The organism is Paenibacillus residui (assembly GCF_042677205.1).
Taxonomy (GTDB): domain Bacteria; phylum Bacillota; class Bacilli; order Paenibacillales; family NBRC-103111; genus Paenibacillus_L; species Paenibacillus_L residui.
This window is the reverse complement of the sequence record NZ_JBHTIU010000074.1, coordinates 115,343-173,013: the sequence shown is the minus strand read 5'-3', so window position 1 is coordinate 173,013 and position 57,671 is coordinate 115,343. Positions and strand designations below refer to the sequence as shown.

At 50.9% G+C, this 57,671-nt stretch carries 56 protein-coding genes and 2 other annotated features (2 of these 58 running past the window's edge); of the genes, 51 read left to right on the top strand and 5 right to left on the bottom strand.

Annotated elements, in window-relative coordinates:
- The 5 genes from hemH to ACFQ03_RS19015 all read left to right on the top strand — a co-directional run.
- Nucleotides 1–343, top strand: the 3' portion of a protein-coding gene (gene hemH / locus ACFQ03_RS19035; RefSeq protein WP_379290166.1) for a ferrochelatase. Its footprint begins 593 nt before the window's first position; only the last 343 of its 936 coding nucleotides appear in the window; the start codon falls outside the window, past its left edge; it ends in the stop codon at nt 341–343.
- A gap of 6 nt (nt 344–349) precedes the next feature.
- Entirely contained in the window at nt 350–1,789 is a 1,440-nt protein-coding gene (gene hemG / locus ACFQ03_RS19030) for a protoporphyrinogen oxidase (RefSeq protein WP_144938799.1), read from the top strand.
- Between the two features lie 26 nt (nt 1,790–1,815).
- Nucleotides 1,816–3,114: a glutamate-1-semialdehyde 2,1-aminomutase gene (hemL, locus tag ACFQ03_RS19025; protein WP_144938870.1), complete on the top strand. Its 1,299-nt coding sequence runs from the start codon at nt 1,816–1,818 to the stop codon at nt 3,112–3,114.
- Nucleotides 3,115–3,554: 440 nt separating this feature from the next.
- A complete protein-coding gene (locus ACFQ03_RS19020) occupies nt 3,555–4,475 on the top strand; it encodes an RluA family pseudouridine synthase (protein WP_379290163.1) in 921 nt (306 codons plus the stop codon).
- Nucleotides 4,476–4,611: 136 nt separating this feature from the next.
- Nucleotides 4,612–6,249 carry a LysM peptidoglycan-binding domain-containing protein gene (locus ACFQ03_RS19015; protein WP_186328398.1) on the top strand — a complete coding sequence of 546 codons (1,638 nt, stop codon included), beginning with the start codon at nt 4,612–4,614 and terminating at the stop codon, nt 6,247–6,249.
- Nucleotides 6,250–6,374: 125 nt separating this feature from the next.
- Here ACFQ03_RS19015 and ACFQ03_RS19010 read toward each other — a convergent pair whose 3' ends face one another.
- Nucleotides 6,375–6,539 (bottom strand): hypothetical protein, encoded by a 165-nt coding sequence (locus ACFQ03_RS19010; RefSeq protein ID WP_186328397.1) that lies wholly within the window; start codon nt 6,537–6,539, stop codon nt 6,375–6,377.
- Between the two features lie 197 nt (nt 6,540–6,736).
- Nucleotides 6,737–6,972: a binding site (T-box leader), on the top strand.
- 186 nt (nt 6,973–7,158) lie between these two features.
- Here ACFQ03_RS19010 and ACFQ03_RS19005 point away from each other — a divergent pair.
- The 17 genes from ACFQ03_RS19005 (at nt 7,159) to ACFQ03_RS18925 (ending at nt 25,097) form a co-directional block, all read left to right on the top strand.
- Nucleotides 7,159–9,831 carry a valine--tRNA ligase gene (locus ACFQ03_RS19005; protein WP_379290160.1) on the top strand — a complete coding sequence of 891 codons (2,673 nt, stop codon included), beginning with the start codon at nt 7,159–7,161 and terminating at the stop codon, nt 9,829–9,831.
- A gap of 66 nt (nt 9,832–9,897) precedes the next feature.
- A complete protein-coding gene (locus ACFQ03_RS19000) occupies nt 9,898–11,280 on the top strand; it encodes a bifunctional folylpolyglutamate synthase/dihydrofolate synthase (RefSeq protein ID WP_370451744.1) in 1,383 nt (460 codons plus the stop codon).
- A 7-nt stretch (nt 11,281–11,287) separates the two neighbouring features.
- Nucleotides 11,288–12,676: a UDP-N-acetylmuramate--L-alanine ligase gene (gene murC / locus ACFQ03_RS18995; protein ID WP_144938785.1), complete on the top strand. Its 1,389-nt coding sequence runs from the start codon at nt 11,288–11,290 to the stop codon at nt 12,674–12,676.
- Between the two features lie 176 nt (nt 12,677–12,852).
- Nucleotides 12,853–14,130, top strand: coding sequence for an SPOR domain-containing protein (locus ACFQ03_RS18990; protein WP_379290157.1), 1,278 nt, complete (start codon nt 12,853–12,855; stop codon nt 14,128–14,130).
- 449 nt (nt 14,131–14,579) lie between these two features.
- Nucleotides 14,580–14,822, top strand: coding sequence for a DUF4321 domain-containing protein (locus ACFQ03_RS18985; RefSeq protein WP_144938779.1), 243 nt, complete (start codon nt 14,580–14,582; stop codon nt 14,820–14,822).
- Nucleotides 14,823–14,961: 139 nt separating this feature from the next.
- Nucleotides 14,962–15,564: a Maf family protein gene (locus ACFQ03_RS18980; RefSeq protein ID WP_144938776.1), complete on the top strand. Its 603-nt coding sequence runs from the start codon at nt 14,962–14,964 to the stop codon at nt 15,562–15,564.
- A gap of 138 nt (nt 15,565–15,702) precedes the next feature.
- Entirely contained in the window at nt 15,703–16,392 is a 690-nt protein-coding gene (radC, locus tag ACFQ03_RS18975; RefSeq protein ID WP_144938773.1) for a RadC family protein, read from the top strand.
- Nucleotides 16,393–16,439: 47 nt separating this feature from the next.
- Complete coding sequence (locus ACFQ03_RS18970; protein WP_144938770.1) at nt 16,440–17,474, top strand: rod shape-determining protein; 1,035 nt, start codon at nt 16,440–16,442, stop codon at nt 17,472–17,474.
- Between the two features lie 29 nt (nt 17,475–17,503).
- Entirely contained in the window at nt 17,504–18,361 is an 858-nt protein-coding gene (mreC, locus tag ACFQ03_RS18965; protein ID WP_225312619.1) for a rod shape-determining protein MreC, read from the top strand.
- 4 nt (nt 18,362–18,365) lie between these two features.
- Nucleotides 18,366–18,893: a rod shape-determining protein MreD gene (mreD, locus tag ACFQ03_RS18960; RefSeq protein ID WP_144938767.1), complete on the top strand. Its 528-nt coding sequence runs from the start codon at nt 18,366–18,368 to the stop codon at nt 18,891–18,893.
- Between the two features lie 68 nt (nt 18,894–18,961).
- A complete protein-coding gene (locus ACFQ03_RS18955) occupies nt 18,962–19,621 on the top strand; it encodes a septum site-determining protein MinC (protein ID WP_144938764.1) in 660 nt (219 codons plus the stop codon).
- 27 nt (nt 19,622–19,648) lie between these two features.
- Entirely contained in the window at nt 19,649–20,443 is a 795-nt protein-coding gene (minD, locus tag ACFQ03_RS18950) for a septum site-determining protein MinD (protein WP_144938761.1), read from the top strand.
- 6 nt (nt 20,444–20,449) lie between these two features.
- A complete protein-coding gene (locus tag ACFQ03_RS18945; protein WP_150959656.1) occupies nt 20,450–21,601 on the top strand; it encodes an FtsW/RodA/SpoVE family cell cycle protein in 1,152 nt (383 codons plus the stop codon).
- Nucleotides 21,602–21,884: 283 nt separating this feature from the next.
- Nucleotides 21,885–22,745 carry a M23 family metallopeptidase gene (locus ACFQ03_RS18940; RefSeq protein ID WP_379290151.1) on the top strand — a complete coding sequence of 287 codons (861 nt, stop codon included), beginning with the start codon at nt 21,885–21,887 and terminating at the stop codon, nt 22,743–22,745.
- Nucleotides 22,738–23,613 carry a M50 family metallopeptidase gene (locus ACFQ03_RS18935; RefSeq protein WP_225312617.1) on the top strand — a complete coding sequence of 292 codons (876 nt, stop codon included), beginning with the start codon at nt 22,738–22,740 and terminating at the stop codon, nt 23,611–23,613. Before ACFQ03_RS18940 ends, ACFQ03_RS18935 begins: the two co-directional genes overlap by 8 nt.
- Nucleotides 23,614–23,648: 35 nt before the next feature.
- Nucleotides 23,649–24,884: an Rne/Rng family ribonuclease gene (locus ACFQ03_RS18930; protein WP_260982131.1), complete on the top strand. Its 1,236-nt coding sequence runs from the start codon at nt 23,649–23,651 to the stop codon at nt 24,882–24,884.
- Nucleotides 24,885–24,950: 66 nt separating this feature from the next.
- Nucleotides 24,951–25,097, top strand: a complete 147-nt coding sequence (locus tag ACFQ03_RS18925; RefSeq protein WP_186328396.1) for a hypothetical protein — start codon at nt 24,951–24,953, stop codon at nt 25,095–25,097.
- Between the two features lie 450 nt (nt 25,098–25,547).
- Here ACFQ03_RS18925 and ACFQ03_RS18920 read toward each other — a convergent pair whose 3' ends face one another.
- The gene (locus ACFQ03_RS18920) at nt 25,548–25,730 is read right to left on the bottom strand and encodes a hypothetical protein (RefSeq protein WP_150959654.1); all 183 of its coding nucleotides are present in this window, start codon (nt 25,728–25,730) and stop codon (nt 25,548–25,550) included.
- Between the two features lie 721 nt (nt 25,731–26,451).
- Between ACFQ03_RS18920 and ACFQ03_RS18915 the strand changes: the two genes are divergently transcribed.
- The 22 genes from ACFQ03_RS18915 (at nt 26,452) to yajC (ending at nt 47,979) form a co-directional block, all read left to right on the top strand.
- Nucleotides 26,452–27,108 carry an HAD family hydrolase gene (locus tag ACFQ03_RS18915; protein WP_379290147.1) on the top strand — a complete coding sequence of 219 codons (657 nt, stop codon included), beginning with the start codon at nt 26,452–26,454 and terminating at the stop codon, nt 27,106–27,108.
- 97 nt (nt 27,109–27,205) lie between these two features.
- Nucleotides 27,206–27,295: a sequence feature (ribosomal protein L21 leader region), on the top strand.
- A gap of 12 nt (nt 27,296–27,307) precedes the next feature.
- On the top strand, nt 27,308–27,619 hold the full coding sequence (rplU, locus tag ACFQ03_RS18910) for a 50S ribosomal protein L21 (RefSeq protein WP_144935946.1): 312 nt from the start codon (nt 27,308–27,310) through the stop codon (nt 27,617–27,619).
- Between the two features lie 13 nt (nt 27,620–27,632).
- Nucleotides 27,633–27,989: a ribosomal-processing cysteine protease Prp gene (locus ACFQ03_RS18905; protein ID WP_379290145.1), complete on the top strand. Its 357-nt coding sequence runs from the start codon at nt 27,633–27,635 to the stop codon at nt 27,987–27,989.
- Nucleotides 27,983–28,294, top strand: a complete 312-nt coding sequence (gene rpmA / locus ACFQ03_RS18900) for a 50S ribosomal protein L27 (RefSeq protein WP_144935952.1) — start codon at nt 27,983–27,985, stop codon at nt 28,292–28,294. The genes ACFQ03_RS18905 and rpmA overlap by 7 nt, the downstream gene beginning before the upstream one ends.
- Before the next feature lie 162 nt (nt 28,295–28,456).
- Nucleotides 28,457–29,191, top strand: coding sequence for a Spo0B domain-containing protein (locus ACFQ03_RS18895; protein ID WP_379290143.1), 735 nt, complete (start codon nt 28,457–28,459; stop codon nt 29,189–29,191).
- 55 nt (nt 29,192–29,246) lie between these two features.
- Nucleotides 29,247–30,554, top strand: coding sequence for a GTPase ObgE (obgE, locus tag ACFQ03_RS18890; RefSeq protein ID WP_144935957.1), 1,308 nt, complete (start codon nt 29,247–29,249; stop codon nt 30,552–30,554).
- A gap of 262 nt (nt 30,555–30,816) precedes the next feature.
- The gene (locus tag ACFQ03_RS18885; protein ID WP_144935959.1) at nt 30,817–31,269 is read left to right on the top strand and encodes an ACT domain-containing protein; all 453 of its coding nucleotides are present in this window, start codon (nt 30,817–30,819) and stop codon (nt 31,267–31,269) included.
- 241 nt (nt 31,270–31,510) lie between these two features.
- Nucleotides 31,511–32,797, top strand: a complete 1,287-nt coding sequence (locus tag ACFQ03_RS18880) for a homoserine dehydrogenase (protein ID WP_144935962.1) — start codon at nt 31,511–31,513, stop codon at nt 32,795–32,797.
- Between the two features lie 42 nt (nt 32,798–32,839).
- Nucleotides 32,840–33,901, top strand: coding sequence for a threonine synthase (gene thrC / locus ACFQ03_RS18875; protein ID WP_379290140.1), 1,062 nt, complete (start codon nt 32,840–32,842; stop codon nt 33,899–33,901).
- Between the two features lie 21 nt (nt 33,902–33,922).
- A complete protein-coding gene (gene thrB, locus ACFQ03_RS18870; RefSeq protein ID WP_144935967.1) occupies nt 33,923–34,897 on the top strand; it encodes a homoserine kinase in 975 nt (324 codons plus the stop codon).
- 170 nt (nt 34,898–35,067) lie between these two features.
- A complete protein-coding gene (gene pheA / locus ACFQ03_RS18865; RefSeq protein ID WP_144935970.1) occupies nt 35,068–35,943 on the top strand; it encodes a prephenate dehydratase in 876 nt (291 codons plus the stop codon).
- A 6-nt stretch (nt 35,944–35,949) separates the two neighbouring features.
- Complete coding sequence (gene ilvE, locus ACFQ03_RS18860) at nt 35,950–36,828, top strand: branched-chain-amino-acid transaminase (RefSeq protein WP_144935973.1); 879 nt, start codon at nt 35,950–35,952, stop codon at nt 36,826–36,828.
- Between the two features lie 248 nt (nt 36,829–37,076).
- The gene (locus tag ACFQ03_RS18855; RefSeq protein WP_379290136.1) at nt 37,077–39,386 is read left to right on the top strand and encodes a LysM peptidoglycan-binding domain-containing protein; all 2,310 of its coding nucleotides are present in this window, start codon (nt 37,077–37,079) and stop codon (nt 39,384–39,386) included.
- 71 nt (nt 39,387–39,457) lie between these two features.
- Nucleotides 39,458–40,138 carry a BofC C-terminal domain-containing protein gene (locus tag ACFQ03_RS18850; RefSeq protein ID WP_379290134.1) on the top strand — a complete coding sequence of 227 codons (681 nt, stop codon included), beginning with the start codon at nt 39,458–39,460 and terminating at the stop codon, nt 40,136–40,138.
- 339 nt (nt 40,139–40,477) lie between these two features.
- On the top strand, nt 40,478–40,981 hold the full coding sequence (ruvC, locus tag ACFQ03_RS18845) for a crossover junction endodeoxyribonuclease RuvC (protein ID WP_379290132.1): 504 nt from the start codon (nt 40,478–40,480) through the stop codon (nt 40,979–40,981).
- A complete protein-coding gene (ruvA, locus tag ACFQ03_RS18840) occupies nt 40,978–41,601 on the top strand; it encodes a Holliday junction branch migration protein RuvA (protein ID WP_379290130.1) in 624 nt (207 codons plus the stop codon). The genes ruvC and ruvA overlap by 4 nt, the downstream gene beginning before the upstream one ends.
- A 36-nt stretch (nt 41,602–41,637) precedes the next feature.
- Nucleotides 41,638–42,645 carry a Holliday junction branch migration DNA helicase RuvB gene (gene ruvB, locus ACFQ03_RS18835; protein WP_379290128.1) on the top strand — a complete coding sequence of 336 codons (1,008 nt, stop codon included), beginning with the start codon at nt 41,638–41,640 and terminating at the stop codon, nt 42,643–42,645.
- Nucleotides 42,642–43,079, top strand: a complete 438-nt coding sequence (locus ACFQ03_RS18830; RefSeq protein WP_379290126.1) for a thiol-disulfide oxidoreductase DCC family protein — start codon at nt 42,642–42,644, stop codon at nt 43,077–43,079. Before ruvB ends, ACFQ03_RS18830 begins: the two co-directional genes overlap by 4 nt.
- 150 nt (nt 43,080–43,229) lie before the next feature.
- The gene (locus ACFQ03_RS18825; protein ID WP_379290124.1) at nt 43,230–45,320 is read left to right on the top strand and encodes a SpoIID/LytB domain-containing protein; all 2,091 of its coding nucleotides are present in this window, start codon (nt 43,230–43,232) and stop codon (nt 45,318–45,320) included.
- Nucleotides 45,321–45,329: 9 nt separating this feature from the next.
- Nucleotides 45,330–46,436, top strand: coding sequence for a tRNA preQ1(34) S-adenosylmethionine ribosyltransferase-isomerase QueA (gene queA, locus ACFQ03_RS18820; RefSeq protein WP_379290122.1), 1,107 nt, complete (start codon nt 45,330–45,332; stop codon nt 46,434–46,436).
- A 55-nt stretch (nt 46,437–46,491) separates the two neighbouring features.
- Nucleotides 46,492–47,628 carry a tRNA guanosine(34) transglycosylase Tgt gene (gene tgt / locus ACFQ03_RS18815; protein ID WP_379290120.1) on the top strand — a complete coding sequence of 379 codons (1,137 nt, stop codon included), beginning with the start codon at nt 46,492–46,494 and terminating at the stop codon, nt 47,626–47,628.
- 36 nt (nt 47,629–47,664) lie between these two features.
- Nucleotides 47,665–47,979: a preprotein translocase subunit YajC gene (gene yajC / locus ACFQ03_RS18810; protein ID WP_379290118.1), complete on the top strand. Its 315-nt coding sequence runs from the start codon at nt 47,665–47,667 to the stop codon at nt 47,977–47,979.
- 166 nt (nt 47,980–48,145) lie between these two features.
- Here yajC and ACFQ03_RS18805 read toward each other — a convergent pair whose 3' ends face one another.
- Together ACFQ03_RS18805 and ACFQ03_RS18800 are read right to left on the bottom strand one after the other, a co-directional pair.
- On the bottom strand, nt 48,146–48,982 hold the full coding sequence (locus ACFQ03_RS18805) for a phosphatase PAP2 family protein (RefSeq protein ID WP_379290116.1): 837 nt from the start codon (nt 48,980–48,982) through the stop codon (nt 48,146–48,148).
- Nucleotides 48,983–49,066: 84 nt separating this feature from the next.
- Nucleotides 49,067–49,456 (bottom strand): TIGR04086 family membrane protein, encoded by a 390-nt coding sequence (locus ACFQ03_RS18800; RefSeq protein ID WP_144936007.1) that lies wholly within the window; start codon nt 49,454–49,456, stop codon nt 49,067–49,069.
- A gap of 169 nt (nt 49,457–49,625) precedes the next feature.
- On the opposite strand from ACFQ03_RS18800, the gene ACFQ03_RS18795 reads away from it, so the two are divergent.
- Both ACFQ03_RS18795 and ACFQ03_RS18790 read left to right on the top strand, forming a co-directional pair.
- A complete protein-coding gene (locus ACFQ03_RS18795) occupies nt 49,626–50,939 on the top strand; it encodes an ArsB/NhaD family transporter (RefSeq protein WP_379290114.1) in 1,314 nt (437 codons plus the stop codon).
- Between the two features lie 199 nt (nt 50,940–51,138).
- Nucleotides 51,139–51,987 carry a DUF421 domain-containing protein gene (locus ACFQ03_RS18790; protein ID WP_379290112.1) on the top strand — a complete coding sequence of 283 codons (849 nt, stop codon included), beginning with the start codon at nt 51,139–51,141 and terminating at the stop codon, nt 51,985–51,987.
- A 78-nt stretch (nt 51,988–52,065) separates the two neighbouring features.
- On the opposite strand, the gene spoVB is transcribed toward ACFQ03_RS18790, so the two are convergent.
- Nucleotides 52,066–53,628, bottom strand: coding sequence for a stage V sporulation protein B (spoVB, locus tag ACFQ03_RS18785; RefSeq protein ID WP_379290110.1), 1,563 nt, complete (start codon nt 53,626–53,628; stop codon nt 52,066–52,068).
- A gap of 319 nt (nt 53,629–53,947) precedes the next feature.
- Between spoVB and ACFQ03_RS18780 the strand changes: the two genes are divergently transcribed.
- The 5 genes from ACFQ03_RS18780 to recJ form a co-directional block, all read left to right on the top strand.
- Nucleotides 53,948–54,205, top strand: a complete 258-nt coding sequence (locus ACFQ03_RS18780; RefSeq protein ID WP_379290108.1) for a post-transcriptional regulator — start codon at nt 53,948–53,950, stop codon at nt 54,203–54,205.
- A 113-nt stretch (nt 54,206–54,318) separates the two neighbouring features.
- Entirely contained in the window at nt 54,319–55,551 is a 1,233-nt protein-coding gene (secD, locus tag ACFQ03_RS18775; protein ID WP_379290106.1) for a protein translocase subunit SecD, read from the top strand.
- A complete protein-coding gene (secF, locus tag ACFQ03_RS18770; protein WP_379290104.1) occupies nt 55,541–56,449 on the top strand; it encodes a protein translocase subunit SecF in 909 nt (302 codons plus the stop codon). Before secD ends, secF begins: the two co-directional genes overlap by 11 nt.
- 82 nt (nt 56,450–56,531) lie before the next feature.
- The gene (locus tag ACFQ03_RS18765; protein WP_379290102.1) at nt 56,532–57,467 is read left to right on the top strand and encodes a cation diffusion facilitator family transporter; all 936 of its coding nucleotides are present in this window, start codon (nt 56,532–56,534) and stop codon (nt 57,465–57,467) included.
- A gap of 17 nt (nt 57,468–57,484) precedes the next feature.
- Nucleotides 57,485–57,671: the 5' end (the start) of a single-stranded-DNA-specific exonuclease RecJ gene (recJ, locus tag ACFQ03_RS18760; RefSeq protein ID WP_379290100.1), read on the top strand. Its footprint extends 2,240 nt past the window's final position; only the first 187 of its 2,427 coding nucleotides appear in the window; it begins with the start codon at nt 57,485–57,487; its stop codon lies beyond the right edge, outside the window.

The following is a 57,671-nucleotide window of genomic DNA, read 5'->3' as shown; positions in this document are numbered from 1 at the left end:
TCAATTAATGGAGACCTCCCGGGCGATTGCAGACAGAGCCGGGCTCAGCAACTGGCAGTTCGGCTGGCAGAGTGCCGGTCAGACAGCTACCCCTTGGCTGGGTCCCGATATTCTTGACACGCTCGAGACCATTCACAAGGAAGAACAAGTGAAGAATGTTCTCCTGTGCCCGATCGGATTCGTATCGGATCATCTGGAGGTTCTTTACGACATAGATATCGAATGCCGGCAGACTGCCGAGCAGTTAGGCATGCATCTGGAGCGGACCGAATCCTTGAATACGGACCCGTTATATATGGAAACCTTGTCCGATGTCGTTTATACGGAGTTGGAAAGGAAATGATTTGCTATGACCGTACCGAAGAAGATCGTCGTCATCGGAGGCGGCATTTCCGGGCTTAGTACCGCTTATTATATCGATAAATTCCTGAAGGAAAGCGGGATAAAATCTGAAATCACTATACTGGAAAAAAGCCCCTCAACAGGCGGCAAGGTTCGGACCTTGGCCAGAGACGGATTTGTAATCGAGAAAGGGCCGGATTCCTTCTTGGCCCGCAAAACTCCGATTATCGACCTGACCCGGGAGCTTGGCCTGGAGAACGAGCTGGTTCCAACCAATCCCAAGGCGAAGAAAACCTATATTATGAACAACGGAAAGCTGCATCGCATGCCTCCGGGACTTAATCTGGGCATTCCTACGGAATGGAAGCCTTTCTTGCGGAGCGGTCTTATTTCTCCTTGGGGGAAAGTAAGGGCGGCCATGGATTTGGTGCTTCCCCGCAGGAAGGAACCGGGGGATGAATCGCTCGGAGGGTTTCTGGAACGCAGATTAGGCAAGGAAGTGCTGAATAACATAGCCGAGCCGCTGCTGGCCGGAATCTACGCGGGGGACACTCATCAACTCAGTCTGCAGGCGACCTTCCCGCAATTTCAGGCCCTGGAGCAGAAGAAACGCAGCATTATTCTGGGGATGAGTGAGAGCAAGAGGCAGACTCCTCCTCCGAGCGGCGTTCCCGAAGAGGTCCGGCACAGTGTGTTTCTTTCTTACCGGGAGGGCTTGACCACGTTGATTCGCGGTTTGGAGGAGGCGCTGAAGAAGGCCGGAGTACGGACTCTGACCGGGCAGGGAGTGAAGGCTGTCGAACGCCTGGGTCAAGGGCAAGGGCGCGTTATTCTGGAGAACGGAGACAGCTTCGATGCGGATGGAATCGTCATGGCTATGCCGACGTACGCCATCTCTAAGGTGCTGCCCGATCTTCCAATGGTTCAGAAGCTGGGCGGCATGACCTACGTGTCCGTCGCCAATGTGATATCCGCCTTTGATGCCGGCCAAATTCCGCATGATCTGGACGGATCAGGCTTTCTAGTTCCCCGTAAGGAAGGCCGTTTCATAACGGCATGCACCTGGACCTCTTCCAAATGGATGCATACTGCTCCGGAGGGCAAGGTGCTTATCCGCTGCTACGTGGGCCGTTCCGGACAGGAGGAATGGATGGGCCTGTCCGATGAGGAACTGATGCGGAGAGTCCGCAAGGACATCAAGGATTTGACGGGCATTGAGGCGGAGCCTTTATTCTACGAAATTACTCGGCTGCCCAAATCCATGCCGCAGTATCCGGTCGGCCATCTGGAAATCATCCGCCAGGCTCGGGAAGAGGCCGCAAGGTTCTTGCCGGGGCTTCTTCTGACGGGAGCGGGATTCCATGGAGTCGGGCTTCCGGACTGTATTCGTCAGGGTAAAGAAACGGCCCGGCAAATGGCAGACCTGATGAGCCGGCCGCGTTTATAACACAAGAAGAAGGAAAGGTGAATAGGGTGAACAAGCCGCAGGGTAGAATCGATACGAAGTCCAAAGCTGCTTTCGCAGAGGCGAAGCAGTATATTCCGGGCGGTGTGAACAGTCCGGTCCGCGCCTTTAAATCGGTTGGGCTGACCCCGGTTTTTATTGATCGGGCGCAAGGGTCGAGAATATATGATATCGATGGCAACGAGTTCATCGATTATGTCGGCTCCTGGGGGCCTCTTATTATGGGGCATGCTCACCCGGAAGTGGTGGAAGCGGTCAAGAAGACAGCCGAGCGAGGCACCAGCTTCGGTGCGCCTACGGAGCTGGAAACCGAAATGGCCAAGCTTGTGGCGGAACGGATACCTTCGGTCGATATTGTCCGCATGGTCAACAGCGGAACCGAAGCGACAATGAGTGCTCTCCGGCTGGCCAGAGGGTACACCAAGCGCAATAAAATCCTGAAATTCGAGGGCAGCTATCACGGACATTCGGATTCCCTGCTTATCAAAGCAGGCTCCGGAGTAGCGACCCTGGGGCTGCCGGACAGCCCGGGAGTGCCGGAGGGAGTAGCCGCCAATACAATTACGGTTCCCTATAACGATCTGGCTTCGGTTCAGCTGGCGTTCGAGAAATACGGCGAACAAATTGCGGCCGTTATCGTGGAGCCGATTGCCGGCAATATGGGGGTAGTGCCTCCGCTTCCCGGCTTCCTGCAAGGGTTGCGTGATGTAACGACAGAATACGGGGCTCTGCTTATTTTCGATGAGGTCATGACCGGATTTCGGGTCGGCTACCATAGCGCTCAAGGCCTGTATGGGATAACGCCGGATCTTACCTGTCTCGGGAAGGTAATCGGGGGCGGTCTCCCGGTAGGAGCCTATGGCGGCAAGCGGGAGCTGATGGAGCAGATGGCGCCTAGCGGCCCCATCTATCAGGCGGGCACCTTGTCCGGCAATCCTCTGGCTATGGCCGCGGGTTATACGACCCTAAAACTGCTGACACCCGAAGTTTATGAGCTGCTGGAGAGAAGAGCGGCTCGGCTGGAGGAGGGCATGACGGCCAACGCCAAGGAACTCGGCATACCGAATACGATTAACCGGGTCGGCTCCATGGTATGTCCGTTCTTTACCGATCAGAAAGTATACAACTATGAAACGGCCAAAACTTCAGATCTGACGATGTTCAACAAATATTTCGGCCATCTGCTCGATCTCGGAGTGAATGTGGCCCCTTCCCAGTTCGAAGGAATGTTCGTCTCCGCTGCGCATACGGAGCAAGAAATCGAGACAACGATCGAACGGCATTATGAAGCGCTCAAACGGCTGTAACCATATTAGGGATCTTACTACAGCGGCGGGGGTGGGAAGTTTATCGAAAGCATCCTTGTCGCTTCCTTCGCCCTTAAGAGAATCTCTTACGCATTTTAAATTATGCTAGCCCAGTCTTGGCAAGGACCGATTCCTTGCCAAGCTTTGTTTTCGGGAGCTCCCCGCAAAGTAATGTATAAACCTTTATCGAAGCAAGGCAAGAAGAGCGACCGCGTTTTGGAGGAAGGGTTTAGTCGCTGACTCTGTGGATTGTGAACGGAATACGCTTCGGAGGTTTGCGACACTTAGTGGGGTCATTTTACATTGATGCCGGACAGGAGGTCATCGGGTTTGAATCTAAGCAAATATTATATAGCCGGGCTGCCGCTGGATTTAATTCTTGTAGTGGGCTTGTTTGGTTTGGTGCTGATCGGGATATGGTTTTCGGGAATCCGCTCGAAGTGAACACTGTGCGCAAAGGGGAGTGGCTGCAGATTACATACCGGCCCAGGGCCGGAAATCCGCCAGCGCAAGAGGGTGAGGCAGATATTATCGGGTCCGGGGAGGCTCCGACGGCAGAGGAGTGTCTGATCCGGCTCGGAATTCCGCCCAAGCTGCGCAGCCATTTGCTGCGGACAGAAGGCGTGAGGTGTCAGGGGAACCGTACTCTGGTCCGGTTGTTCCCGGAGGAGAGCAGCGGATATGAACCGGAATGGCTGCCCCTGGAGGTTCTGTACGAGGACGATTACTGTCTTGTCGTCAATAAGCCTGCCGGTCTTCCTGTACATCCCCAAGACAAGGGCGGGCTGGGCACTTTGGCTAACGCTGTCGCCGCTTATTATGAATCGACAGGGCAAGCCTGCCGTGTGCGACATATTCACCGGCTGGACGAGGATACGACAGGGCCTGTTCTCTATGCCAAGAATGAATATGCGCAGTCGATTCTCGATGCCGCGATGCGCAGCCGGGACATTCGCCGCTTCTATGTGGCATTGGTCGAAGGGCGGATCCATCCGGACAAGGGGACGATTAGCGCCCCCATCGGCAGGGACCGGCACCATGCCAAACGGAGAAGAGTCAGCTCCACCGGCCAGCCGGCGGTTACCCGCTACGAAACGATCGACCGCTGCGGGACGGCCTCTCTGCTTAGGCTCGAGCTGGTGACCGGGCGGACCCATCAAATTCGGGTCCATCTTAGCTATAAGGGCCATCCCATCACCGGGGATGCCTTATACGGGAAGGCCGATTCGCTGATTTCCCGCCAGGCTCTGCATGGCCAGGCGATTTATTTTCCCCATCCTCTTACCGGAGAGATCATTCAGGCCGAAGCACCTTTACCGGATGATTTTCTTACCTTGATTCAGGCCCGTTCCCGCAGTTAGTCCTTTTCGGAAATCGGTTCAATGAGAAAAGCGCCCGGCTCAAGCACCCGGGAAAAAATGTGGCATGCACCCTCGAGGTTTCCCATATAAATGGATTGAGCAAGGAAAGTCTCGAACCATGAAGGGAGGAGTCAGGGTGACCGAGCATCAAAGCGGGTTGCGCTTCGACATTTACGAACGGGTGCACTTGGATGAAAGCCTGGCTGGCATTCAAGAGCTTGATGAAATCGAAATGATCCCGCACATTCAGGTGCTTCAAGAAGGCGAACAGGCTGTTTTAAAAGGAAATCTGTGGTTGACCGGTACATACTTGGGCGACAGCGGTGAAGAGAGCAGAACGTTGGAGCATTTTATTCCCGTTGAAATTACACTGCCTATGAACCGCATTCACCGTCTGGAGGATATTGCCGTCGAAATTGAAAATTTCGATATAGATGTCTTATCGGCACGCAGCCTGAATGTAACCGGCGTGTTATCGCTGCACGGGATCGAAATGACATCCAAGCAGGACGAACTGTGGAAGGAAGAAGAGGAGTTTGTCGTTGTCCATCGGGCCGAGGACAAGGACCAGGAGGAAGTGCAGGAAGGTCCGGCGGATACCGATTCCCGCCAGTCTGCGGATGAAGAAGGGGCGGGCGACGTTGACTTGCCCTCACCGGACACAGAAGGCATTGAGGTCAACCTCGAAGAGGCACGGACCCGGCCGCAGGCCGTGGAACCGGAGTTCGCGGATTCGGGACAGGAAGAACCGCAGCGGCCGGATTTCCTGGCGGAAGAAGTCAGGGTAGAGCCGGAGGATCAGCGGTCTGTTCTACAAGACGGGGATGACTCGGACAAGACGGAAACTATAGCGGTATCTTTCCGCTCCGCGCCTCCGGAACGTATGGACAGTCTGCCTAAGGAAAATACCGAGCAAGCCGGGGAAGAGGAGTCTGCTGCACGCGAGAGGGAAAGCTACTCCTGGTCGGACAGCTTCTTTACCTCCCGTGCTCAGGCAGTCCCCGATTCCAATGCAGAGGAGAGCTTGGAGGAAGCATCCGCACCCGACGAGGAACCGTATGAGGAGCCGGCGGAAAGCTCAGAGACCGCTACCGCATTCGCCTCTCCGGAAGTGCCGGAGGTGCAGCAGCCGTCTTTCGAGCCGAATCACCGCCCCTCTGCATCGGATCTGCCTTCCCCTTCCGGCTCAGACCGTACAGAAGGCATTACCGGAGAAAAAAAGGCGGAAGAGCCTGTATGGGAGGAAAATAAGGCCTCCGGCGAACCCGTATCTGCGGAATCGAATGTGGAATCAAATGCGGAAGCGAACGTAGAAGCGAATATCGAATCGATTGCAGAAGCCAATGAGGAAGCAAGTGCGGAGACGAATGAGGAAGCGGTAGAAACGATTGCCGTGTCGATGCCCGAAGAGAAGCAGGAGCTGAAGATCGCTTTCGGTAAAAAATCGGCCTCCGAAGCCTCCCCGTCTTATAATCTCGCCAATCTGATCCATAAGACGGACATTATCGAGCTGGAGTCCCCTCAACCGGAGATGAGAGAGCAGACGGAGGCAGGCCCGCCTTCATCCTCGGATGGAGTCGAGTGGAAACGCCTGTTCAGCCGTACAGAAGATACCGGGCAGCAATTTAAGCGCATGCGTATGTGTATTGTGCAGAAGGAAGAGACCATTGAGACCATCGCGGAACGATACAAGATCAATCCCCGCGAGATTATTTTGTATAACCGACTCGGCGATCAGCAGATTGAAGAAGGACAGGTGCTCTACATTCCTTGATTCAGGCTGGACGGTAAATAATAAGCCCCCTGGTTTCCATTGGAAGCCAGAGGGCTTATCTACTTTTTGGCCGGATGGAGACATCCTTGGTCTTACCGTTCCGACTCAGACTGCATTCTGATGCTTCAGTACATATCGAATAAAAAACCGAGGTAAAGCAAGAAGAAAGCAAACAAAATAAAAACATCCAGAGGATTGGGAAGCAGTAACGTTCGGACAAATTGTACGCAAATTAACGGGAACAGCACTGCTCTGACAGTAACCCGTACTTTCCACCACCACCGCTGCATCGCCGGTTTCCCTCCCTTAAAGGTTCTCTTGTATGACTAAGTTTATGAGAAGGACAAGCCCGGATATGCTGTTTCGTGGGGAAATCGTGAAAATATTGACTCACCCGTCGAATATGTTTATCATAGTCTATATGTAAGCTTCTCGAATATTAGGGGAGCATAAGGGAAAGCATCCCGTTGGACAACCGAATATCCTTAACAAGACGAGGAAAGGGAGGAGTAGACAGCCAACCCTTCAGAGAGTGAAGCCCTGGGCTGTAAGGCTTCACAGGATGTAACTGTTCGAAAGTCGCCCTGGAGTTGCAGACAAGCGGTCGTCCTATGAGACGTTCATCGTTTATCTGCCGGCCGCAGCCGTTATCTGTTCAAGTGCCGCGTGTATTCTTGCGCGGAATTAAGGTGGTACCACGGAAGAAACCCTTTCGTCCTTTGCGGCGAAAGGTTTTTTTGTGCATCGCAAAGTATTGGAAAAACCCTTTCCGAAGCAGAGTAAAGCCTGCCCGCGAGTAGAGGAAGGTTTAGACCCGACCCTGTAAGGGGGCGGACGGGATAAGCTGTGAAGGCCGCGCGTCACTTTGAGGCGGGATTTTGTGTTGAATAGACAGGAGGTATAGGTGAAATGAGTGAAACGAAAGTCAATCAGCCGTCGATCGAAATGCCTACCACATACGATCCTAAAGCGGCGGAGCAAAAATGGTACGATTATTGGATGAAGGGAGAATATTTCAAAGCGGGACAGCGGCCGGATGCGGAACCGTATACGATCGTTATCCCGCCGCCGAACGTGACCGGAATGCTTCATATCGGTCATGCCCTGGACTTTACCCTGCAGGATATACTTATTCGAACCAAACGGATGCAGGGCTACGATGCCCTGTGGCTGCCGGGTTCCGACCATGCCGGTATCGCCACCCAAACCAAGGTGGAGCAGAAGCTGCGCGAGGAAGGGCAGTCCCGGTACGATCTCGGGCGAGAGGCCTTCCTCGAGAAGGTATGGGAATGGAAGGAGCTCTATGCGAACACCATTCGCGAGCAGTGGGCCAAGATGGGCTTCTCCCTGGATTATTCCCGCGAGCGGTTTACTCTGGATGAAGGGCTGTCCAATGCGGTTCGTGAAGTATTCGTTTCCCTGTATGAGAAAGGGCTGATCTATCGCGGCAAATATATCATTAACTGGGACCCCGCGGCGAGAACGGCTCTATCGGATATTGAGGTGGAGTACAAGGAGGTTCAAGGCAACCTGTACCATCTCTCCTATCCGTTAAAAGACGGAAGCGGTTCGATCATCGTTGCCACGACCCGGCCGGAAACGATGCTTGGAGATACGGCAGTCGCCGTTCATCCGGAGGACGAGCGCTATAAGCACATGATTGGCAAAACATTGATTCTACCGATCATCGGCCGGGAAATCCCGGTCATCGCCGATGAATATGTCGAGAAGGAATTCGGAAGCGGCGCGGTGAAAATCACTCCTGCCCACGATCCGAATGACTTCGAGGTGGGGCAGCGCCACCAGCTTCCGCAAATTCTCGTTATGGACGAATCCGGGACGATGAACGAGAACGCAGGCAAGTATCAAGGCATGGACCGTTTTGACTGCCGCAAGCAGATTGTTGCGGATATGAAGGAAGCGGGCGTGCTGGTCAAGATCGAGGAGCATGTTCATCAGGTAGGACATAGCGAGCGCAGCGGCGCGGTCGTGGAGCCATATTTGTCCACCCAATGGTTTGTTAATATGAAGCCGTTGGCCCAAAGAGCGATCGAGGTTCAGAAATCGGGCCAAGGAGTGCGTTTTGTGCCGGATCGGTTCGAGAAAATATACATGAATTGGATCGAAAACGTCCGCGATTGGTGCATCTCGCGCCAGCTATGGTGGGGACACCGGATTCCGGCTTGGCACTGCAGGGATTGCGGCGAGGTTCATGTTGCCCGGGAAGAGATCACCCAATGCTCTCAATGCGGCGGCACGAAGCTTCAGCAGGATGAAGATGTACTCGACACCTGGTTCAGCTCGGCGCTGTGGCCGTTCTCCACTCTGGGCTGGCCGGAGAAAACCGCTGACCTTGAACGATATTATCCTACGAATGTGCTGGTGACCGGCTATGACATCATCTATTTCTGGGTAGCGAGAATGATCTTCAGTGCCCTCGAGTTCACTGACCGGATTCCGTTCAAGGATGTCTTGATGCACGGGCTCGTACGCGATGCCGAAGGGCGCAAAATGTCCAAATCGCTGGGCAACGGAGTAGATCCGTTGGAGGTGGTGGAGAAGTACGGCGCCGATGCCATGCGCTTCATGATCTCGACCGGAAGCACACCGGGACATGACCTCCGCTTCCGATGGGAGCGGGTGGAGCAGGCGCGCAACTTTGCCAATAAAATCTGGAATGCCTCCCGCTTCGCGCTGATGAATCTCGAAGGCTTCCGGGCGGAGGATGTCGACCTTAGCGGCAGCCTCGGAACGGCCGACCGCTGGATTCTGCACCGGCTTAACGAGACGGCAAGGGATGTGACGAGGGCGATCGACCATTATGATTTTGGGGAGACCGGCCGCCTGCTCTATAACTTCATATGGGATGACCTGTGTGATTGGTATATCGAATTCAGCAAGCTGTCCTTATACGGCCAGGACCCGGAAGCGAAGAAAAATACGCAGTCGGTGCTTGCTTACGTGCTGGATCGGACTCTTCGACTGCTGCACCCGTTCATGCCGTTCATTACCGAAGAGATCTGGCAGCATCTCCCTCACGAAGGGGAGACCATCACTCTGGCACCGTGGCCTAAGGAGCAGCAAACATTCGAAGCGCCGGAAGCCGTTAAGGAAATGGAGCTGTTAATGGGGATCATCCGCTCCGTTCGCAACATTCGTGCGGAAGTGAATGTGCCGATGAGCAAGAAGGTCGAGCTGCTGATCAAGCCGGTTCATTCGGAAGCCAAAGCGATTCTGGACAGGAATGAAGAATACCTGCGCCGCTTCTCGAACACCTCGCTGCTTGTGATCGACACCGATCTGGCCAATCCGGACAAGGCGATGACGGCATTGGTCACCGGGGCGGAAATTTACTTGCCTCTGGCAGGCCTGATTGATCTGTCTCAGGAAATCGCGCGCCTGGAGAAGGAACTGCAGACGCTTCATGCGGAAGTCAACCGGGTTGAGAAGAAGCTCGCCAACGAAGGATTTATCGCGAAGGCCCCGGCGAAGGTCATTGAAGAAGAGAAAGCGAAGCTGGCCGACTATTCGGATAAACGGGATAAAGTGATTGCTCGGCTTAACGAATTGAAGTCTTCCTGATTGCAGCAGGCCCATTGGGATTCTGAACCTGTCAAACCGAGGCCTTTACTTCATATATTAAAAGGGATGAGAACAATGAATCGAACGAGTGAGCATTCAAGCTCAAGCTTTCAAACCTATGCCGAGGCCGTCGAATGGATTACCGGGCTTATGCCTATGGGGATCCGGCCGGGGCTCAAACGGATGGAAACGTTCATGGAGAAGCTCGGCCATCCGGAGCGGAGGCTTAAATTTATTCATGTAGCCGGAACGAACGGCAAAGGCTCGACCTGCGCTTTTTTGACCAAAGTGCTGCTTCGTAACGGGTACGCAGTGGGTACTTTCACTTCACCGTATATGGAGAAGTTCACAAACCGCCTCCGCTTTAACGGGCAGGATATTGGCGAAGAGGAGCTATTGATGCTCGCCAATCGCATCAAACCGCTTGCCGATGAAATGGCCGCTACCGAGCTTGGCCATCCGACCATGTTCGAAATTACGACGACTCTGGCCATTCTCTACTTCGCTACGGTGACTTATCCCGATTATGTCGTTTGGGAAACCGGTCTGGGCGGAAGGCTGGATTCGACGAATATCGTATTTCCTGTCGTATCGATCATTACCAATGTCGGACATGACCATATGGACGTGTTGGGAAATACGCTGGATAAGATCGCCATGGAGAAGGCCGGGATCATTAAGCCGGGCGTCCCGGTCATCTCGGCCGTCGAGCAGCCGGAGGCCGTTGCGGTCATCGAGCAGGTATGCAGAGACAAGCGTTCCTCGCTGTATTTGTTGGGACGGGAGTTCGATTACAGAGAGCTGTCGACCGAATTGAACCGTCAGAAGTTCGATTTCCGCAGCCCGTTTCGGGAGATCCCGGGTTTAACCATATCCCTTAATGGATATCATCAGTATAAGAACGCAGCCGTAGCATTGATGGCGATTGAGGTGCTTCGGCAATATTATGCTTTGATCGTGGAAGAAGAGGATCTGTATGCGGCGATGCTGGAGACGGAATGGCCGGGAAGGCTCGAGCTGGTCTCGGACCAACCGCCTCTGCTGCTGGATGGAGCCCACAATCCCGAAGGAGCGGAATCGCTGGCCCATGCATTGGCTTCGGTATACACATACCGTAAGCTTCATCTGATGATCGGCATGCTGTCCACGAAGGAGCATTTCGAGTACTTTGGGCATATACTGCCTTTGGCAGATTCCATCATCTTGACGGAGCCTGACTTCCGCAAGAGGCAGAAGGCAGAGGATCTGGCCGTCACCGCCCGCGAAGTTCTTCAGGGGCTGGGACGGGAGACGGAGATTACCGTAGAGCCGGATTGGAAGAAGGCATTGGAAATGTTGCGAGCCAGAACCGGTCCCGAGGATTTGGCTGTCGTTTCCGGAACCCTGTATTTAATTTCTGATGTCCGTTCATGGATATTGTATCAATCTGAATCTGAAAAAGGTTGGTGAGCACATCGTGAACACTCCAGAGCATGTTCATTTTATCGGCATCGGCGGGTATGGGATGAGCGCTATCGCCAAGGTGATGCTGGAAATGGGGTATAACGTGTCGGGGTCCGACTTGGCCCGCAAGGAATTGACGGAGAAGCTGGAGGCAGGCGGAGCCCGGGTTTTTATCGGACATGAGGCGGACCATGTTCGGGGGGCCGACCTGGTCGTTTATTCGACTGCATTGCCGAAGGATAATGTCGAGATGCGCAAGGCGGAGGAGCTGCGCATTCCCATTCTGCACCGTGCCCAGATGCTCGCCCGTCTGATGAACGAACGGAAGGGCGTGGCTGTAGCGGGGGCGCACGGCAAGACAACGACCTCCTCTATGATCGCTCTGGTGATGGAACGGTGTCAGCAGGACCCGACCTATATCATCGGCGGGGAAATCATGAATCTCGGGAGTAATGCCAAGGCCGGACAGGGAGAGTTCGTGATTGCCGAAGCGGACGAAAGCGACGGTTCTTTCTTGCAGTACCACCCGGTTCTGGCGATTGTGACCAATATCGAGGCGGATCATCTGGAAAACTATGACGGCGATTTCAATAAGCTTAAGCAGGCGTACGCTCAATTTTTGTCTCAGGTGAAGGAAGGCGGGAAGGCCATCGTTTGTTACGATGACGAAAATCTGCAGGAACTGCTGCCCAGCATCCGGAGCGATGTCATTACTTACGGCTTCGACGAGAAAGCCGATTATGCTGCATCCGATCTGCAGCTCGGGGACCGCAAGGTTTCGTTCGATGTCCGGCGCAAAGGTGAGCGGTTAGGACGAATCCGGCTGTCGGTTCCCGGCAAACATAACGTATACAATGCCTTGGCCACTTTAATCACTTGTATGGAAGCGGGGCTTACCTTCGATCAGGTGGCGGAAGCGATCACCGAATTCCGCGGAGCCAAGCGCCGTTTCCAAGTGCTTGGAGAAATCGACGATGTGCTGATTATCGACGATTACGCCCATCATCCTACGGAGATTGAAGCGACCATTCATGCGGCCAAGGCGACGGGGAAGAACATCATTGCGGTGTTCCAGCCACAGCGCTACACCCGGACCTTCTTCCTGTTTGAGCAGTTCAGCCGTGCTTTCGGGCTGGCCGATGAGGTGATTATTACGGACATCTACAGCCCGGCGGGTGAAGCCCAAATCGAAGGAATTACTTCCGCGAAGCTGGTTGAATTAATCCGCAAGAACAGCAACCCGAACGTGAGTTATGTACCGACTAAAGAAGAGGTGCTGGATCTTTTGTTAGACCGGGTACAGCCGGGCGATCTCGTACTTACGATGGGAGCCGGCGATATTTGGATGATTGCCGACCGGCTGGCCAAGGAGTGGAACCCTCCCAGACAGAAGGTTCAGTAACTTTAACACGAATAACCGAGTTTGCGCGGGATGCCGCACCGACCTATATTCTCTGCCCCTTTTCTCTTGAGAAGAAAAGGGGTTTTGCTATATTTCTGCGAAAATATTTTCTCTCTCATATTTTACTTGGACGGGTCATAGGCTAGTATTACCAAGAAGAACAAGGGGAGAAATCAATGAATAAAGCGCGGATCACATACCGTTTGGACAACGAATCGAATCGGCGCGGGGAGCGCCAGCGGCAGAGCGAGCCGCCTGCGGTCATCCCTCTTCACCAAGAGGAGTATCAAGTGGTGGAAGAAAGCCCGTCCCGTCTCAACCAATATACAAGCGATTTTGGCACCTGGAAAAGCCCTTTTGACGAGGAGACGGAAAGAATAGAACGGATGATCAGGGAAACGAACGAAAGAAATCATCCGAAAGTAAACCGTGCTCCCGATTATAACGTCCCTCATACTCCCATTATAGAAGAGGAACAGACGGACCATCCGCAGGAAAGATGGAACGGAGCGTACATACCGCCCTACGAGGAGCAGCCCGTGGTGACTACGACAAGATATGTCCGTTATTCCAAGCCGCCATGGGTGAAAATTATAAGCTCTGTGGCCGCCGCTGTGGCTACCGGAGTGCTGCTCGGATTTTTCGTGTTATCGATGTTTGACAAGCCGGTGGTTCCAACAGAGCCCGGAACGAAAGGTCAGGCTGAGCAAGGGCCACCAGCCGCTGCGGCCGCCAATGGGCCTGAAGCCGCCGATCCGGCAGGTGCCGCCGGGCAAGCGGAGAACGGATCGCTCGAAGCGGCCGTTCAGACGACAGCCGGCGGAGCGGATGTCAATATCGCAGCCAAAACCTATTCCGTATTGCAAAACGGAATATTCAGCAGCGCGGAAGGGGCGCAGACAGCCCAGGAGGATTTGCGCAGCAAGGGGCTTGCCGGGGTGACGGAGCAAACCGACAAGCATTATGTATATGCCGGTATCGCAGCCGACCGGAATGACGCGCTTAATTTGGGCAAGGAACTGCAGGGACGGCAAATCGAAATCTATGTTAAAAATTACTCCCTGCCGGCTTTGACTAAAGTGAATTGGCCGGGCAGCATTGAAGGGCTGGAAAACTACTTGGCATTGTCCGATCAAATGGTACAGATCATCAGCGGGATGACGGCAGTCCATCTGGAAGAAGAAAGTCCCACTCCTATGGACAGCAATAGTCTGCAATCCCTCAAGGAGAGGCATGAGGGTTGGAGCGGCGCCGCTTCTACCGTGGCCAAAGAAGCATCCGAAGAGGTCAAGCCGATCCTGCAGAAGCTGGATCAGGCAATGAACACCGCGCTTCAATCGATTGACCAATATACGAAAAATCCTTCCACCTCTATGCTCTGGGAGGCTCAGACCAGCTTGATGAATTTCGTTCTAACGGAGAAGCAGCTGCTGGAGACTATTGCGGTGAAATAACATGTTCTGCTGCACCGGTCGGATATTCCGCACGGGCGCAGCGGAATTTTTTTTATAATTTGGTACCTCGTAACTCCTGTATAAACCTTTATCGAAGCAAGGCAAGAAGAGCGACCGCGTCTAGAGGAAGCTATAGACCCCGCCCCTGTAAGGTTACGGACGGAATTAGCTTTGAAGGTTCCACTCCCTGCAAAGTATCCATAATAAGCTTCAAAGGCATGTGTCTCAATGTGAAATTATTTTTGGTCCATTTTATGGGAAATCGCAGACCGATCTGTTATCGAAACGGGAGGAAAGGGGTAAAAAACGCCCTAAACCGCTCGTTTCTTCCTTATTTCGACAATCATTCCGGGAAAAGACGAATCTTTTCGACATTCATTGTATTGACATTCGTTAACCCGTATAATATGAAATATGGTTTGTAAGTTTATCGCAAGGGATGCTGGTTGATGAAGAAAAACATGTTCACTTTGATATTGTTTTTGCTGGTCGGCCTTATAGCCGCGGCTATCGTAACGCAGCTGCTGGCACCGGTACAAGCTCTGTCATTTTTGACGAAATCAGCCGATATCGTTTGGCAGCCCAAAGCGGATTTACAAATTATCAAATATGATTTGTATATTCAGATCAAACTAAATTTGATAAGCATATTAGGGATTATTCTGGCCGTCTGGATCTATCGGAAGCTCTAATGCTCAGAGGACGGCGGGGTGCTTTCGGGCTCTCGTCCCGTCCCCCATACCGGATCTACCGAGACAGCGCCGAGGACCGGCTTCTTTTCTTCGGTACGGGTGATCGGGCCACCGGACCATTCCCCAGGGAGGATTAGCAGTGGAACCAACAGCAGCGAGCCGTCTTATTCTTGCTTCCACTTCGCCGCGCAGACAGGAATTGATCCGTGCTCTCGGTCTTCCATATGAGATAGTGGCCAGTGAAGCAGACGAAACGGTTGCAGATCATTTAACCCCGGCGGAGATCGTCGAAACCTTGTCAGAGAGAAAAGCCAGGGCCGTATACGAACGGGTGCCGTCCTACCCGGGCAGGCAAATTATTGTCGGGTCGGATACGATCGTTGTTTACAACGGAGAACCGCTCGGCAAGCCGGCCGATCGGGAGGATGCCCGGCGGATGCTCAGCATGCTCCAGGGCAATACGCATCACGTATTTACCGGAATCACATGCATTGAGGCAGGGTCAGGCCGGTCGCTTACGGCCCATCGGATGACGAGAGTCACCATGAAGCCGCTCAGCGAACGGCAAATTGACCGCTATATCGAGACAGGGGAACCTATGGATAAAGCCGGAGCCTATGCCATACAGGGCTTGGGGGCGACGATGGTCGAGGCGATCGAGGGGGATTATTTTAACGTAGTCGGACTGTCGTTAAATCTGCTGGCTGATATGCTTTATTCCTTTAATATCGAAGTTCTGTAAGCAATGTATCCATTGCCGCAAGCGCCGTGTTCAAAGGAAAGAAGTGAAGGTTTGGACTGGAGAAGCTTTGCTACCAGCGTTCGAAAAAGACGTTAATCATCGGAATGCTCAAAATATCCTGACAAGGAAGTGGAGAGAATGGAATCTCAAACGATGACTTTGCGCGAGATTCCCCATGAGGACAGACCTAGAGAACGAATGCAGCAGTATGGGGCTCAGGCACTCAGCAATGCGGAGTTGCTGGCTATATTGTTACGAACGGGAACCTACCGTGAGTCGGCGGTGCAGCTTGCCCAGCGCATTTTGCAGGAGGCGGGCTCTTTACGCGGGCTGGTCGGAATGAGTATCGACGAAATGATGGAGACGAAAGGAATCGGCTTGGCCAAGGCTCTGCAGCTTAAGGCAGGGATAGAGCTTGGGCGGAGACTGGCGGCTTCGTCCCTTCAAGAAACCGTTACGATTCGTTCCCCGCAGGATGTCTACTCCTTGCTCTCCGAGGATCTAAGATATTTGCAGAAGGAGCATTTTGTCTGTTTGTTTCTAAATACCAAGAATCATGTGCTGGCGCAGGAGACGCTGTCGATCGGCACTCTTAACGCTTCCCTCGTTCATCCGAGAGAAGTTTTCCTGGCGGCTATTCGCAGAAGCAGCGCGTCCATAATTTGTGTACATAATCATCCCAGCGGTGATCCGACTCCGAGTCCCGAAGACATTCAGATGACCCGGAGGCTGGCGGAGGCCGGACAGATTATTGGAATTGACGTACTGGATCATGTGATCATTGGAGACCGGGGCTATATCAGTTTGAAGGAAAAAGGGTATATGTAATATAATGATTAAATGCAGTTGAATTGCAGGAAGGGAGCCTCAAATATATGTTTGGTGGATTTTCTAAAGACCTGGGGATTGACCTGGGAACGGCCAACACCCTTGTCTATGTCAAAGGAAAAGGAATTGTCGTCAGGGAGCCGTCTGTCGTTGCCCTGCGTACCGATACAAAAACTATAGAAGCAGTGGGAGAGGCCGCCAAGAAAATGATCGGCCGGACTCCGGGAAATATTCGTGCGGTTCGTCCAATGAAGGACGGAGTTATCGCTGATTTTGAGACAACGGCAACGATGATCAAATATTTTATCCGTCAAGCAATGAAGCAGCGTTCACTGTTTCAGCGCCATCCCAGCGTTATGGTTTGCGTGCCGTCGGGAATCACTGCCGTAGAGAAACGGGCTGTGGAGGACGCAACGAAGCAGGCCGGCGCCCGTGAAGCGTTTACGATCGAGGAGCCTTTCGCGGCCGCTATCGGAGCCGATTTGCCGGTTTGGGAGCCGACGGGAAGCATGGTCGTGGATATCGGCGGAGGAACGACGGAGGTCGCCGTCATTTCTCTCGGAGGCATCGTTACCAGCCGTTCGATCCGTATTGCCGGAGATGATCTGGATGAGGCGATTACCCAATATATTAAGAAAATGTACAATTTAATGATCGGGGAACGGACTGCCGAAACGATGAAAATCGAAATCGGGTCAGCCATTGCGATGGAAAAAAGCGAGACGATTGAAATCAGGGGACGCGACCTGGTGAGCGGATTGCCCAAAACGATGACCGTCACTTCGGAGGAGATTGCCGAAGCGTTGTCGGATCCGGTTAACAGTATCGTGGATGCGGTTAAGGTTACGTTGGAGAAGTGTCCTCCGGAGCTGGCGGCCGATATTATGGACCGCGGCATTGTACTGACCGGAGGAGGCGGGTTGCTTCGTAATTTGGACAAGCTGCTGTCCAGAGAGACCGGGATGCCGGTTATGGTCGCTGAGAATCCTCTCGATTGTGTCGCTATTGGAACAGGCAGGGCGCTTGACAATATCCATTTATTCAAAGCCAAATCTACAGCCGGGGGTCGGGTTAGACGCTAAAATAACGATAGATTAGAAGGTGGATCGGTTTGTTCAAATTTATGGGAAACAAAAAAATTGTTGTCCTTTTGGTTTCCTTGATCATCTTCGTTATTTTGATGGGCTTAACGATGTTGAGACCTGGAATGACCTGGCCTGAGAAATTTGTTAAAGATACAGTATCCTGGACCCAAGGGCTATTCAACAGACCCGCTCAAGCGATAGCGGGTTTCTTTCAGGATATCCGCGAGTTGAAAAACTTGTATAAAGAAAACAAGGTGCTCAAAGAGACGCTTTCTCATTACGCCCGAGATACGATGAGATTGAACAAGCTGGAGTCGGATAACAAAAATTTGAAGGAACTGCTGGAGTTTACCGAAAGGCAGAAGGGCTTGGACAACTATAAGTATCATGTGGCTCAAGTCTACGCAATGAGCGCTGATCCTTATACCAGCGTCGTCAACATCGATTTAGGAGAAAGAGACGGGATTCGCAAGGACATGGCTGTAATTTCGGTCCATGGTCTGGTGGGGCGTATTGATAAAGTGTCCGAGTTTACTTCCAGCGTGCAGCTGTTGACAGAGCTCGATGCAACGAATAATCAATCGAAGGCTATTGCCGCTACGGTCAAAGGCAAAGAGAAATCATTCGGAATTATTCAAAGCTATGATCACGAATCACAATTGCTTATCATGACCAATATTGACACTAACGACGATCTTGCCGAAGGCGATACGATCATTACGTCCGGAATGGGGCTTGTCTTTCCGAAAGGAATTGAGATAGGCACCGTCGTATCTAAAGAGGACGGGGATTTCGGAATCAACTATGTAGCCAAAATCAAACCGGCAGCCACTTTCCGCCATCTCAGCGAGCTTATGGTCGTGGAAGTTCAGGACCCGAGGTGAAGCGATGGGACGCCATAAACTGACATTGCTGCTGCTGCTGTTATTCGTTCTGGAGGGAACGGTGATGAAATGGATCATTCCCCCCTCCTGGCAACTGCAGGTGGTCGTATCTCCTCATTTGGTTCTGGTAGCGGTTATGTTTATCGGAATCTACCTCAATAAAAGCTGGGGCCTCGCTTATGGGCTTGGCTTCGGCCTGCTGCACGATATTGTCTATTACGGCCCAATGTTGGGAGTCTACTGTATGGCCATGGGCGCTGTAGGCTATTTAAGCGGGATTATTCCGTTTCGTTCGCAAGCGAATATAATGACGAGTCTCTTCATCGTCGTGACCGGAAGCTTGCTGTTTGAATGGATCATCTACGGAATCTATCGGGTAGCTCAAATCCGGTTAATCGATCCCCAGTGGGCATTTATGCATATTATGCTGCCTACTGTTTTTATTAACCTGTTGTTTGCGCTCGTTATTTACGTGCCGATGAGAAGGTGGCTCGACAACATTCGGAAGCTTCAGAAGCGGGAGAAGGAATAATTTCACGGCCGGGGAAGGAAAAGCAGCCTAGCGAATGGAATTGTTAGGGCAGGAGGTAGGGAAGGAACATGACTGCAACCAAACATCATGTTACGATAAAAGGAGTTAAGGACGGACTGGTGTTCGTTCTGGACGACACCTGCCGCTTAACGGATTTGCTGGAAGAGTTGCAGCATAAACTCGAGAAGACGCATCATAAGATCTTGTCCGGTCCTCTCATACGAGTCTATGTTAATTTAGGGAAAAGGGTTATCAATGAAGCGGAGCAAGAACAGATTAGGGAATTGATCGGACAGCACGGGAATCTGATCATTCAATCGTTCGAAACCTCCGCTTCTCCGGCCCTTCCTCCCGAAATCCTTCCAAGCGGCATAAAGGTAATAACGGGAATCGTCCGCTCCGGACAGACGGTAACCCATGAAGGAAATGTAATGCTGCTCGGTGATGTCAATCCGGGGGGAAGCATTCTTTCGACGGGTGACATTTTTGTGATGGGTTCCCTGCGGGGGATGGCCCACGCGGGAACGCAAGGCGATGAGAAAGCCATTATCGCCGCATCTTATATGAGGCCTACTCAGCTTAGAATTGCCGGCATCTTCAGCAGGCCTCCGGATGAATGGGGCATTGACGAAGCATTGATGGAATTTGCCTATATTCAAAATGCGAGGATGGAAATAGACAAGATCTATCACATCCAGCGTATACGCCCGGATCTGGGCAAGGGTTAAATTTATTTGGGAAACGGAGTGAGCATATTGGGAGAGGCAATTGTCGTCACTTCCGGTAAAGGCGGTGTGGGCAAAACGACGACGTCCGCCAATGTCGGTACCGCCTTGGCCCTCCAAGGCAAGAAAGTGTGCATGGTTGATACGGACATTGGCTTGCGCAACCTGGACGTCGTCATGGGCTTGGAGAACCGCATCATCTATGATCTGGTGGATGTCGCGGCAGGGCGCTGCCGGCTGAAACAGGCATTGATCAAGGACAAGCGCTTTGAGGAACTGTACCTTCTGCCGGCCGCTCAAACCAGCGACAAGCATTCGGTCACGCCGGAGAATGTCCGCGATATCGTTCTGGAGCTGAAGAAGGATTTTGACTTCGTCATTATTGATTGCCCTGCGGGAATCGAACAGGGCTTCAAAAATGCGGTAGCCGGGGCCGATAAGGCGATTGTCGTGACTACGCCGGAGAATGCGGCCGTCCGGGATGCCGACCGGATTATCGGGCTGCTGGAGAAGGAGAATGTGGAGTCTCCGAAGCTGATCATCAATCGGATCAAAGGAAGCATGGTCAAAAAGGGCGAGATGCTCGACATTGATGAAATCTGCTCGATTCTGGCCATCGATCTGCTGGGGATCGTTCCCGATGATGAGCAGGTCATCAAAGCGGCGAACTCCGGCGAGCCGACGGTCATGAATCCGGATTCCCGGGCAGCACTGGCATATCGGAATATTGCCAGACGGATTCTAGGGGATACGGTTCCGCTTATTTCACTGGAAGAAAAGCCGGGTATCATCAAAAAAATGAAGCAATTTTTCGGGATGGGATGATTAGTTGTGCTCGCTAAATTAAAGAGGATCGATTGGTACATAGTTCTCATCCTGGGTGTCTTCATGATTGTCAGCTCGCTCCTCATTTATAGCGCAACGGTAGATGTGCCCAAGTATGCTAATTTTAATTTCCATATCAAGAACTTTATCTACTACGCTTTAGGATTTTTCCTTTTCCTTGTTATCTCGCTTCTGGATTACCGGATACTGCTAAAGCTTTCTTGGTACGCCTATGGGTTAGGAATTATACTGCTTCTTGGCTTGTACAAATTCGGGGTCGTACGGGAAGGTGCCATCGGCTGGTATCAACTGGGAGGCTTTGACTTTCAGCCCGCTGAATTTATGAAGCTGGCTCTCATTATGGTGATCGCCTCCTTCATGAGTATGAGAGAAGGCGAACCGCTACGTTTGGGGAAGGATGTCATCCCGATCGGCCTGATCGTTTTCGTACCGTTCATTCTCGTTTTCGAGCAGCCGGATCTCGGCAATGCGGTTATATATATCGCCATTCTGCTCGGTATGCTCTGGATCGGCAACGTACAATTCAAGCACGTTGCGATCGGCGCGATCATTGTAGCCGTAATCGTCGGCAGCTTTTACTATTTGTACCAGCATTACCACGATTCCATCGAGGCCTACCTGCAGGCTAACAATAAAGGGCACTGGGTCAAAAGGATCGATACGTTCCTTAACCCGGAGCAAGCCGATAAGGACGCCCGCTTTCATCTGGAAAGGGCACAGATTGCCATCGGTTCCGGCTCCTTGCTCGGGGACGGTTATCTGAAAGGAGATTCCATTCATAATAATTTTGTTCCCGTTGCCTATTCCGATGCCATTTTCGTAGTGGTGGCGGAGGAGTTCGGCTTTGTCGGGTCTGCGGTGCTGCTTATGCTGCTGTTCAGCTTCCTCTACCGAATGATTCTGATCGCACTGAAGTCGAGCGACCGCCGAGGGTCATTTATCGTCATCGGGATAGTCTCGATGTATGTGTTCCAGATTTTCCAGAACATCGGAATGTGGTTTGGCTTGCTGCCCGTTACGGGAATTACGCTCCCTTTTATCAGCTACGGGGGAACCTCGCTTCTGATCAATATGGTCTCCATAGCCATAGTCATGAGCGTACAAATTCATCAGGAACCGGAGGAAGACTTGGCCTGACCTAAGCTCTCGCTTTCGCCATTCCCTGCAGGGGATGCGGAAGACAGGGCTTATTTTTTTACCCCTTATTTTCTTGCGGATAAGCCCTATACATAAATACTCCTTGCCCCTCATAGGATGAAGTAAACAAGCTGTGTGAGTTCAACAGGTTCCCGTTAATGATCTTAAGCGGCATCAGCCGAAATTTTGATCTGAATAGGCTCCAACTGCAGTTGGTTGCAGCGCCTGAATGACTTGTCTAATGGGACTTGTTGAACTGCCTCGTAATCGGGAGGGGTAAACGGTGGAAGTGAAAGCCAATGTACGCCAGCGCAGGCAAGAGCGAATCAAATCGCTTCAGAATGATCATCGGGCAGAACCAATGCCCAGGATTTCTCCCCCTGAAGCCGAACCTCCAACGGCCGCGGATGAACGGTGGTCCGATCCGGAATTTGTGTGGAAAATGAAGCAAAAGCAATGGCTGAGTTCCTCCGGTCACCGATCAAGCGATGATTCGGAGCAAGGAGGATCGGGAGGGAACCGCTTAGTCCCGAGCACCAGGGCTATCTGGTTGAAGCTGCTCGCCAGTATCCTTGGCTTCATGCTGGTATGGGGCATGTTCCGGCTTGAGCATCCATGGGCTTATCAGGGCAGACAATGGGTTGGGGCTGCTTTGACACAGGACATGCCTTTCACCGCCCTGGCCGGCTGGTATGAGCGCACCTTCGGCGGAGCCCCCTCTTTCCTGCCTGCTTTTCGCGGGAAGAAGGAGCAGGAAGCGCATAGGGCGGATTCTCCGCAGCTCAAGCATTTCACGGTTCCCGTTCAGGGAACGCTAGTCTCTTCCTTCTCGGCGGATCAGCCGTGGGTTGTCATTCAGACGTCAGGGGAAGCTCCGGTCTATGCGATGGATACGGGGAGAGTAGAATTTGCGGGTTATTTGGAGGATACCGGATACACGGTAGTCATCCGCCATGCTAACGGATTGCAGTCCACATACGGATATTTAAAGGCGAACTTGTGGGAAGAGAATGATTGGATTGAGGGCGGGGAGCTGCTTGGAAAAACGAGATCGGGAACCGGACGCTGGGCGGAGCAGTTATATTTTGCGGTGAAGAAGGACGAGGAATCGATTGATCCTACGGAAGTGGTAGCCTTTGATTAAGTGGCTGGGAACGCGCTACCGCTTTCATCCTCTGTTTGTCCTGATGATGCTTCTGTCCCTGTTTACAGGGTATTTTGTGGAATTGATCACCTTGTTCGGCATTGTGCTCATTCATGAGCTTGGACATGTTTTTACGGCGAAAAGCTTCGGATGGAACGTCACTGAGGTTCAACTGCTCCCGTTCGGCGGAGTGGCGGTTGTTGAAGAAAGCGGCAACGTTCCCGCCAGAGAAGATCTGATAGTGGCGTTAGCCGGCCCCTTGCAAAATTTGTGGATGGCGGCCTTTGCTCTGTTGGTGCTTGCGACCGGATGGGCTGACCCCGAGTGGTGGATATATTTCATACAGGCGAATTTATGGATAGGCGCCTTTAATCTGCTGCCGATTCTTCCTTTGGACGGGGGCAAAATTTTACAGGCCGTGCTAAGCTACTTCCTGCCTTATCACCGCACTTTATTGCTCACGACGTGGATCAGCTTAATCATGAGTTTCGGCCTCGTTGCGGCTTCGGTCTTCCCTTGGAACGGAGGAGGGGTCCATTTGAATTTGCTGGTCATCGGCTTATTCCTTCTCTATTCCAATTGGTACGGTTACCGGCACCTTCCTTTTCAATTCGTAAGATTTCTGATGAGCCGCCATGATCGTTTTGCCACTAGCTGGATAAGGGGGACCATAGCACAACCCATTATCGTCTCGGGGGGGCATCGGGTAACGGAAATCATGCGTCTGTTGATGAGGGAACAGTATCATTTGATCTATATTATGGGGGATCAAGGGTCGATCAGGCATGTCGTTCCGGAACAAAGGCTGATCGATGTTTATTTTAGCGGGAAAAAAAGGAACGATGCGGTATCCGACTTATTCGTGTAAAATGGAGCTTAGCGGTTAAGGGCAGAGGTGATTTTTTGAAACAAGTTTTAGTTCAGAATAAGCAAGGATTATGCAAAATCGTTGTCATGGAAAACGGAAAAATGACGGAATATTATACGGAACGTCCATCCGAGATTGAGAAGGCGGGCAATGTTTATAAAGGAAAAGTTGTCAACGTTGTTCCCGGCCTTCAGGCGGCATTCGTCGATATCGGCTTGGACAAGAACGCTTATTTATACATTGATGATCTGCTGCCAGCCCACTTGGAGAAGCAGCCTGAGCACAAACCGTCGATTCGCGATTTGGTGAAGGAAGGGCAGGAGGTCATCGTGCAAGTGAAGAAGGAGCCTGTCGGTTCCAAGGGGGCGCGGGTAACGACTCACTGCACCATTCCGGGGCGCTGGCTCGTCTTCCTTCCGGAAGCGGATTACGTAGCTACCTCGAGAAAAATTAACTGTCCGGAGGAAAAGACCCGCCTCCGGCAATTGGCGGAAGCCCTTCGTGAGCCGGGCGACGGCATCATTGTGCGGACATTGGCGGAGGGGCAATCATCGGAAGTTCTTGAGCAAGATTTCCAATGGCTGAAGGATGTGTGGTCCTCGATCTTGAGGAAAGCGGAATGCAGCACAGCTCCCGCATTGCTGTACCGGGACCTGTCTCTGCTTCCCAGACTGGTCAGGGATTTATTTAACGAGAGAGTGGACGAGTGGGTGGTGGACGAGCCTCAGGTCGGTGCGGAAATTAAGGCGATGCTCGACGATATGGCGCCGGAGCTGACGGAGAGAGTCCGGATATATTCGGATCGGACCCCGCTTTTTGAAGCATACGGGATTTCAGCGGAGCTGGAAGCAATGTCCCGGCGTCAAATCTGGCTCCATTGCGGAGGATACATCGTTGTCGATCGGACGGAAGCCTTAACGGTCATCGACGTGAACACGGGCAAGTATACCGGACAGGACAACCTGGAACGGACGGCTTATGTCGTAAATAGAGAAGCTGCGAGTTTGATCGCCCGCTTAATCCGTTTTCGGGATCTTGGAGGCATCATTCTGATTGACTTTATAGATATGGAGGAGGAAGAGCACCGAAGAGGCGTGCAGGAAGTGCTGGAAGAAGAGGTTCTCGGCGATCGGGCCCGGACGAATCTGGTTGGCTGGACGAGGCTGGGGCTGTTCGAATTGACCCGTCAGAGGAGCCGGCCGGCGATTGATGATAATAGCCGGTGCCCGGTATGTGGAGGCAGTGGGAGGTTGCTGTCCAGGGAGGGCTAGATATACTCTTTGTCCTTCGGGATAGCAAAAGCTATTGCAAAGTAAGGACGGGCAGGGGACGTTCAAATGACGGTTGAAAGCCGATTGCGAAGCCGTTACAAGTCGATTGCAGCGCCGTTACAAGCCGATCGCAGCGCCGTTGCAGAGCCGATAGCAAGCAAGCTGTTGCAAAGCCGATGGCAAACGCAGTTGCTAAGTAAAGACGAGCAATAGTACATTAAATTCCTCCCTTTTTCCAAAAAGAGAGCGAAAGACGCTCAAATGTGCAGGTCTTTTGGACGAAATGGGGCCATTTCGCAAAAAATCGCTCCAAAGACCTGCATTATCGCTTTAGAATCAGGCATGTGGCGACTTTTACCCAAAAAGACCTGCACTATTGCTTTAGAATAAGGCGTTGCACGCGTTTCTCTCCAAAAGACCTGCAGTTTCTCCACGGCCTGTCTTTACGATCTCTGGCGGTATAGGGAGGGCTGGCGGGCGTCTATCGTTGGCCAAGAGCAAGAGGAGGGTGTCCCGTCGCGAGGCGGAATGCGGGTAGGGGCGTCTGTGTTATTTGCTGCCAGACTCCTGAAGGCCACACCTAGCAATCCATAGGGAAGCCGACTTTTAGCCGCCCCGTATGCCCTTCTGTCTCTCTTCGCAATGATAAGTTTTACATTTTGTTCAAGAGTTGTTAACTTCCGAATCCTCTGAGCTCCTTGACGATTTTTCCGTGTTCTCCAGCCGCTTATCGTGACATTCAAAGCAGTACAATTCCCCGTTTTCGGCTACCGTGCCGTTTAGAAAACCGTCCATGCAATAAATTTTTACCCCGCACCGGACACAAGCCCCTACATACTCTTTCATCCTGCATACCCCTTTCAGACGATAATATAAAGAAATACGTTCTATAATCCACATTATATTTATAACTCAGCTACTTTCGCACTTAAATAAACTTGTGATGACGGCGAAGATAAGAAAAAGATACTGCTATGTTTAACAGGTCGAACCTGACCAAAATTCTATCAAGATCGAAGAGAGTCTCTTATGCTTCAGATAACGAAACGAACGAAACTTCACAACTACCTCATAGGCGGAAGATAAATTGCTGCGATTATGCAGTTATTATGAATCGATTCAGAACATTATGGGGAAAAGCCTGCGAAAATGCACGAATTTACCTATAAGATCAACCCGAACTCCCTTTAAACGAGAAGAAAGATGCAGATTCGCAGGCTTTGCAGCGGACACGGAATCAATTCGTCCAAAAGGATGCACTTTTGCAGGCTTTGGCCAAAAACAAAGTTCGTAAAATGGAGTTATTTTACATTTATCATAAAAGGCTGCCTGATGTTGAAAAAAGAAAGGCGTAGGTCTATTGTGCCTCCTCGAAAGGAAAGGCATGGGCCCGTTGATCCAGGTAGGAAAGACTTCCCGGGTATTGAGAAACAAAAGGACTTAGAAAAAAAGGGATTATATGGAGCAAGAAGGTTGCCAAAGGTAAATAATATGATATTATTTTAATATGGTAAAGTGATAACGTAATAAAATAATACATCTCTTTTTTAGGGAAGGAGAGACATGGATGATCCGAGCGGTTGTTTTCGATTTTGACGGACTGATCCGGGATACGGAAACGTATGAATACTATTCATTTGTTAATCTGCTTGGAGAATATGGAGTAGAGCTGCCCCTTGAATTATACAGCAGCAGAATCGGCGGGGATACGAATACCTTCTGCCCATACTCCTACCTGGAATCTTCCATCGGCAGGACGCTGGAACGAGAACGTCTGAGAGAACGCCGGAGAGAAATCTATGCTGAACTTATTCATACGGAGAAGACCAGACCCGGGGTGGAGGATTATTTGCAAGCCGCACAGAGGATGGGATTACGGATCGGCTTGGCCTCGAGCGCCCCTTCGAGTTGGGTGATGCCGAATTTGGAGGAGCTGGGGCTGGTTCCGTATTTTGAATGTATCCGGACGCATGAAGATGCGGTTCGCGTTAAGCCCGATCCCGAGCTTTATCTCAACGTGCTGGATGCCTTGGGGGTGAATCCGCGGCAGGCAGTCGCCTTTGAAGATTCTCCTAATGGGGCTTTGGCTGCTTTCAGAGCTAATATGCGTTGTGTCATTGTCCCGAACAAGCTGACTGAGCAATTGACCTTCGGACATTATGACTTGCGCCTGAGCTCCATGAAGGATATGGGGCTGGAAGAGGTGCTTGCCCGCCTCGGCTGAATGGGCAGAAGAATTCCGGCCACCCGATGGGCTATCGTTAATTTTTTGAATTGATTTACGGGATATAATATGATAGAATGATTCAGTATGTTGCAGCAGCATGCTGTAACCGCGCATGTCGGGTTATCAAGAGACCGGGCTCCGCAAGGGCAAGGCCACCTGGACGATGGCGAGTCTGAGACATGAGGAGGTGCAACGAATGTACGCAATTATCGAAACTGGCGGAAAGCAGTACAAGGTTCAAGAAGGCGATGCTATTTACATCGAGAAGCTGGATGTTAACGAAGGCGATGTGGTTACTTTCGACCGTGTTCTTCTCGTTTCGGGAGACAAAGGCGTTTCGATCGGATCTCCGGTCGTATCCGGCGCTTCGGTTTCCGCGAAAGTGGAGAAGCAGGGCAAAGGCCGCAAAGTGATCGTTTACAAGTACAAAGCTAAGAAGAACTATCGCCGCAAGCAAGGACACCGTCAACCGTACACTAAAGTAGTGATCGAAAAGATTCAAGCGTAACCGGAGCCTTCCGATGATTAAAGTAATCATTACGCGACGGGCATCGGATGAGACCATTGAATCCTTCTCAGTGAAAGGACATGCCGACTTTGCCGAATCCGGCAAAGATATCGTTTGTGCCGGTGTTTCGGCCGTAACGGTCGGAACGATTAATGCCGTTGAAGAGTTGCTAGGCATTGCACCGGACACCGAGATGAAGAGCGGCTGGCTTACGGCCTGCTTTCCGGACGGACTCCCGCAGGAGCAAGAGGAGAAGCTTCAGCTGCTGCTGGAAGCTATGGTGGTCACGTTGAAATCCATTGAACAATCATACGGTTCCTATATAACGGTTAAGAATAAATTGGGAAAAGGAGGTAGACAGACATGTTGAAGTTAAATCTTCAGTTGTTCGCATCGAAGAAGGGTGTCGGTTCCACGAAGAACGGACGTGACAGCATTGCCAAGCGTCTGGGTGTCAAGCGTGCCGACGGCCAATTGGTAACGGCAGGAAGCATCCTGGTTCGCCAACGCGGAACCAAGATTCATCCGGGAACGAATGTCGGCATCGGTTCCGACGATACTTTGTTTGCGAAAGTGGAAGGCGTTGTTAAGTTTGAACGCTGGGGCCGCGATCGCAAGAAAGTGAGCGTCTACCCGGCTGAAGCTGCCCCTGTAGCAGCAGCAGTAGAAAGATAATCAACGGTGAACAGACTCCGGCAGCTTCTGCCGGAGTTTTTTTCGCTCTGAACAGTGTGTCCCATGACATTCGCCGGATCATTCTTAAGTTAGGCGGATGCAGTTCGAGTAGGAAAATGCTATACTTGAACAATGTGGAATCCATAGGGGACGGTGCAAGCCATGAACCGGATGAAATTGCTGCAGGCATTGACATTGGTTATTTTTGTTGCCTCATTATTAAGTCTTGCTGCATTTGCGATGCCATTTTTTGCACGCTGGTCGTTCGCTGCACTGCTGGTTGTAAGCGGTTATGCTTTCCTCAGGCTGGAGCAAGCCCGCCGGCAAGCGGCCTGTGATGATCGGCTTATACAGACGGTGAGTCATCATCGGCATGATTGGATGAATGATTTTCAAGTGCTGCTCGGTTTAATGAAGCTCAAGAAATTTGATAGTATGCAGCCTTATATGGATAAAATAAAAGCAAGAATGCATCAGGAAAGCTGCATGGCCAAGTTGGGCTCTTCTTCGTTAATCGCGTATTTGATGTCATTTCGTGCGGACAAGCGCCCGCTGGAATTGGAGGTAAACGTTGAGCAGGAAATTAATCTGGCACAGCTAAATGTAGAGAAGGACGGGGTGACCTCCCTGCTGAAGGAGACCGTGGAATGTTTCTGCGGCTGTGCGCAAGGGAGCGACGGGGAACCAAACCGGCTAAGCATCGAAATAGGGCTGGAGGACACGGACTTGCTGCTTGACTTTGTCTATGACGGAAATTATCGCGAGGATCTGCTGGGAGAGGCTGTGACGGCGATGAAGAAACGCCGGAATAACAGCCGGGTTTACATAGAGGAGGAAATCGGTCAGAACCATGTCGTGCTTACCTGCCGATTTAAGAATGCAGCGGGCCGGATATGAGAACAAGCTGTGCGTATCTATACTATAGATGTAGGAAATTCGGGGTGAACCGTTTATGTTTGTAGATAAGGCCAAGATTTACGTAAAAGGCGGCGATGGAGGAGACGGAATAGTTGCCTTCCGGAGGGAAAAATATGTTCCCGAAGGCGGTCCGGCGGGTGGAGACGGAGGACGCGGAGGCGACGTCATCTTTCGCGTGGACGAAGGGCTGCGGACGCTGATGGATTTTCGGTATCAGCGTCATTTCAAGGCTCCGCGCGGCGTTAAAGGAAGGAATAAATCGATGCATGGCGCCAATGCGGAAGATATGATCGTTAGGGTGCCGCCGGGAACGGTCGTTATCGATGACGATACTCAAGAGATCATCGCCGATCTTACCACACACGGTCAAGAAGTTGTAGTCGCCAAGGGTGGAAGAGGGGGACGTGGAAATACCCGCTTTGTTACCGCCAAGCATACGGCCCCGGAAATTGCCGAGAAGGGTGAGGAAGGCCAGGAACGGTGGGTTATCCTTGAATTGAAGGTGATGGCCGATGTAGGGCTTGTCGGTTTTCCAAGCGTGGGCAAATCCACACTGCTTTCCGTCGTTTCGGCCGCACGGCCGAAAATTGCGGATTATCCCTTTACTACCCTGACACCCAATCTGGGAGTGGTGGACGTCGGGGACGGAAGAAGCTTCGTCATGGCGGATTTGCCGGGCCTGATTGAAGGCGCTCATCAAGGTGTGGGATTGGGCCATGAATTTCTGCGCCATATCGAGCGCACCCGGATCATTGTCCATGTTGTGGACATGGCTGTCACTGAGGAAGAGGGAAGAGATCCCTATGACGATTGGCTCAAGATCAACGAGGAAATCAAGCTTTATAATGCCAAGTTGGAGGAACGTCCGCAGTTGGTAGTTGCCAGCAAAATGGATATTCCTGGGGCGGAAGAGAAGCTGCAGCGCTTTAGGCAGCTTCTGCTGGAGAACCATGGAATCGAGGAAGTGCTTCCTATCTCCGCAGCTACGCGCGAAGGAATCCAGGAGCTGATCTACAAGGTGGCAGATCAATTGGACGCCATTCCCGACGCACCGCATGTGGAAGAAGTGCCGGAAGCGGAAGAACGGAAGATCTACCGTTACGAAGAAAAGACCGATACAGGCTTCACTATCCGTCGGGAGAACGAAGTCTATGTCGTTGAAAGTCCCACTATTGAGAACTTGTTGAAACGAACCCAGTTCGGCTCTCATGATGCGGTGATGCGGTTCGCCCGTATTATGCGCAAGATGGGCGTTGACGATGAATTGCGCAAACGCGGAGCTACCGACGGAACCATTATCCGGATTGGAGATTTTGAGTTCGAGTTTGTTGAGCAGGGGTAAAGACGGCCTTTAATCTGATTATAGGGGATAACCGCCCACAGGGGCTGGGCTGGAGAGACAATAGTCTCACCTGGGAATCACGATTGAAACTCGTGACCCCAAGAAATAGGCAGACCGCCTTTCCATGAGGGAAGGCGAGGCTGCGTTTTTTCTTTTTGCACATGCTCGCGGTTAATAATTGCCTATTGCCACCAAGCGGGGTATCCGTTATAATGTCCACTATATAGAAACAAAAGTATGTATGGGGAGGACGATTGGCAATATGTCCGCTAGAAATGAAAGGGAGCCTTTTTATCTGGTTAGAGAAGATATATTGCCGGAAGCCGTTCTGAAAACGATGGAGGCCAAGGACCTGCTGGCCCGGGGCGAAGCGAAGACGATCCATGAAGCTGTCGATAAAGTCGGGATCAGTCGAAGCGCCTTCTATAAATACAGAGACGGCATCTATCCTTTGAACAAGGTGGACAGGGAGAGAATTGTGACGGTCTCCATGAATCTGGAGCACCGTTCAGGCATTTTGTCCAAGGTGCTGGCTTGTATTGCCGGCCTGGAAGGGAATGTGCTGACTATTCATCAGAGCATCCCGCTGCAGGGGATGGCTAACGTCGTTATTTCTGTAGATACTTCCCGAATGGACGATCCGATTAGCGGCATGCTGGAAGCCTTGAATAATATGGACGGGGTTCGCAAAGCACTCGTCATCGGGCAGGGATAGCTTTGTCCGACCGGTTCGGGAGACCGGGAACGGGACGATTTCCACTCATTGGCGGGATACGAGAGCAGGATGGACGGGAATCTCCATTCAAGAGAACCGCGATCAGATTTATTTTAGTGCGATGTATTTCCTTGCGGGTGCCGGAATTCCGGACAGACCTGCAGTAGCTTCATTTGCCTAGCTAATAGGGCCGGGCATATATACACGAGAATAGAAAGACTGGAAGATGGGGGAATAGTGGATGAAGCCGATAAAAGCGGGATTGCTTGGTTTGGGAACGGTAGGGACGGGCGTGGTCCGGATTGTGGAAGGACACCAGGAAGATTTGGTCATGCAAACGGGTTCTTCTCTCACCATAGAGAAGATTCTGGTCAAGAACCGCAGCAAGGAGAGAAGCATTACTGTCGGACCGGATAAGCTTACGGAGGATCCGTGGGAGATTATCAACCATGAAGAGATTGATGTTGTTGTGGAGGTTATGGGGGGAATTGAGCCCGCCAGAACCTATATACTTGAAGCCCTGAGCCGCGGCAAGCATGTAGTCACCGCCAATAAGGATTTAATGGCTCTTCACGGGCAGGAGATTCTCGCCAAGGCAGCGGAGAACGGCTGCGATGTCTTCTATGAAGCGAGCGTGGCAGGGGGAATACCCATTATCCGTACGCTGGTGGAAGGCTTTGCCTCGGACAGAATTACGAAAATTATGGGAATTGTGAACGGCACTACCAATTATATTTTAACCAAAATGAGCCAGGAAGGGGCTTCCTACGAGGATGTTCTGAAGGAAGCTCAGGAGCTGGGGTATGCCGAGGCTGACCCAACATCCGATGTGGAGGGGCTCGATGCCGCCAGGAAAATGACGATTCTCGCCACACTGGGCTTTAACGTCAATGTATCTCTGGACGATGTGAGTGTTAAGGGAATCAGCTCGATTTCGAAAGAGGACATTCTGTATGCGAAGAAGCTCGGGTATGAAGTGAAGCTTCTTGGAATAGCGGAACGCAAGGATGACTCGATCAGCGTTACGGTACAGCCTACGATGGTTAACAGAAGCCATCCGTTGGCCTCCGTTAACGGAGTATTTAATGCTGTCTATGTATATGGCGAAGCTGTGGGAGAGACGATGTTCTATGGGCCGGGTGCCGGCGAGCTGCCTACGGCCACCTCGATTGTGGCCGATCTGGTGGCGGTAGCCAAGAACCGGAATCTGGGAGTCAGCGGCCGCAGAGTCTTTACCCCGTATAAAGAGAAGAAGCTCAGAACGGCGGAACAGGTCGATTATAAAAACTTTATGCTGCTCCATGTGGAGGACGAACCCGGAGTGCTTGCCAAAATTGCCAAAGTATTCGCACAGCATGAGGTTAGCCTGGAGTCGGTGCTGCAGCAGCCGAACCCGAACAATCCGAAAGCGGAGCTGATTATTATTACCCATGACGCCAACCAGGCGAGCATGACGAAGGTGCTTGAGGATTTCCAAACTTTGGACGGCATTGATAGAGTGCAAAGCGTGTATCGTGTGGAAGGCTGATATCCGAAGAAGATATAAATTTATAATTAGGAGTCTGAAAAGATGAGATATCTAGGATTGCTTGAAACTTACAAAGCTTATTTACCCGTAACGGATCGTACCCCAATGATTACTCTTCATGAGGGAAATACTCCGCTCGTTCGCGCGGAGAAGCTGTCGGATGAGCTGGATTTGGACGTTTATTTCAAATACGAGGGGCTTAATCCGACCGGTTCCTTCAAGGACCGCGGCATGGTTATGGCCGTTGCCAAAGCAATGGAGGAAGGAAGCCGGACGATTATGTGCGCATCGACGGGGAATACTTCCGCTGCTGCAGCCGCCTATGCGGCACGCGGCAATTTAAACTGTATCGTCCTCATCCCTAACAATAATATTGCTCTCGGCAAGCTGGCCCAGGCGATAATTTATGGCGCCAAGGTAATCGCCATTGAAGGGAACTTCGACCGTGCTCTGGAAATCGTCCGGGAAATTACGGCCAAGCATCCGATCACATTGGTTAACTCCGTAAATCCATATCGGATTGAAGGTCAGAAAACCGCCGCATTCGAGGTTTGCGATCAGCTTGGCAAGGCGCCTGATTATCTGGCCATACCGGTAGGGAATGCCGGGAACATTACGGCTTACTGGAAAGGATTCAAGGAATACAATGAGCTTGGCAAAACCTCTTCCCTGCCTAAGATGATCGGCTTTGAGGCCGAAGGTGCCATGGCCATCGTTAAAGGCGAGCCTATCCGCGAGCCGGAGACGGTAGCTACGGCGATTCGGATCGGCAACCCGGCGAGCTGGACAGGTGCCGTTAATGCGGCCGAGGAGTCCGGAGGGCAGATTAATTATGTAACGGATGAAGAAATTCTGCACGCATACCGAACCATTGCCTCCAAGGAAGGAATTTTCGCCGAACCGGCTTCGGCCGCTTCGATAGCCGGGGTGATGAAGCTCAATAAGGAAGGTTATTTTACAGGTGGAGAATCCGTGGTATGCGTTCTGACCGGACATGGGCTTAAGGATCCGAATATCGCCATCAAGAGCGTAGAATCGGAGCCGCTTGTTGTCGAAGACAACGAACAGGCCGTTATGGAAGCTATCCGTAAGCTCGAATCGTAATAAGAAACCGGAGTGAACGACATGAACAAGGCAAAAGTCCGCGTCAAGGTTCCCGCCAGTACCGCCAATCTCGGACCGGGATTTGACAGCCTCGGAATGGCCCTCAACCTGTATGCTTGGATCGAAATGAAGGCATCCGATCGCACGGAGATTCAGCTCTACGGAGATCATATGGAGCAGGTGCCGACCGATAAAAGCAACTTGATTTATAAGGTAGCACAAATGGTATTTGCGGAGGCGGGAGTAGAATGCCCGGAATTGGAAATATCCGTTTACAGCGAGATCCCGCTTACCCGCGGTCTGGGCAGCAGCGCATCGGCTATCGTCGGAGCGATGGCGGCGGCGAACCGGCTGATCGGCAGTCCGCTTTCGGATGACAAGCTGTTCCAGATGTCCAGTGCCTTGGAGAAGCATCCCGACAACGTCGGTGCTTCTTTGTTCGGAGGCATTATAACGGCCTATTGGGATGGTTCGCGGGCGGAATATATCCGGATAGAACCGCGGCCGAATCTAGAGGTGCTCGTCGCTATTCCGGAGTTTCATCTGTCTACGGACAAGGCGAGGAAGGTTCTGCCTGAGCAGGTTCCTCTGAAGGATGCCGTCTTCAATGTCAGCCACACTTCCTTGCTGGTGGCTGCATTATGCAGCGGACGATATGATGTCATACGCCATGCGATGAAGGATGCGCTTCACCAGCCTTACCGTGCCTCCTTGATTCCGGGAATGAAGACAATACTGGACAAGGCTACGGATTATGGGGCATTAGGAGTAGCTCTTAGCGGGGCAGGACCTACGCTTCTCGCTTTAGTTGACGCGGAGAGCGAAAGCCGTTCCGAACTGGAGCATTTTCTGTTATCGACGCTGCAAGGGGAGGGAGTGCCGGCACAGACGATGTGGTTGAAGCCTGCCCTGCATGGGGTTGAAGAACTCAATCATTTCGATGAGCAGCGGAGCTTCCTGGATAACGTGCGTAACAGCCCGGAAGCCAGGCTATGAACTACCGGTTTAGCTTCCGGGGAACAGGCCGCTGTCTTGCAATTTCGCATGGCAGGTGTTAAGATTCAGAAGAAAAAACTCGATATTTTGGCGAATTCCGACAGTAAGTATGTACTTTAAGGTTGGAATGGCCAAAGAGGATCGACAGGATAAAAAGGAGAGGTCCGGGCGTGACCAAAATAGCCTTTCTTGGACCCGAGGGAACGGTATCTCAAGAGTCTGCACAATATTTTTTCAATAACGAGTCTTACGAATATATTCCATACAGCTTTATATCGGACGTATATAACGCTACCGTATCGGGTCACACGGATGTCAGTGTCATTCCGATTGAAAACACGATCGACGGCTCCGTCAAACTGCATGTTGACCAGCTCGTTCTTGGCGACCTGCAGATCCAAGCGGAATGGATTTATCCCTCAATTCAGAATTTAATCGGTTTCAAGCAACCCCAGGAGAACGGGCTTGCGGAAATTGAGAAAATCATTTCGATCGATGTCGCTATCGCTCAATGCCGTAACTTCCTGCAGGCACATCTGCCGGAGGTCAAGTTCGAATTTGTCAGCAGCACTGCGGAGGGAGTAAGAAGAGTTCGGGAGTTGGCTTCCCCCGCTGTCGCGGCGATCGGCACGAAGCTGGCGGCTAAGCAGTATGGACTGGAGCTTCTGGCGTCCAACATTACGGATCACCAGAATAATTTCACCCGCTTCATCCTGGTGGGGAATTCTTCACCGCCGCTCAAAGTTGCAAATAAATACAAGACAACTCTGCTTGTAACCCTTCCGGAAGATTACCCGGGCGCCCTGCATCAAGTGCTGTCCGCTTTCGCCTGGAGGAGAATCAATTTGTCCAAAATAGAATCGCGGCCGACCAAGCTGAAGCTCGGAACTTATTATTTCTATATCGATGCGGAAGGATCCTTGGATTCCGTACTGATGCCGGCAGCCATCGAGGAAATCGAGGCTCTGGGCTGCCAGGTCCGTATTCTGGGCTCTTATCCCAGCTATAATTACGAAACTTCTGACACAGCACATATGGAGGTGTAGTCATCCATGTCACAATGGATCTATCTAAACGGGGAATATGTAACTAAAGAGGAAGCGACCGTATCCGTTTATGACCACGGCTTTTTGTACGGTGACGGAATCTTCGAAGGTATTCGTATTTATAACGGAAATATTTTTAAATGCAAAGAACATCTGGACCGATTGTACGATTCCGCCAAATCGATTATGCTCAACATTCCCCTGACGTACTCGGAGATGGAGCAAGCTTTAGTGGAAACCATTCGCAGGAACGGATTGAAGGATGGCTATATCCGACTTGTCGTTTCGCGCGGTCCCGGGGACCTCGGTCTGGACCCGCGGCGCTCGCCCAAAGCCAGCGTCATCATTATCGTTGAACAGCTTTCCATCTATCCGGAGGAAGCATACATTCACGGTTTGAAGACCGTTTCCGTATCGACTCGCCGCAACGTTCCGGATGCATTGAATCCGAAGATCAAATCGTTGAACTATTTGAACAATATTCTGGTTAAGATCCAGGCCAATTTGGCCGGGGTCGGAGAGGCTATTATGCTCAATTCCCAAGGGTATGTAGCCGAAGGCTCCTCGGATAATATATTTATCGTTAAGCGTGGAACCGTCTTTACTCCTCCATGCTATTGCGGAGCTCTGGAAGGAATTACCCGGGCAGCGATTATTGAAATTTGTCAAAAGATCGGGTACACCGTCAAAGAGGAACCGTTCACCCTTCATGATGTGTATGTCGCGGATGAAGTGTTCTTTACGGGTACGGCAGCGGAAGTGATTGCCGTTCGGGAAGTGGACGCACGCATCATCGGTGAAGGAAAGGCAGGCCCGATCACCACCCGTCTTCTTCAGGAGTTCCGGAATATCGTAGAAGTTGACGGTGTTAAAGTTTACGAATAATTTTTTATAAAGTACAAAGCTCCTGCGAGACGGTTTAGTCTTGCGGGAGTTTTTTTTGCGTAAAGGATGTCAAAAGCCTATTTCCTGCATACAATGTAATGTCATTTCTGGGCACGGTGAAGGTGCCGGGGGCAAGGTCAGGTTGATTCCAGCTTCAATCACCAGGCGCGGAGCGGGAGACACCGGCTACCGAAGAAGTCGGCCTGAGGCCATCGGCTCGCTCCGTACATTACAAGGAGGTTTTAGGCTTGAAAATTCATATCGTCAAGAAAGGTGAATCGCTGTATCAATTGTCGAAGAAGTACAATGTAGATCTCGACAAATTGATCGAGTTTAATCCGCAAATTGAAGACCCGGACAAAATTGATGTCGGCACGAAGGTGAAAATTCCGAGCCCTTCCATACCGATGGAACCCCCCGAAAGCGACATTGCACATAAACATATTGTTAAGCAGGGGGATACTTTGTGGAAATTGTCCAAAAAATGGGGAATTCCGCTCAAGGCTATGATTGACGCCAATCCGCAGCTTAAAAATCCAAGTATATTAATGACCGGACAATTGGTTTATATCCCCAAGTGGAATCCTGATGGGGGCAATCAACCGAATGTTCCTGGAGAAGCCTCACTGCAGGAACTGAATGTGATGGCAGAGATGAATGCTATGGCGGAGTCCAATCTTATGCCCGAAATGACCATGCCTGTACCGCCGCACAAGAAGAATACGGCCCCGATTGTGCCGGAAGCTCCAATTCTGCCGATGGCAGAGGAGGTAAAGGAAGAGATCGAAGAAGTTAAAGAAGAGGTTAAGGAAGCTAAGGAAGAGATCAAAGAAGAGGCCAAAGAAGTACAAGAACTTCTGAAGGAAAAGGTCGAGCCGAAAGAAGTCGTGGAATTGGAAGAAATAAAAGAGGTGGCGGTAGAGAAGGAAGAGGAGAAAGCATACCCGTCCGTTCTGCCGTTTAAGGAAAACATACATCAGGAAGCTCTGGAGGAGAATGTGAATTTGGTTGCCCCCTTGGAGAAAGAATCGGTTCCTCATTCATATCCTTCTATTATGTATACGGAGCACTTGTTTGAACAGTATAATGTGCCTGCCGTTGAAGCTGCCGTGGAATATACGGGCTGGGCTCAAGCGAATGCAAATGTGGAGCCGCAAGTGAGCCCTTATCAAGACTGGAGCTCCTGGCCAACGTCTAACGAGGCAGCCTTGAACGCTCCTTATGAGTATGCCAACCTCCCGCAGCTTTCGGGAGTTGACCCGAATGTACTGCCGCAGCCGCAATATGCGCCTTATTCTTACGAGTCTAAGGGTAAGCACGATTGCGGATGCCAAGGGCATCATCATGCCTCCTATGCGGATTATCCGGGCCTTCAGCCTTATTCTGTGCAGATGACAAACGTTAGCCCTATGGCGAATGTGAGCCCGGTACAGGAAAAAGGGAAGGCCGAGAATAAAAATCCGGCCGGAACTTGGCAGGATGGCGGTCATATACATTCGGCAGGACACTGGCCGCATGACGGGGGCAATGTGCAATCGATGAGCCACTGGCCGCATGACGGAGGCAATGTGCAATCGATGAGCCACTGGCCGCATGACGGGGGCAATGTGCAATCGATGAGCCACTGGCCGCATGACGGGGGCAATGTGCAATCGATGGGCTACTGGCCGCAGGATGTGGGCAATGTGCAATCGATGGGCTATTGGCCGCAGAATGTGGGCAGCGTGCAATCGATGGGCCACTGGCCGCATGACGGGGGCAATGTGCAATCGATGAGCCACTGGCCGCATGACGGGGGCAATGTGCAATCGATGAGCCACTGGCCGCATGACGGGGGCAATGTGCAATCGATGAGCCACTGGCCGCATGACGGGGGCAATGTGCAATCGATGGGCCACTGGCCGCAGAATGTGGGCAATGTGCAATCGATGGGCTATTGGCCGCATGACGGGGGCAACATGCAGCCGATGGGCTATTGGCCGCAGGATGGCGGGTATATGCAGCCGATGAGCTATTGGCCGCAGGATGGCGGGTATATGCAGCCGATGGGCCACTGGCCGAACAGCGGGCCGATAGCTAAGAGCGGGGCAGAGAATGTGTCTGCATCGCCAAATGCGAATTTGGCGGCGCAGGCCAAATCCGGACCGAAGATAAATTCCATGCCGAATCTAGAGGCAGCCGCTAATGCGGGTTCTTTTCCCAATATGGGCCCTCTACCGTTTGGGATGCCGGCAATCCAATATGGAGCTGCTGCAGTAGACCCTTACTATGCGCCTTACTGGTCCCCGGCGGCCCCATGGACATACGGGCCTATGGATGCCCCGTATGCCGGCGGCTTCTCCAAAGAGAAGCATTCCCAATCCAGAGGAACGGACAATGAAGAGCCGACCCCGGGCGAGGCGGCAGAGAATAAGGAAACCGCTGAAATAAAAAAGAATAGCCGTACCAAAACAGGAGGATCCGGCACCAAAGCCTCTCTGCATTCCTACCCGCGCAAGAAGAAAAAACGCAGCACCGTGAAAAAAACGAAAACCAACCAACCGTGGATTAATTACTAGATCCGGTTATTAACGTATAATCCCCTTCATTCTGGAAACACTAAAAAAAAATTCAGAAGAAGGGGATTACCGTGAGCTTATCAAGCCTGTTAAAACAGCTCAAGAAGCTGCTAAAGCAAAAAAAACGATGGTTATCGTTAGGGCTCGTTATTTTGGCCGCGGGCGTATCCGTAACGGCTTCGGCATATTATTGGAACAAGAACAGGACGGTTTCGAACGGAACGCAGGAGCAAAAATCTTTGTCCGTATGGAGTTCCCGGGTTGATTCTCCGGAGGAATCACAGGAAGGCAATAAGGCCGTCTTAGACGTCCTTATGCGGGATAACGAGCCCAAGCTGGTCTTTCACCAGAAGAATTACGTTTGCGGGGAGGAGGTCGTGCAGCTCGGATGGCTAAAGCCCGGAGAAATTGCCGACTATTCTTTACAGAACCCGAGGGCAGTTATATCTTTGCAGGACAATCAGCAGGTTTATTTAACGGAACAGATAGACGATTTGTCGGAAAAATGCAAAGGGAATGTTTATTTCGGAATCGACAAGGACGGCAATCTGTCTTTGTTTGAGGGAATGCCCGCAGGAGAGCAAATTATCCGGACGTTCTTCCAGCTTAACGTTCAGCATTTGAAAAGCAGTCTTCCCAGCGAAACCTTGAATCAGTTGTATGACGGAATTCGGATTCTGGACCTCGATGATTATAACAGCGTTATTTCCACGTTCAGCGACTATGCGGTTCAGGGTGGCAAGAGCGAATAGCATTTGCATCGCAATGGAATACAAATCTAAGTTCCGAATGCCCAGGCAGAGAGGGAAAGTTCTTTCCTTCTCTGTCTGTTTGTTTTTCTCAGGCTTCTCCGTAAGCCAAAAAGGAAGGAAAGTCTCCCGGCGTATACTCACTGAGGAGAATATCTGTTATAATGACAAGGAATACATATGTTCGCCAGTCTGCAGATTTATAATTGGAATGATTGGAATGATTGGAAGACCGAGCTTGTCCCGGACTGCCCTAATCATATTTCGTGAGAATAACGGCAATTGGATACCGATGATATAATATCCGTATCCGGCTTTAGCGGAGAATGGAGAGGAAAGCTGTTGCGAATATTGGGAATTGACCCGGGGATTGCGATTGTCGGGTTCGCTTTTATCGATAAGCTGGGAAGCCGCTTGGTTCCGGTACAGTACGGCTGCATCCAGACGGAGGCCCACACGGAGCCTTCCCTGCGGCTCAAGGAAGTCTATGACGCTACGCTGCAATTGATTGACAAATATAAGCCCGAGGCGGTAGCCATAGAGAAGCTGTATTTCAATCGGAATGTTACGACCGCTTTTACCGTCGGGCAGGCCCGGGGAGTCTTGATGCTGGCAGCGGCGCAGAACGGACTTCCGGTGGCGGAGTATACCCCGCTTCAAGTCAAGCAGGCGGTAGTCGGCTACGGGAATGCAGAGAAGAAGCAGGTGCAGGAGATGGTCAAGATGCTTCTTAAGCTGTCACAAGTCCCCAAGCCGGATGATGTGGCCGATGCCTTGGCGGTAGCCATTTGCCATTCCCATTCCTATGTCCTTATGCAAAAAATGAACGAGGTATATAAACGATGATAGATTTTTTGAGAGGTCAACTTGTCCATCGGGAGAAGGATTACGCCGTTCTGGATGTTCACGGGGTCGGGTATCAGGTTTATTGCGCCAATCCCTACGCCTTGGGAGGACATTCCGACGAACCGGTTACGCTGTATACCCACCAGCATGTCCGTGAGGACGCGATTCTGTTATTCGGTTTTGCTACCAGAGAGGAGCAGTCGCTGTTTCGCCGTCTGATCGAGGTGAACGGCATCGGGCCGAAGGTAGCTATAGGAATTCTGTCTGCGGGTCAGCCGGAGGCGGTCATTACAGCGATCTGTCAGGAGAACATCTCCTTCTTGACCAAGCTTCCGGGGATAGGGAAGAAGACCGCGCAGCGGCTCATTCTCGATCTGAAGGATAAGCTCGGCGACTTGACGGCCGGTTGGAGCAATGCCGATCTTGCGTCCAGTGCGGTTTCCAGGCCTATGTCAGGATTATCCGCCTCGGAAGAGGAGGCCAAGCAAGCCTTGATGGCGCTGGGGTATTCGGAAGCAGAAATCGATAGAGTATGGCCTGCGGTCAAGCAGAGAGCGGCGGATTCGGACCCGGTAGACACGGTCGTGAAGACGGCGCTGCAGCTCTTGTTTCAAGGTTAATGGCTGAGGGGAGCATAGGGAGAAGGAGGACCAGTCATGGACGAACGGATCATATCAGCTAATTTAATGATGGAGGACCAGGCGGTCGAGCTCAGTCTTCGTCCAAAATATTTGGCTGAATATATCGGACAATCACAAGCTAAAGAAAACTTGAAAATTTACATAGAAGCAGCCAAAATGCGCAAGGAAGCGCTGGATCATGTATTGCTTTACGGTCCGCCCGGTCTCGGGAAGACAACCTTGTCGAATATTATCGCCAACGAGCTGGAAGTCAACATTCGCACAACATCGGGTCCGGCTATTGAAAGGCCGGGCGATCTGGCGGCGATCCTGACCAATCTTCAAGAGGGGGATGTGCTGTTCATCGATGAGATTCATCGGCTGCATCGCACCGTGGAAGAGGTCTTGTATCCCGCGATGGAGGACTTCGCTCTGGACATTATTATCGGCAAAGGGCCTAGCGCACGCTCCGTCCGTCTCGATTTGCCTCCGTTCACCCTGATTGGAGCTACTACCCGGGCAGGGCTGTTGTCCGCTCCTCTGCGAGACCGCTTCGGGGTGGTCTGCCGGCTGGAGTATTATACCAACGAGGAGCTTGCCTATATCGTGAGCCGGGCTGCCGAAATTCTGCAGGTGGAGATGGTGGGCGAGGCGGCCATGGAAATCGGGATGCGTTCCCGCGGCACTCCGCGTATTGCCAACCGCCTGCTGAAGAGAGTAAGGGACTTCGCCCAGGTCAAAGGGGACGGGATGATTACGAAGGAAATCGCCGAGGTTGCCCTCCGTTTAATTAAGGTGGATAAGCTTGGGCTTGACGAGATCGACCATAAGATGCTGAAGGCCATCATTACCCATTTCAGAGGGGGGCCGGTCGGATTGGATACGATTGCCGCAACAATCGGGGAAGAAGGGCAGACTATCGAAGATGTGTATGAGCCCTATCTGCTGCAAATCGGCTTCCTGCAGAGAACTCCCCGCGGCAGAATGGCCACGGTTCATGCTTATCAACATCTGGGAATAGAGCCGCCGGAGAAGAAGGAATGAAGAACGGACAGCGCCTTACTTTACTCTACGACGCCCATTGTGTGCTGTGCAGAAGAACGGTGGATACATTGAGCCGGCTGGAGGTCGGCTGTGAACTGATTATGATTCCTTATCAGGAGGCCGAAATTTCGCAGCTTCCCGAAGGATTGACTCCGGAACAACTGCAATCGCAGTTGCATGTTATCGATGAACAGAATCAGGTTTACCGCGGGGCAGAGGCTGTCTGCCGGATTATGTCCAAGGTTAGGGGGTGGAGATGGATCGCGGTTCTGTACCGTATTCCTTTCCTCCGTCCTGTGGCTGATCGGATCTATAAGTGGATCGCCGACAACCGGTATAAGCTGTTCGGACGGAACGAAGATTGTGAATCGGGGAGCTGTCAACTTCATCTGCCAATGGATAAGAAGGAAGAACCTGAGTCGGGGAAGAGATAAGAGCAAGAATGAACCTTATCGCCTGTGATAAGGTTTTTTGGGTTTCAGGGGAAAGCGCGTGCAACTTTTTCCAGAAGTAGGAGTCTATATTCTACAGGGGCTGTCCATAGCTCTCACGTTAAACTGAATGATGAAGGAGACAACCTGTCAATGACACAACCACAACCTAAGCGTTCGAAATGGCTGAAATGGGTAGTTGCGTTTAGCATTGTATGCTCGCCGGTACTTCCGGGACCGGTTCCAGCGGCTAAAGCCTCCGTCGCTACTACGGATACGATCCGGGTCGCTTTATATATTGAATCGCCTAAGTATAAACTTTCCGTACCTGCAGTTACCGTCACGACCGATGGCGGGCTCAGCATCGGATTCCGTCAAGCCGCCGGCCCCACAATTGTGCCGGACGGGGCTCCGTCGGCACTGCGGGCAAGCCTGGATCAATATGGCGTTCTTCTGATGGAGACGGATCAGTATACGGCGGCTAAAGCCTATTACGATAAACTGGTTAAAGCCGGCTATTCCTCCACATTATTTGCTGCAGCCAAGCAGGGTAAGGAAGTATATCAGGTTGGTATCGGCGGTTATGCCGATGCTGCTTTAGCCGCAGCGGCACGGGACAAGGTAAAGGCCGACTCCTCCTTGGCCGCATCGGCGTCTGCCCAGTCCCTGACCGGCCCTCTCCGTTGGAGTGCGGGAACTTATTCTACGGAAGCGGAAGCTTCGGCCCGGGTAACGGAATTGCAGCAGGCCGGACTGCCGGCTGTGCTCGCTTATCATGAGGATGGCGCCGGGAACCCGGCTTTCTCCGCGTGGATTGGACAAGAGGCCGACCAGACCGGAATGGCCGCCATACAGGCACAAGCTCTGCAGGTGATGCCGCAGCTGGCGCTGGTACAGGTCGATACTTCGCAACCGTATGCGGTTAAGCGGGATGATCGTACTCAGGGAATGGGAGAAACGCTGCCGCATCTGCAATTCAATGCCGGCAGCAAGCTGTGGATTTCATCATCCCAGCAATCCAGAATTAAAGTAACCGAGAAAGACAACCGCTCTTATCGCGGCAGTCTCGAGTTAAGTCAATACGGCGGGAAGCTTGCTGTAGTGAATGAGCTTCCTTTGGAACACTATTTATATTCCGTCGTGAGCACGGAGATGGGCCAGGGCTGGCCCATGGAGGCTCTCAAGGCACAAGCGGTAACTGCCCGCAGCTATGCTCTGGAGAAGGGAATGAAATATGAAATCGCCCATGTGACGGACAGTACCATCGATCAGGCCTACAATGGTGTAGAATTCGACGATGTGATCGAGGCCGTTAATGCGACCGCCGGAGAGGTCATGGTAATGGGCAAGGGAATTTTCAGTCCGTTATTTTATTCAAACGGAGGCGGGATTACCGCCGAATCCGAAGAGGTTTGGGGAAATCCGGCCCCCAATTACGCAAGTGTAAACAGTCCGGATTCGATAGCGGAGAAGGGCAAGCTTACCTGGTACTTTGTGTGGCTGCCTAACGGGAAGACCGGGTATATCCGATCCGATTTGTTAAAGGATACCGGGTCCAAGAACGCAGCGGGCATGTCTTATTACGAGCCTACGGAGAACGGGGTTAATGTCCGGTCTTTTCCTGATACGAACAGAGCTTCTGCTGTTGATAAAGTAAACCAGGGGGATAGAATCGTTGTTCTAGATGAAGTGATTGAGAGCAATGCCTATTCCTGGATAAGAGGCACCTATACGTCTGCTGAAATGACCGGTATTATGAATAAGCAGCTGGCGGAGCCTTTGGCCGGGCCGGTCAGAAGCCTGGAGGTATCCAAGCGGGGGCCTAGCGGAAGGGCTCTCGAAATTAAGGCTAACGGCCAAGCCGTCCGGGTACAGTATCCCGATGCCATCCGTACGCTGATGGGAGGCCTTCCGAGCACCCTGTTTGAAATTGAAGAAACGGGAAGGTATACTATACTGGGAGCAAATGATGTATCCCGGACCTACCCGGAATCCGCATTATCTTTGTACGCAGTGCAAGGTGGTTCGCCAAGCGCCGTTTTGCCCAACGAGTTCTTGGTATTGAACGGGGCCGGTGACGTACGTCTGGCGACCAAGGACCAGAAATTTATATTCAGGGGCAAAGGCAACGGCCACGGTCTGGGCATGTCCCAGTGGGGTGCCCGCGGATTAGCGGAGCAAGGTTATGATTATAAGAAAATTTTGGAACACTACTATAAGGGAGTTACCATTACTAAGGACTGAATAATAGCTATGGATGTAGAATTGTTTAATTATCATCTGCCTGAGGAATTAATTGCTCAGACACCTCTGAAGAACCGGACTCATTCCCGGTTAATGGCTCTGGATAAGCAGACGGGCCGGATCGGACACCATCTTTTCGAGCAGCTGGAAAGTTATTTGAAAGCCGGGGATTTACTCGTGTTAAATGATACGCGGGTCATTCCAGCCCGGCTTTTTGGCTATAAAGCAGATACCGGTGCCAAGGCAGAAGTACTGCTCCTCAAATCGTTGGGGGAAGACCGCTGGGAAGTATTGCTGCGGCCGGCCAAACGATTCAAGGAAGGCTCACGGATAGAGTTCGGTTCGGACGATGCATCGGAGGGGGCCCCCGATTCCGCCGGTCAGCCGCTGCTCACAGCGGTGGTGGAGCAAGCGGGAGAAATGGGGAGCCGGGTTCTGCGATTTGAGTATCAAGGAATATTCAATGAGATTCTTGATCGCCTGGGACAAATGCCGCTTCCGCCTTATATTAAGGAAAGGCTCGAAGACCGGGAGCGTTATCAAACCGTTTATGCGAAGCATGAAGGATCTGCGGCGGCCCCGACGGCAGGGCTTCACTTTACGACCGAATATTTGGAAAGGCTGCAGCGGCAAGGAGTCCGTATCGCTTATGTAACCCTGCATGTTGGTCTGGGAACGTTCCGCCCGGTATCTGTCGACCGCGTTGAGGAGCATGAAATGCATGCGGAGTACTACAGCTTACCCCAGGAGACTGCCGATGCCATCAATGAAACCAGGGCTTCCGGGGGCCGCGTTATTGCTGTGGGAACAACATCGGCGCGAACATTGGAAACGGCAGCAAGAGTTTGTGGACTGGGAGCCGGACCAATGGTACAGGACAAGGAAGCACTGCAAGAGATAAAGGCCTGCAGCGGGTGGACAGATATATTTCTATACCCGGGGGTGCCATTTCTGCTTGTGGACGCTCTCTTGACGAACTTTCATCTGCCGAAATCTACATTAATGATGCTGATCAGCGCAATGGCCGGTCGTGAGCGCATACTGAAAGCTTATGAGGAAGCTGTTCAACACAAGTATCGTTTCTTCAGCTTTGGAGATGCCATGTTTATCTATTAACGGCCAGGCAAGCCGGTAAAACATTTAATGCAAAAGAGAAAAGGGATGAGCGGTTATGGCGGCGGTAACTTATGAATTAATTAAAACCTGCAAGCAAACGGGAGCGCGCCTGGGACGTGTCCATACTCCTCACGGCGTGATAGAGACTCCTACTTTTATGCCCGTAGGCACTCAGGCAACGGTTAAAACCATGAGCCCGGAAGAATTAAAGCAAATGGACGCGCATATAATTTTAAGCAACACCTATCATCTGTTCCTGCGTCCCGGTCACGAAATCATTAAGCGGGCAGGGGGATTGCACCGCTTTATGAATTGGGACAGGCCCATCCTGACCGATAGCGGCGGATTTCAAGTGTTCAGCCTGAACGAAATGCGCAAAATTTCCGAAGAGGGGGTTGAATTTCGTTCTCATCTCAGCGGGGATAAGCTGTTCCTCTCTCCGGAGAAGGCTATGGAAATTCAGAATGCGCTCGGTTCGGATATCATGATGGCATTCGATGAATGTCCTCCTTATCCGGCGGATCATTCCTACTGTAAGCAATCGTTGGAACGGACCACCCGTTGGGCGGAACGCTGCCTTCAAAGTCATGCCCGTCCGGACGAACAGGCCTTGTTTGGAATTGTTCAAGGAGGGATGTATGAGGATTTGAGAAAACAGAGTGCGGCGGAGTTGACTTCGTTGGATTTCCCGGGTTATGCTATTGGTGGACTGAGTGTAGGAGAACCTAAAGCATTGATGTACGAGGTGCTGGATTACACCGTTCCTTTGCTTCCCGCAGGGAAACCAAGGTATTTAATGGGAGTGGGATCTCCGGACGCGTTGATAGAGGGAACGATGCGCGGCATAGACATGTTCGATTGTGTCCTTCCGACACGGATCGCCCGCAACGGCACGGTTATGACCAGCTCGGGACGGATGGTGATCCGCAACGCCAAGTTTGCAGATGATTTCGGGCCTCTGGATCCGGAATGCAGCTGCTACACCTGCTCCAATTATTCCCGTGCCTACATTCGCCATCTGTTGAAAGCGGATGAAACGTTCGGGATCCGTCTGACTACGTATCATAACTTGCATTTTCTGTTGGAATTGATGCGCAAGGTAAGACAAGCTATCCGTGAAGACCGTTTACAGGACTTCAGGGATGAGTTCTTCGAGCAGTATGGAATGAATGACAACACAAGTGGATTTTAACTAAATCGGGGTCGAAGTGGAAAGGGGTGAATGTTAATGAGATATATGGCTGAAGCGGCGGCTGAGCCAGTGGGTACGGGCAATTTGCTTCTATCCCTCTGGCCGATTGCCTTAATGTTCCTGATCCTCTATTTCTTGTTGCTGCGTCCGCAGCAGAAGAGGCAGAAAGCTAGAAACACGATGCTGCAAGCTTTGAAGAAGGGAGACAAGGTTATCACCATCGGCGGGCTGCACGGAACGATTATCGAGATTACAGACGATACGTGCGTGCTGCGGGTGAATGATGCGACCAAGATGACCTTCGAAAGATCGGCGATTAATTCCGTCGTCTCCTCAAGCTCCGAATCATAAGAGAAGAGTATCGCCGCAGGAAGATCATGTACATAGAGGTAACAAAAAAGAGCCTGTTCAGGCTCTTTTTTACGTTTGAGAGATGGTTTCGTACATTTATCCTCAGTAAAGTCCGGACTCCCGGTTATACACATTGTTCTCCGCAAGCTCCCCAACAATTGACAATTTACTGTCCCAGGCTGTCATTCCGAGAACTGTACACTTTGGATTTTCCTGTCTTTCTTTCGCTGATTTTTATGCCTGCCAATGCAGCGCTAACGCCAAGCACAACTCCTGCGACCATATCCGTAACCCAATGAATCCCCAAATAGAAAATGGAAAAGATGATGAAGGCCGCGGTTAGGCCCGCAAACCACCTCCAGAATCGGTTCCCTGATTTAAAAGCGATGACGGCCATAGTAACGGATAACGAGGTATGAAGGCTTGGGAAACAATTATCCAGACCTGATAGAGAACGATAGGTTTCTTCAAAGGTCGGGAACGAATCCAAAATCAGAAGACGTACGTCGGGATGGAAAGACCAGACTTCAAAAACCGGGAAAAACAGGTAAAACGGGAACGCCACCAAATAATTGCCGATTATGGCATAACAAACCGCATAAAAAAGAGATTGCCGTTTGTGAAAGGTATATACGGCAATGGAGACGATCATGACCGCCGGAAAGACAACAACATAGAAGAAGGAAGAGAGCCATGTCAGCGTCGGATGTTCAAAAAAGTGCTGTATGGAAGCTACCAGATTACCCTCCAAATGAAAGATGGCAGGTGTAAAATCGGTCTGGGCAGGTAATTTCTCCTCGACCCAAAGCTCGAGCCTATTTACTAACAGGATGGCTATAACAGCCGCAAAATGAAGAAAGTATTTGCGGGATGACAATAATTCCCGTACGAAAGAACCGGCCACCGTTATGGGATTCGCTCTCGCAGCGAGCCATAACAATACAATGACGGCAACAATGGTCCAGATGGTTACCCCTGTCATAGAGTGGAAGTTAAACATCATGGATGCCTCCTAATGTGGTTGTCTGTCGCCAAAAAACACAACGAACCGTATTATATCACATTAGGACGGATTGTAAATGGTAAGTTATTTATGGGTATTTACGCCTATAATGCCGCCCAGAGCCCCGATAAAGAAGCTCGCTGCGCTGAATAAAATCGTGTTTAAGTCAAAGCCTTTATCAAATCCGAGGAAACCGATCATAATTATAATCACACTATAGACCAGCCCCAGAATCCCCCCGTAATACCATCCTTTCATCTCCGCCTTCCTGCCGGCAACCCATCCTCCCAGGCATAACGAAATGGTATGGATAATGTATGCGTATGCAGGAAGCGCGTCTTCTTTTTGATCCGTTAGCATAAGGATAAGAGAAGTAATGACGGCCGCAATACTCATAATGATGAAGGCATACAGCAGGCCGGACAGGATAGGGGATTGAATCCGTACACGGGAAGTGTCGTTCTTGGTTTCCATTTAGCTTTCCTCCTTACTTTTGGGAATGCAAAACTCATCCTTGTACATTGTATGGCCAAGCCGGAGTGATTAGTACAAAGGAGGGAAAGGTTGAGCAGGTAATAGACGGGATTGGAAGATTTATGTATAATCTTCAATTAGCACAATCGAAACACAAAGGAGTGCAACTATGAACGAGTTATCGATGGAAGCGGCGACCTGGCAAGTCGTTGCTGCTGTAGTGATTTTCCTGGTCAGCTACGCACTGATTGTTGCGGAGAAATGGAACCGGGCAGTGATTGCCATGGCCGGCGCTATCCTGATGATCATCCTGGGTCTGGTTGATTTTGAGGCGGCCTATCAATCCTATGTGGATTGGAAAACGATATTTTTATTAATCGGCATGATGATCATTGTAGGAATTACGAGCAAAAGCGGTGTTTTTCAATATTTGGCGGTCCGAGCGGCGCAGAAAGCCAAGGGGGACCCGATCCGGATTCTGATTCTTCTCTCTTTGCTTACTGCAGGGGGCTCGGCTTTGCTGGATAATGTGACTATTGTGCTGCTAATGGTGCCGATTACGTTTTCTATAACACGTATTCTTAAGCTGAATCCGGTTCCCTTCCTTATTGCCGAGATTATTTCGGCCAACATGGGAGGAACGGCAACCCTTATCGGAGATCCTCCCAATCTAATGATTGGTTCGGCCACACATCTTAATTTTATTGATTTTCTGATTCATCTGGCGCCGGTTATTCTTATTATTCTTGGAGTGACCCTGTTGTTCTTCAAGCTGCTGTACGGTAAACAGCTCAAGGTGCAGGCCAAGGAGCGCAAAGAATTGATGAAGCTGAGCGCAAGAAGCTACATAACGGATAAACCCTTGCTTATAAAATCATTAATCGTTCTTGGATTAACGATTATCGGCTTTCTTATCCATCATCTCCTGCATCTTGAAGTCGCCGTAATTGCCATGGCCGGGGCTACGATTCTAATGCTTGTGGCTATTAAAGATAATGATGTTGAAGAGATGCTTCAAACGGTAGAGTGGGTCACCATTTTGTTCTTCGCAGGACTATTTGTGCTCATTGGCGGATTAATTGAAGCCGGGGTTATTCGCAGTTTGGCTACAGGGATGCTGCAGATTACGGAAGGAGATATCGCTTTTACCGCAATGCTCGTTCTGTGGGTCTCGGGATTTGCTTCGGCAACGATAGACAACATTCCGTTCGTAGCGACTATGATTCCTCTAATCAAAGATATGGGAGCTCAGCTTGATGTAGCTCCGTCCGCTTTGAACCCGGTTTGGTGGTCTTTGGCGTTAGGGGCTTGCCTGGGAGGCAATGGAACGTTGATCGGCGCATCGGCCAATTTGATCGTGGCCGGAATGGCCAAGAAGGAAGGAAAAGCATTTTCTTATATGGAGTTTCTTAAGGTAGGGGCACCGGTCACCTTGATTTCTCTGGTCATTTCGTCCTTATATGTTTATTTTGTTTTACTATGACCGGCGGCGTAATTAAAGGAAGATTTGAAATAGTTCAATCCTAGCGATCAGTAATCCCTTCCGGGACAAGGCCGATGGCGAATTGCCAGCAATTAGACAAGGATTTATTGCATGAGAGCAGCAGGTAAGGGTCAGAATACCCATTGAACCTTTCGTTCTGTCGAGCAACAGTGCAAGCAGGGAACAGGAGGATGTTACAATGGACGTTCTGATTCTTTCCACTCGAACCATTGTCATGTATGTTATTGTTTATATCGTGCTTCGACTTATGGGCAAAAGGGAAATCGGCAAGCTGTCTGTATTCGACTTTGTTATTTCCATAATGATTGCCGAAATTGCGGTGTTCGTTATCGAGGATGAAGATAAGCCCTTCTGGGAAGGGTTATTGCCCATCATCATCCTGCTCGTGATTCAGGTTGGCCTTGCCTATATCATGCTCTATAGCCGGAAGTTCAGGGTATTTATGGATGGAAAGCCCAGTTACTTGATTAAAAATGGAAAATTGAACCGAAAAGAAATGAAGAAACAAAGGTATAATTTGGATGATTTAATCCTTCAGCTGCGCGAAAACAAAATTACGAATGTTTCCGATGTTGAATTCGCCATTTTGGAAACTACAGGAAAGCTTACGGTAGTAGAAAAGCAAAAAAATCAAGCTCAGCAATTACCGCAAGGTCAATCACTATCTACTCAACAGGCAAGTCAGCCCCAGCCCCAGCCTCAGTCCTCTAGCCAATCATCCAAACAACAGGGGCAAGCGGGCAAGAAGAAGAAAAACAAACAGTCCAAGCAAGCACAGGCTCAAACTCAGGCCCAGGCGCAAACAGTCAATCCTCCGGCCAAACCGGCAAAGGAAAAAGTCCGCTACGAAGGATTGCCTCTTCCCCTTATTATGGACGGAAAGGTGCAGGATAAAAATCTGGATAAGATCGGAAAAACCCGTTTCTGGCTAAAAAATGAGCTTCAAACTAATGGAGTTAACGATTTTAAAGAAGTATTCTTCTGTTCCATTGACCATAAGGGAAAATTATATGTGGATAAAAAATAAACAGGCGCCCGTTTAGGGGCGCCTTGTTCGTCATGTTATGAAAGGGACGGGGTTTCGTTGGGCATTATCGTTACAGAGTTACAGCTTTTTGCCGATCCAGGGAACCCTCCTCAAATCACTGCGGTCTACTATCTTAAGCATGGCAATACAGACGAGATAGATAGTGAATCCCAGCAGACAGGCATAGATAAATCTCGGAAAGGGCTGCTGTATCCAATTGGAGTTCATCACCGCATAGCAGCCTAAGCCGGTAATACCCATCGCTACAACCACTTTAAAAAAGTCGGCCGCGTTCATCGAAAATTTCAGCATTCTGGATACGCTTGACCAGTTTAACCAAGCTACCACAATCGTGTGGATATTGATGGCCATAATAGCTCCGAGTATGCCGAAATTAGGTTTTGAAGCCAGCCAATAAATCAGAAATAGCTTGATAATTGCGCCGATCAACGTGTTTCTAAGAGCAATCCCGGGTCGATTCAGAGCCTGCAAGGTTGCCTCAAGCGGCCCTTTTAAATACATAATCAGCGCAACGGGGGCCAGCATTTTCAACATGACGCCGATATCGCTTTGATCGTACAAGTAATAAGTTATAGGATCAGCCAGCACATACATAATGACGGCAAAAGGGGCTCCTGAAACCAGCGCAAGCCGCAGCGATTGGTGAAGCCTTTTATGAATCGTGCGCATATCCTTGCGTGCGGCAGCCTCAGATAAAGATGGAATGAGCGAGACCGAAAGGGAGTAAGTCAGGGCGCTCGGAAGCATTAGAATCGGCAGGATCATGCCCTGCAGAGCCCCGTATTGTGAAGTGGCCACGGCGGTGGCCACTCCTGCAACCGCCAAGCTTTGGATGATCAGAATGGATTCCAGGAAGTAGGAGGAAGAGCCGACAAGCCGGCTTCCGGTTACCGGAACGGAAATATGAAAAATCTTTTTTAAAGTATCCAGCCTGCCCCCGTTTCCGGAACCGATTTTGGCGGATTGGTAAACATTGTACTTTTTACGTGTAACGCTATATTGGTACAATAGAATGACAAGTCCGGAAATTTCTCCGATCAGGACGCCGAACATGGCTCCCGCCGCGGCAAACTCTATTCCATAAGGAAGCATCACATAGGAACAGAGGAGCATCGTAACAATGCGGACGAGCGTTTCGAAAGTCTGGGAAACCGCTGTAGGAATCATGTTCTGCCTTCCTTGGAAATAACCGCGGTAAACCGACGAGATACCGACGATCGGAATAATCGGACTCATGCATAAGAAAGTATAATATACACGTGAATCGGTAAATAAATGAGTGGTTATCCAGCGCGAGGAGATGACGATAAGCAGCGTAAAAAGCAGACTCAGGCTGATGATGACGGCCAGCGATATATGGAGAACCTGCCGGGCTCTCCTTTCATTGCCCTGAGATTCCGCCTCGGCGACCAGCTTGGCAATGGCAAGAGGGATTCCGCCCGTCGTAATGGTCAACACGACACTGAGGAAGGGCCATCCCATCTGATAAAGGCCAACCCCCTCCGCGCCAATAACACGCGGCAATGTAATCCGGGGCAGGAAACCGAGAAGCCGATTGATAATGCCGGCAGCCAGCAGAATCATTGCCCCTTGAATAAACGATTGCTTATACTTTCCCAAATTATGTCCCCTCTTCCCGTTAACCCGCAGGTTGTCTTAAATAATGGATATGCAGAGGGTGGCCAAGCTCATGCTTAAATCGAAGCAGAAAAATAATAACCTTGGCAGGATTAAGCCGTTGGACGCAGAATATTCTAGAGGATCGCCGATTGTAAGATCAATTAGGGGGCGGCCGAAGGGCTGAAGAAGTAGAGTTTCTCCATTATTCAGCGTTATACTTTTAGAAGATTTAGGACTATTGAGATAATCTGCGGATAATAGTCTGGTATCACCTGATTTTGGCAGGGTCAGCAACAACTCCTTGGGGAGGGGAAGGCCGATGGATCACGAACGACCATTTACGACGGAAGAACTGGAGGAAGTGATACTGCATTTATGCCGCATGAAAGCGGAGGAATTTGCGGTCATAGGATACGAGCAGGTTAGCGAGCGGGAGATAAGGAATTATTTTAACGACAAATACCGTCACAAGGGGCATCCTCCTCTTCATCAACTGGTTAATGACATCTTGTCACTTAGTGTTCCCCAATTTATGAACTGGATGACAATGCAGGCTTTCAAGGGCGCCCCGTTCTAGGAACGGGTTTTTTTTCGGTTAGAAGGAGGCTTTTGCTTTTTATAGCAAATTGACTCGTTTTTTTATGGTTAGTATAATAGCAATATTGAGTATGGAAGGGAGACTTTCAGTATATGGATGGCAAGAGAATGGCCGCATTTGTTTTGCTCGTCGTCATTACACTTGGTGCGATCACCTGGACGAGCCCGCAATTGCTGAGCAAAGTTAGACTGGGCCTCGATCTGAGGGGCGGATTTGAAATCTTGTACGTTGCCACTCCGGTTCATGGAGAAGGAGAGGTAACTCAAGATGCATTAAGAGAAACAGCCAGAAGTTTGGAGAAGAGGGTCAACGCTCAAGGAATTGCCGAGCCGGAGATTACTCCCGAGGGGAAAGACCGGATTCGCGTAAGAATTGCCGGAGTTACCGATGAGGCTAAAGTCCGGGAGATGCTTAAGAAGCCGGCCGTTCTGACTTTCCGTGGGCCAGACGGCAATATAGAGCTGGACGGGACCGATTTCAAACCGGGCAAAGCCAGGGTGGAATATGAGAACGGAACGATGCCGATAGTCTCTATTGAATTAAAGAGCGCCGATAAGTTTGCACAAGTCACAGGAAAGCTGATTGGCCAAAATCTGGGCATTTACTTGGATGATCAGATGATCTCCAACCCCAAGGTAAATTATGTTATCAACAGCGACAAGGCGACCATTACCGGTCAATTTACGTACGATGAAGCCAAAAGTTTGGCGGATACGATTAATCTAGGCGCTCTGCCGTTGAATTTGACGGAGAAATATACCCAGAGTGTAGGCGCCACTCTCGGCCAGCTTTCGCTTGAGAAGACGGTCAAGGCCGGTCTGATCGCCTTTATTCTTATTATTTTGTTCATGATCATCTTCTACCGGGTGCCGGGCATTATTGCTTCAGTAACACTGATTACTTTCAGTTGGCTGCTGCTGCTGGTGTTCGTTCTGATGAACGCCACATTAACGCTTCCGGGGATTGCTGCATTCGTTCTCGGGGTAGGGATGGCCGTGGATGCCAACATTATTACGTATGAACGGATCAAGGAAGAGCTGAGAAGCGGCAAGAGCGTCCTGTCTTCTCTGCGCGCAGGTTCGAAAAATTCGTTCCGGACGATTATGGATGCGAATATTACTACCATATTGGCCGGTGCTGTGCTGTATTTTATCGGAACTGGAGCCATCCAAGGGTTTGCACTGACACTGATTTTCAGCATTGTAATCAGTATTATTACGAACGTATTCTTCTCGCGTTTGCTGCTGCACCTGCTGATCCGCTCTAATGCCGTTAAGAAACTAGGATATTTCGGCGTAAAGGAGGCGGAAATCCGTGCATTATAATATCCATTTCGATTTCGTCAAGCATCGGAAGAAGTTTTTTGCTTTCTCGATAATAGTAACGATCATCGGTATTGTGGCTCTCCTTGTGTTTGGCTTGAATCGAGGGGTCGACTTTAAAGCGGGGACCACTCTTGATATTACAAGCCCCCAGCCGATGGAGAAGGAGCAGGTTGTACAAATATTCAAGGAGGCCGGATATGATATAAGTCCTACGGTAGGCGGGACGACGGCTTCGGCCCGTTTTGATAAAGTGCTGACTCAGCAAGAGGTGGAACAAATCATGGCAGGATTCCACGCTGTCTATGGGGACGGAGTCAGCAAGGAAGAAAACACCGTCGATGTAGAGCTGGCTAACGAGCTCGCGCTCAAAGCCGTTTATGCCGTACTGATTGCGAGCTTGGGGATTATTATTTATGTCGCTTTTCGTTTCGAGTGGAGGTTCGGCATTGCCGCGATCGTTTCTTTGCTGCACGACGCTTTCTTCGTAATCACCCTGTTTTCCATCTTCCGTTGGGAAATTAATCTACCGTTTGTTGCGGCAATTTTGACCATTATTGGTTATTCCATTAATGATACGATTGTTATCTTTGACCGGATTCGTGAGAATCTGAGGTTTGCCAAGATCAAATCCTTCAGTGATCTGTCCGAATTGGTCAACCGCAGTATTTGGCAGACGATGACCAGATCCATCAATACGGTAGTAACTGTACTGATCGCAGCCGTGCTTTTGTTTGTCTTGGGAAGCGAGTCGATCCGTTACTTCTCCTTAGCCATCGTTCTAGGTTTGGCAGTCGGGGCTTATTCCTCGATTTTCATAGCAAGTCCTCTATGGCTGCTGTTAAAAACGAAGTGGCCAGGAACAACTAAAAAAGTAGCTGCCGCCAAGAACGAAGTTTAAGTAACAGGACTTTGCTTTAAATGCCGCGAGACTTGTCCCGCGGCATTTGTCTTCAATACTTTTTCCCAAGAGAGGTGCAACTATGTCTCATCATCCGTATGTCAAGGCAGAACTGGCTGCTTTCATCCGTATTGCCGGAAACCTGCTGCTCGCTTTGGCCAAGGGCATCGTCGGGTGGTTAGCCAACAGCTCGGCTTTAATAGCCGATGCCTTACACACCGCTTCTTATGGGATCCGAAATTTGGCTGCTCTCGTGCGTCTGCAGGAGGACCGTCCGCGAGGGGGCAGCAAGCGGAGGAAAGCAAGCCGTGCATGGATAGTCGGGGCCGCGGCCATACTGCTTGTTGCCGGAATAGAGCTTGGGTGGAGTACCGTAAGCAAACTCCAACAAGGCAGCTATTTACCTGTCCAATGGTTTGCGCTGCCGATGGCTATGCTGTCCATAATTTTGAAAGGGATTGCGGGCCGGTCGAGAAACGGCGGTGAACGTAAAGAGCTGCGATCCATGCAGAGTAATAAATGGGATCATAAATTATCGTATGCGGGCTCACTGATGGCTCTGATCGGCTCGGCAGGAGCCTGGGGCAGCGGATGGCTGCAGCTTCCGCTGATTGGTATATTGGACCCGTTAGCGGCCATCGCAATCACGCTCCTCGTGCTCCGATCCGGTTATCGGATGCTGTACGATGCCAGGCCTGCCGCCGGAGACCAAGCTTTGGAACAGGAAGATGTGGAGGAGCTTATTCGCACGGCCCAACGGGTCAAAGGGGTTATAGCAGTAGATGATTTAAAGGCTTATGAGCAAGGCCATTTTGTTCTGGTCGAGCTGCAGGTGAGCGTTAACCCGCAGATTTCAGTGTCGGAAGGCAATGACATTGCCAGATTGGTCAAGCATCATCTGATGAAGCGGTTTATGCATATTGCCGATGTGTTGGTTAATGTACAGCCGTATGACGGGGGATACCCTTATCGGAATGCCATGGAACATGATCTGGAGAACAGAACGCTGCTTCATTAGGAAAGGGGGAGGATAGGATGCTTGCTTCCAGAGCGAGGTGGAAAATTAAGGAAGTTGACAATACAACGGTTGCACGGCTCATTGAGCAGCTAAATCTGTCCCCGCTGCTGGCGAAGCTGCTTGTTGCCCGGGGAATGTCTGACGTGGAAGAGGTTCGAAGATTTTTGCAGGCGGATGCGGACCAGATCTATGATCCGTATTTGA

Bases quoted from the DNA above. Each gene is read 5' to 3' on its own strand.
- hemG (WP_144938799.1), top strand. From the start codon at position 350: ATGACCGTACCGAAGAAGATCGTCGTCATCGGAGGCGGCATTTCCGGG.
- ACFQ03_RS19010 (WP_186328397.1), bottom strand. From the start codon at position 6,539: ATGCAGCGGTGGTGGTGGAAAGTACGGGTTACTGTCAGAGCAGTGCTG.
- ACFQ03_RS19005 (WP_379290160.1), top strand. From the start codon at position 7,159: ATGAGTGAAACGAAAGTCAATCAGCCGTCGATCGAAATGCCTACCACA.
- ACFQ03_RS19000 (WP_370451744.1), top strand. From the start codon at position 9,898: ATGAGAACAATGAATCGAACGAGTGAGCATTCAAGCTCAAGCTTTCAA.
- ACFQ03_RS18990 (WP_379290157.1), top strand. From the start codon at position 12,853: ATGAATAAAGCGCGGATCACATACCGTTTGGACAACGAATCGAATCGG.
- ACFQ03_RS18985 (WP_144938779.1), top strand. From the start codon at position 14,580: ATGAAGAAAAACATGTTCACTTTGATATTGTTTTTGCTGGTCGGCCTT.
- radC (WP_144938773.1), top strand. From the start codon at position 15,703: ATGGAATCTCAAACGATGACTTTGCGCGAGATTCCCCATGAGGACAGA.
- ACFQ03_RS18970 (WP_144938770.1), top strand. From the start codon at position 16,440: ATGTTTGGTGGATTTTCTAAAGACCTGGGGATTGACCTGGGAACGGCC.
- mreD (WP_144938767.1), top strand. From the start codon at position 18,366: ATGGGACGCCATAAACTGACATTGCTGCTGCTGCTGTTATTCGTTCTG.
- ACFQ03_RS18955 (WP_144938764.1), top strand. From the start codon at position 18,962: ATGACTGCAACCAAACATCATGTTACGATAAAAGGAGTTAAGGACGGA.
- ACFQ03_RS18925 (WP_186328396.1), top strand. From the start codon at position 24,951: ATGACGGTTGAAAGCCGATTGCGAAGCCGTTACAAGTCGATTGCAGCG.
- ACFQ03_RS18920 (WP_150959654.1), bottom strand. From the start codon at position 25,730: ATGAAAGAGTATGTAGGGGCTTGTGTCCGGTGCGGGGTAAAAATTTAT.
- ACFQ03_RS18915 (WP_379290147.1), top strand. From the start codon at position 26,452: ATGATCCGAGCGGTTGTTTTCGATTTTGACGGACTGATCCGGGATACG.
- rplU (WP_144935946.1), top strand. From the start codon at position 27,308: ATGTACGCAATTATCGAAACTGGCGGAAAGCAGTACAAGGTTCAAGAA.
- ACFQ03_RS18905 (WP_379290145.1), top strand. From the start codon at position 27,633: ATGATTAAAGTAATCATTACGCGACGGGCATCGGATGAGACCATTGAA.
- rpmA (WP_144935952.1), top strand. From the start codon at position 27,983: ATGTTGAAGTTAAATCTTCAGTTGTTCGCATCGAAGAAGGGTGTCGGT.
- ACFQ03_RS18895 (WP_379290143.1), top strand. From the start codon at position 28,457: ATGAACCGGATGAAATTGCTGCAGGCATTGACATTGGTTATTTTTGTT.
- obgE (WP_144935957.1), top strand. From the start codon at position 29,247: ATGTTTGTAGATAAGGCCAAGATTTACGTAAAAGGCGGCGATGGAGGA.
- ACFQ03_RS18885 (WP_144935959.1), top strand. From the start codon at position 30,817: ATGTCCGCTAGAAATGAAAGGGAGCCTTTTTATCTGGTTAGAGAAGAT.
- ACFQ03_RS18880 (WP_144935962.1), top strand. From the start codon at position 31,511: ATGAAGCCGATAAAAGCGGGATTGCTTGGTTTGGGAACGGTAGGGACG.
- thrC (WP_379290140.1), top strand. From the start codon at position 32,840: ATGAGATATCTAGGATTGCTTGAAACTTACAAAGCTTATTTACCCGTA.
- thrB (WP_144935967.1), top strand. From the start codon at position 33,923: ATGAACAAGGCAAAAGTCCGCGTCAAGGTTCCCGCCAGTACCGCCAAT.
- ilvE (WP_144935973.1), top strand. From the start codon at position 35,950: ATGTCACAATGGATCTATCTAAACGGGGAATATGTAACTAAAGAGGAA.
- ruvA (WP_379290130.1), top strand. From the start codon at position 40,978: ATGATAGATTTTTTGAGAGGTCAACTTGTCCATCGGGAGAAGGATTAC.
- ruvB (WP_379290128.1), top strand. From the start codon at position 41,638: ATGGACGAACGGATCATATCAGCTAATTTAATGATGGAGGACCAGGCG.
- ACFQ03_RS18830 (WP_379290126.1), top strand. From the start codon at position 42,642: ATGAAGAACGGACAGCGCCTTACTTTACTCTACGACGCCCATTGTGTG.
- ACFQ03_RS18825 (WP_379290124.1), top strand. From the start codon at position 43,230: ATGACACAACCACAACCTAAGCGTTCGAAATGGCTGAAATGGGTAGTT.
- queA (WP_379290122.1), top strand. From the start codon at position 45,330: ATGGATGTAGAATTGTTTAATTATCATCTGCCTGAGGAATTAATTGCT.
- tgt (WP_379290120.1), top strand. From the start codon at position 46,492: ATGGCGGCGGTAACTTATGAATTAATTAAAACCTGCAAGCAAACGGGA.
- yajC (WP_379290118.1), top strand. From the start codon at position 47,665: ATGAGATATATGGCTGAAGCGGCGGCTGAGCCAGTGGGTACGGGCAAT.
- ACFQ03_RS18805 (WP_379290116.1), bottom strand. From the start codon at position 48,982: ATGATGTTTAACTTCCACTCTATGACAGGGGTAACCATCTGGACCATT.
- ACFQ03_RS18800 (WP_144936007.1), bottom strand. From the start codon at position 49,456: ATGGAAACCAAGAACGACACTTCCCGTGTACGGATTCAATCCCCTATC.
- ACFQ03_RS18795 (WP_379290114.1), top strand. From the start codon at position 49,626: ATGAACGAGTTATCGATGGAAGCGGCGACCTGGCAAGTCGTTGCTGCT.
- ACFQ03_RS18790 (WP_379290112.1), top strand. From the start codon at position 51,139: ATGGACGTTCTGATTCTTTCCACTCGAACCATTGTCATGTATGTTATT.
- ACFQ03_RS18780 (WP_379290108.1), top strand. From the start codon at position 53,948: ATGGATCACGAACGACCATTTACGACGGAAGAACTGGAGGAAGTGATA.
- secD (WP_379290106.1), top strand. From the start codon at position 54,319: ATGGATGGCAAGAGAATGGCCGCATTTGTTTTGCTCGTCGTCATTACA.
- ACFQ03_RS18765 (WP_379290102.1), top strand. From the start codon at position 56,532: ATGTCTCATCATCCGTATGTCAAGGCAGAACTGGCTGCTTTCATCCGT.